Consider the following 57,671-nt stretch of genomic DNA (forward strand, 5'->3'; position numbering starts at 1 on the left):
GGGTCTGGTGCCGCACCTCGCCGCGTTGTCGTCGGTTGCCATGGCTCCGCCATGGCGCCCTCCTCCGCCTTGCGATGCACGGCACCAGACCCCGCTCCCTGATCCGGCCTGATCCAAACGAAGGCCCTAACCGATTTCCACCGTCCCGTCCCGCCCGGCTAACCTCCTGCCATCAACCACATCCGGCAGGAGTACGAGAACCATGGCGAAAGCACCGGTCCAGCGCATGTCCCAGTTGATGGCGAAGACGCTGCGCGACGACCCGGCGGACGCCGAGGTCCTCAGCCACAAGCTGCTGGTCCGCGCCGGCTACGTCCGTCGCACGGCGGCCGGCATCTGGTCCTGGCTGCCCCTCGGCAAGCGGGTCCTGGCCAACGTGGAGCGCATCGTCCGCGAGGAGATGGACGCCATCGGCGCCCAGGAGGTGCTGCTGCCCGCCCTGCTGCCGCGTGAGCCCTACGACGCCACGGGCCGCTGGGACGAGTACGGCCAGGAGCTGTTCCGGCTCAAGGACCGCAAGGGCGGCGACTACCTGCTCGGCCCGACCCACGAGGAGATCTTCACCCTGCTGGTGAAGGACCAGGCGTCCTCCTACAAGGACCTGCCGGTCATCCTCTACCAGATCCAGCACAAGTACCGCGACGAGGCCCGCCCCCGGGCCGGCATCCTGCGCGGCCGCGAGTTCCTGATGAAGGACTCCTACTCGTTCGACACCGACGACGAGGGCCTCGCGCAGTCCTACGCCCTGCACCGCCAGGCCTACCAGCGCGTCTTCGAGCGCCTGGGCCTGGACTACCGCATCTGCGCGGCGACCGCGGGCGCGATGGGCGGCTCGAAGTCGGAGGAGTTCCTGGCCCCCGCCGAGGCCGGCGAGGACACCTTCGCCGACTGCCCGAACTGCGACTTCGCGGCGAACACCGAGGCGATCACCTACGAGCTGAAGCCCGTCGAGGCCGCGGACGTGCCCGCGCTGGAGGAGATCCCCACCCCGGACACCCCGACCATCGAGACCCTCGCCGCCCACCTCGGCGTCCCGGCCTCGGCCACCCTGAAGAACCTCCTGGTCAAGGTCGACGGCGAGATCGTCGCCGTCGGTGTCCCCGGCGACCGCGAGGTCGACATCGACAAGGTCGAGGCGCACTTCGCCCCGTCCGTCGTCGAGATGGTCACAGAGGCGGACTTCGCCGTGCGCCCCGACCTGGTGCGCGGCTACGTCGGCCCGCAGGGCCTGGGCGAGAAGGTCACCTACCTCGCCGACCCGCGCGTGGCCCCCGGCACCTCCTGGATCACGGGCGCCAACAAGGAGGGCACGCACGCGAAGAACGTCGTCGCGGGCCGTGACTTCGAGGTCGACACGTACGTCGACGTCGTGGTCGTCCAGGAGGGCGACCCCTGCCCCAAGTGCGGCACCGGCCTCAAGCTGGACCGCGCCATCGAGATCGGGCACATCTTCCAGCTGGGCCGCAAGTACGCCGACGCCCTCAAGCTCGACGTCCTCGGCCAGAACGGCAAGCCGGTCCGCGTCACCATGGGCTCGTACGGCATCGGCGTCTCCCGCGCGGTCGCCGCGCTCGCCGAGCAGACCGCCGACGACAAGGGCCTGTGCTGGCCCGCCGAGGTCGCCCCGGCCGACGTCCACGTGGTCGCCGCCGGCAAGGCCCTGCAGACCGAACTCGCCCTCGACGTGTCCGAGAAGCTGTCCGCGGCCGGTCTGCGGGTGCTGTGCGACGACCGTGCCGGTGTCTCGCCGGGCGTGAAGTTCACCGACTCGGAGCTGATCGGCGTTCCGCAGATCCTGGTGGCCGGGCGCCGCGCCGCCGAGGGCGTCGTCGAGCTGAAGGACCGCAGGACCGGTGAGCGCGAGGAGCTGACGGTCGACGAGGCGATCGCCCGTCTGACCGCCTGACCGTCCGTTCGGGCGCGGGCCGTTCCCCTGGCGTGGGGGAGCGGCCCGTGCCCGCTTGCGGGACCGGCGAGGATGGGCGAGGACCGGCGAGCGTTCAGCCGGCTTCGGCGGCGAGCACCCGGGGCAGCAGCTCATGGGGGAGCTCGACACCCATGCCGCAGAAGCAGCGCAGCGGTCCGCCCCGGGAGGCGGGAGCCCCCAGGTCGACGATGAGGATGTCCGCCACTTCTCTGAGCACGTCACCCGCCGGCGCGCTGCGGGCCACGTGGATGCTGACCTCGTCGGGGTCCCAGACCGCGATGCTTGCCAGACCGTCCGTCACGGCAATGCGAACGCACACAACTGCCTCCCCAGGAATGCGCTACGGCACGAGCGTTCCGCTCCGGGAGGTCAGCGGCTGACTGATGGTACCGATGTGTGTGGGGTTCGTGAGGACTTTCGTCATATTCTTCCGGAGCGCGCCCGGTGTCCGGTACCGCCCCGGGAGGTGGGCGGCTCTCACCGCGCGCCGGCCCTACGCCGCTGACCTCAGACGATGCGGCTGACCTGAAGCATCGCCTCGGCGTCCTTCAGCAGGGCGCGCTGCCGTGACTCCGGCAATTGCCGGTACAGCTTGAGCAGCCGGGCCTCGCGCTCGTCGCCGCTGGGGCCCGGCACCGGCCGGCCCACCGCCTCGAAGAACTCCCGGGGGGTCGTGCGCACGCCCCAGCGCCGGAACACGTCGACCATCGCGCGCAGCTTCTCGGGGTCGATGCGCGAGGTGCCGCGGGTGCGGTTCATCCAGGCGTTGAGTGTCGGGTACGAGATGCCGGACTCCGCGGCCAGATCTTTCTGCGTCCGGTCGGGCACCTGGGCGAGCAGACGTTCGAGTAGGGCCGCCAGGTCCTCGTCCCCGTGCTGGGCATGCCGACGGGGTTCGGGATCTGCTGGGGGGCGGCTCCGCTGGTTCGTCACGCTCAGAGGATCGGTCATCGATATCTACAAGCGCAAGTAGATCGCAGATCAGCGCCGGGTCTTCGGGCGCACGCCGGAGCGTTCCGGGGGTGCCGGTGCTCCTGTGCGCCCCGTCCGCGCCCTCAAGTCTCACGCTCCGTAGGCTTCTTGACACGATATGCATCTACATGAAGACTGTAGACGCCCTGGGAGGGGATCGCGGGTTTCCGTCGTGGCCTGCGCACGTCCCATTTGAAGAATCTACATCTACATGTGTATTGCAGAGGAGAAGCCGTCGTGTCCCAGCCGGACCACCTCACCACCGCCCCGGCCGCCGGCCCGGAGCCCGAACTGGTAGCCCGGGCCCGCGCGGGCGACCGGGAGGCGTTCGCCGCCCTGTACTTCGAGCACTATCGCGCCGTCTACGCGTTCCTCCTGGTTCGCACCCGCAACAGACATCTCGCCGAGGACCTCACCCAGGAGGTGTTCGTCCGCGCCCTGCGCCGCATCGGCACCTTCCACTGGCAGGGCACCGCCTTCGCCGGGTGGCTCACCACGATCGCCAAGAACCTCTGGCTCGACGAACTCGGGCGTGGACGCACGCGCTGGGAGACCCCGGTCGCCGAGTTCGACGACCCCCGCGACACCCACCGCGGCACCGAGGCGCTCGTCCTGCGCGAACTGGACGCCGTCGAGGCCCAGGAGACCGTCCACACCGCCCTGCACCGCCTCAACCCCCACCAGCGGCACTGCCTGGAACTGCGTTTCCTGGACGAACTGTCCGCGCAGGAGACCGCGTTGGCCATGGGTCGCAGCGTCGGCGCGGTCAAGACCCTGACCTACCGGGCCCTGCGGAAACTGCGCTGGTCGACGGAGGCGGTGTCCGCGTGAACACCACCCGCCCGCGCGTCGCCGGCGTGATCGGCCGGATTCCGCGGCCCGCGGACCCCGAACGAGCCGCCGCCCCCGCACCCGTACGGCTCCTCACCGGCCCCGGCCGCCCTCCGGTCGTGGTCCTCCACCGCACGGCCGACGGAGGCTGGTCTCGCGGGCCGCGCCCGCTCACCGAGCTGGAGCGCAAGGCCCTCGCCTGGGACGCCGCGTGCGCCCGCGCACGCTCCGTCGCCCGCGCGGTCGCACGCCACCTCGCCGGGCACGCGGGCCCCTCCGACGTCCGCGTGGACGGCGACCGGGTCCGGGTCGTGCTGCGTGTGGACGGCGCCGAGTGCTGGGCCCGCTGGCGCGCCTACTTCCAGATCACGGTCGTCGGCGAGGGCAGCCGCCCGCACACCCTGGTCGGCGACGGCGAACGCGACGGCGTGCGCGTCACGGTCGTCGCCCACGGCGCCGCGACGGGCCGGCGGGGGCGCCGCCCCTTCCGCGTCGGCGACGCCACCTACGACCTGGCCGCACCGCTGCGCGACGCGTACGGCGACGTCTGGTACTACCAGGGCTGCCGGCGGCCCGACGGGATGCCGCTGCTCTCCCTGGACGGGCGGCCCGAGCGGTGTTCCCTGGCCAATGTGGCGGCCCATCTGGGCCCCCTGTCCGCGGTGCGCGACACCGATCGCGCCGAGGACCGCACATCCCCGTCCGAGCCGGCCGGATGACCCCGGCGGTATCCGACGGCGGATCACGGATCTGGGAACTGCGCGCGGCCTGCCGGGAGTGGGACGCCGATCTGTGGTTCACCCGGCGCACCTGGCCCCTCGCGGTCGCGATCTGCACGCTGTGCCCTGTGCTCGAACCCTGCCGGGCCGCCGTGCTGCGCCGGGAGCGCGGCCTTCCCCGCTGCCGCCGGCAGGGCGTCGTCGCGGGCCTGACCGGCCCCCAACGGCACGCCCTGGAACAGGCGGCCCACGGCTCACCGGTCCCGGCCGAGCCTCCCGGCGGGCCATCGGCGTCGGCCCGCCCCGCCGCGGCGCCCCGGCCCGCGCCGGCCGCCGTGTCCGAACCCGAGCCGTCCCGCCCGGGGGAGGCGCTCCCGACCGCCGCTGTCGCCGCCGACCGGCCTCCGCCGACGGCGGCCGTCCCGTCGGCGGACACCCCACCCGACCCGGCGCCGCCCGAGGCTTCGTGCCCCGGGCCCGACGAGGCGCCCCCGCCCCCGTCCCCGCCCGACCGGCGTACGTCCGAGCGAGGCGATGCGCCCTCGCGCATACGCCCGGCGCCCTGTGGCACGCGCGCCGCCTACCAGCGGCATCTGCGGCGGGGCGAACCCGTCGACGCGGCGTGCCGGGCCGCCAACACCTATGAGGCCGGGCGCTATCGCCGTACCGGCACCACCCGCGCCCGACCCCCGCGCCCGCCCGCCTGACCCGCGTCCGCCCAGGGCCTGCCGCCGCACCCAGCCGCAGCCCGTACGCCGACCGTCTCCGGAGAACCGCATGTCCAGGCCCTCCGCGCCCTCGCCCCGCGCACCCCTCCCGCGCCGCCGCCCGCCCCTGTCCGCGTGCCGCGCCGGAGCGCCCGGCGGTCCGGCCGCGCGCCGTCCGCCCACCGTCATGGAGTCCCCCATGCCTACGTCCCCCTCGTCCCCGCCGCCCGAGGAACCCGCGCCCGGCGACCTTCGGCCACCGGGGCGGCTGCGCCGGGCGGCCACCGCGCTGTGGCGGGGTCTCCGGGTGGGCGGCCGGCCACGAAGGGGGAGCGAGCGGGAGCTGGAGCTGTGCCGGCAGGAGCGCGACCGCTGGCAGCGGTACGCCGACTCCTACGAGCGGGACCTGAACCGCGTACGGCTCGAACGCGCCCAGCTCCTCGCCTGGCTGGCCGCGCTGCACCCGGCGAGCGCCGTCCTCGTCCGGGGCGTCGACGGCATCCACCAGCTGCGCATCGAGGCCGGCGGGCGGCAGCTGTCGTGGCCGTTGCACCCGGCCGACCTGGGGCAGTTCGCGCACATCCCGTACGCGCGGCACGGCTCGGGACCGTACGGCCGTACGCGCTGGGACCAGGCGGCCCATCTGCGGCGGCACACCCGGCTGCTGGCCATGGAGGGCATGCTGTTCACGACGGCCCCCGACGACCGCTGAACACCCGCCGGACTCCGGCCGGCAGGCTCGGGAGGCACGTCGGCCGGACCCACCGCGCCCCCCTGCGAGAGCTCCCCGCAGGGGGGCGCGGCTCGGCCTACAGCCAGCTCGCGAACTCCAGGAGCAGTTCGGCGTCCTGGGGGCGTCCGACCCGCAGGGCCCGTACGCCCGACTCCACCGCGCGGAACAGGGTCCAGCCGCGCAGCCGTTCCTGGTCGACCTCCAGGGACTCCGCGAGGCGCTTGACCCGACGGCGGGTCGTCGAGGCCCCCGACGGGGAGGCGATCAGATCCTCCACCCGGTCCCGCACCAGCCGCGCCAGATCGAACGCGCACTCGCCGACCACCGGGTCCGGCCCCACCGCCAGCCACGGCATGCGCTCCCCGGCGAGGACCTTGCTCTGCCGGAACGTGCCGTGCAGCAGCTGCCGTTCCGGAGGCGCCGCCAGCAGCTCGTCGCGGGCCGTCAGCGCGGCGTCGACCAGCGCGCTCACGTCGGCGTGCCGGGAGGCGGTCGCCCGCATCGCCTCGGCCTGGCGTTCCGTCCGCTCCGCCACCGTCTCGAAGGGGTGCCCCTCCGGGGGCTCCACCCACAGCCGGCGCAGCGTCCCCGCCGCCTCCAGCAGCGCCTTCGCCTCCGGCAGCGACCGCACCGACCGGTCCGGGCGCAGCCGCTCGAGCAGCAGCACGCCCTCGGTCACGAACGGCTCGAGCAGCTGGACGGCACCCGTGCCGCCCCAGTGCGCGAGCGCGGCCCGCTCGCTCTCCGGGCGGGCGCGCGGCGGCGCCAGCTTCAGCACGGCCGGGGTGCCGTCGGCCCGCCGGACCAGCACCACCAGACTGCTGCGCCCGCCCGGCAGCTGCACCCGCTCCACGGTCAACTCGCGCTGTTCGACGGCCTCCCGGGTCGCCTGCGGCAGCCTCTCCAGCCAGGCGTCACCGTCCGGCGCCGTCTCACCGAGCGCCCTCACCAGACGCTGCGGCGGTTCGAAAGCCATGCGCGAGTCGTCCCCTTCCGTCCTGCCCGTCGGTGTCCCTGCGGCCCGCGTCACGCGGGGGGCGCCGCCGGCGCGGAGGACGTGTCCGCCCGCTCGGCGAGCCCAGGGAAGGCTACGCTCTCGCCCCGCCAGCGCACCGCCCGCACCGCAGCCTCCCGCAGCGCCTCGGCGGCCGTACCGCGCAGCGCGCCCCGGGCCGAGCGCACCAGATCCGCGTAGACACCGGCCAGCCTGCTCTCCAGCTCGGCGGCGAACAGCACCGCCGTGGCCCGGTCCGTCACCGGGAACGGCAGCGCGTACCCGGCGCTCGCGGCGACCGGATCGGCGCCCAGGTCGCGCACCTCGCGCGCCAGCGCGTCCCGCCGCGCCCGGTGGGCGTCGTACGCGGCCCGCGCGTCGGAGCGCCGGTCCTCGCCGATCCGCCCGCCGACCACGCCGTACCCGTAGACGGCGGCGTGCTCCGCGGCCAGGGCCGCCTGAAGCGCCGTCACCGTCTCCATGCCGGCCTTGCCCGCCTTGTCGGTGTCGCTCACCTGGCACCCTCCGTCAGCAGGAACGCGTGCGCGGCCCCGGCCGCCGCCACGGACGCGAGCAGCCGTGCCAGTTCACCCGGCAGACCCATCAGCGCCTTCGCCCGTTCGTCGGCGAACGTCCGCTCGGCGGCGGCGAGTTCGGTCAGCGCGTCCCGCTGGTCCGCGGGAACCGCCCGCACCGAGGCGGACGGCGACGCGGAGGCGGAGGGGGACGGGGTGGCCGACGGGGACGACGACGGGCCGGACGCGCCCCCGCCGAACGCCTCCATGTGCCGTACCGCCTCCGCCCGCAGGGGGGCCACCAGCCGCTCCACCGCCGGATGGGCGGCGAGGACGGCGTCGTACCGGGCGACCAGGTCCTCACTGTCCCGGGCCGCACGCGCGCGTGCCCGCTCGGCGAGCGACGGACTGCCGCCCGTACCGCCGTCCGGGTCGGCGGGCCCGGCGGAGCAGCCCGCCAGCAGCGCGGCACCCGCGGCCGAGGCGAGCAGGGTTCTTCTGCGCGGTCCCGGGAGGGCGCGCGGGGGCGGGGGGTACGGCACGGGCGACTTCCTCAGGGGAGTTCGTACGAAAGCACTTGCGACGGCGGCTGCCCGGTCAGCGGGCCGCGTGCCCGTGATCACCGTACCCGCGCCACGCGAACGCGCCACTCACCGGCACCGGTCACCCACAGGTGGACGGCAACACACCCTGCGACCGGATACCCTTTGACCTGACACGCGCCCCATCCCACAACAGCACACGCGGCCGAGGAGTCACCCGGATGAGCACCACCCAGAGCGAGAGGCTGCGAGCACTCCTGGAACCCCTCGTCAGCTCCCAGGGACTGGACCTCGAAGAGATCGAAGTGGACTCGGTCGGACGCAAGCGTGTGCTGCGCGTCGTCGTCGACTCCGACACCGGCGCCGACCTGGACCGCATCGCCGATGTGAGCCGCGCGCTCTCGGCGAAGCTGGACGAGACGGACGCGATGGGCGAGGGCGAGTACACCCTCGAGGTCGGCACCCCGGGCGCGGAACGCCTCCTCACGGAGCACCGCCACTATGTGCGCGCCGTCGACCGGCTGGTGAAGTTCGAGCTGGCCGAGGGCGGCGAGCTGGTGGCCCGCATCCTCAAGGTCGACGACGACGGTCTCGACCTCGAAGTGCCCGGCGTGAAGGGCCGCAGGGCGACCAGCCGCCGGCTCGCGTTCCCGGAGATCGAGAAGGCGCGCGTGCAGGTCGAGTTCAACCGCAAGGACAAGAAGGAAGAGGAGGCGTAGCCGTGGACATCGACATGAGTGCCCTGCGGGGCTTGGTTCGGGAGAAGGAGATCTCCTTCGACCTGCTGGTCGAGGCGATCGAGTCGGCCCTCCTCATCGCCTACCACCGCACCGAGGGAAGCCGCCGACACGCGCGCGTGGAGCTCAACCGGGAGACCGGGCATGTGACCGTGTGGGCGAAGGAGGACCCCGAGGACCTCGAGGAGGGCCAGGAGGCCCGCGAGTTCGACGACACCCCGTCCGGCTTCGGCCGTATCGCCGCCACCACCGCCAAGCAGGTCATCCTGCAGCGGCTGCGCGACGCCGAGGACGACGCGACGCTCGGCGAGTACGCCGGCCGCGAGGGCGACATCGTCACGGGCGTGGTCCAGCAGGGCCGCGACCCGAAGAACGTGCTCGTGGACATCGGCAAGCTGGAGGCCATCCTGCCGGTGCAGGAGCAGGTCCCCGGCGAGACCTACCCGCACGGCATGCGGCTGCGGTCGTACGTCGTGCGGGTCGCCAAGGGTGTCCGCGGGCCCTCCGTGACCCTGTCGCGCACCCACCCGAACCTGGTGAAGAAGCTCTTCGCGCTGGAGGTGCCGGAGATCGCCGACGGGTCCGTCGAGATCGCCGCCATCGCCCGCGAGGCCGGTCACCGCACCAAGATCGCCGTGCGCTCCACCCGCAGCGGCCTGAACGCCAAGGGCGCCTGCATCGGCCCCATGGGCGGCCGGGTGCGCAATGTCATGGGCGAGCTGAACGGTGAGAAGATCGACATCGTCGACTGGTCGGACGACCCGGCCGAGATGGTGGCGAACGCGCTGTCCCCGGCCCGTGTCTCCAAGGTGGAGGTCGTGGACATGGCGACCAGGTCGGCCCGGGTGACCGTGCCGGACTACCAGCTGTCGCTGGCGATCGGCAAGGAAGGGCAGAACGCCCGGCTCGCGGCCCGGCTCACCGGCTGGCGCATCGACATCCGGCCGGACACCGAGCAGGCCGGGGAATAGATCCAGACCTCAGGTCGCTCAGATCACGTCAGGTTATCGCCCGGCAACTGTTCGAATCCTGCCCCAAAGGGGTGAGGTCGGTACGGGGAGGTAGACTTAGCTGTGTCTGGCCGGACACGCGTCCGCGCATGCCCTGAGCGCACCTGTGTGGGGTGCCGGGAGCGAGCGGCCAAGGCTGATCTGCTGCGTACCGTGGCGATCGAGGACGAGTGCGTCCCCGATCCTCGCGGTACGCTGCCCGGCCGGGGTGCGTATGTACACCCCGCCCTGGTCTGTCTCGACCAGGCGGTACGCCGCCGGGCGTTCACGAGGGCGTTGCGTGCCCCGGGAGCGCTCGACACAAAGGCGTTGCGCCGTTACGTCGAGCAGACAACAGTTGCCGAGCAGGCAACACCGTAAGAAGCGTCGCGCGGAACCCCGTGCGGCCCAGGTACCTCGCGAGTCGGAAGTAGGTCGAGATTGCGATGAGCACTCGATGAGTACGCGATGAGTACGCCCATGAAGTAGCGACGGTCCGGCCGCAACCCGGACCTAAAAGGAGCGAAGTGGCTAAGGTCCGGGTATACGAACTCGCCAAGGAGTTCGGGGTTGAGAGCAAGGTCGTCATGGCCAAGCTCCAAGAACTCGGTGAATTCGTCCGTTCGGCGTCTTCGACCATCGAAGCGCCCGTAGTCCGCAAACTGACGGACGCCCTCCAGCAGGGCAACGGTGGCGGCAAGCCCGCCCCCGCCCGCAAGGCTGCCCCGGCGAAGCCGGGCGCCCCCTCTCCCGCGCAGGCCGCCCGTCCGGCAGCCCCGCGCCCGCCGGCCCCGAAGCCGGCCGCCGAGAAGCCCGCGGCTCCCGCCGCGCCGGCCTCTTCCGGCCCCCGTCCCACCCCGGGCCCGAAGCCCGCGCCGCGGCCCGCCCCGGCGTCCCCGGCTCCGACCACGCCCGAGTTCACGGCGCCCCCGTCGGCGCCCGCCGCTCCGGCGGCCTCCCAGGGCCAGGGTTCCGGCACGCGTCCGGGCGCCCCGCGTCCGGGTGGCCAGGCTCCGCGTCCGGGTGCTCCCCGTCCGAGCGGTCAGCAGGGCGGCCAGGGCCGCGGTGAGCGCACCGGCGCGCCGCGTCCGGGTGGCCAGGCGCCTCGTCCCGGCGCCCGTCCGGCCGGTCCCCGTCCGGGTAACAACCCCTTCACCTCCGGCGGCTCCACCGGTATGGCGCGTCCGCAGACGCCCCGTCCCGGCGGTGCCCCGCGTCCGGGTGGCCCCGGCGCTCCCGGCGGCGCTCCGCGTCCGCAGGGCCAGGGCCAGGGCGGTCCCCGTCCCCAGGGCGCCGCGGGCGGTCCCCGTCCGCAGGCTCCGGGCGGTGCGCGTCCCACGCCGGGCGGCATGCCCCGTCCGCAGGGCGGCGGTCCCCGTCCCGGTGGCCCGCGTCCCAACCCGGGCATGATGCCGCAGCGTCCCGCCGCGGGCCCGCGTCCCGGTGGCGGCGGTCCCGGTGGCCGTGGTCCCGGTGGCGGCGGTCGTCCCGGTGGCGGCGGCGGTCGTCCGGGTGGCGGCGGCTTCGCCGGCCGTCCCGGTGGCGGTGGCGGCGGTTTCGCCGGTCGTCCGGGTGGTCCCGGTGGCGGTGGCGGCGGCTTCGCCGGCCGTCCCGGTGGTCCCGGTGGCGGCGGTGGCCGTCCCGGCTTCGGTGGTCGTCCCGGTGGTCCCGGTGGCCGTGGTGGCACGCAGGGTGCCTTCGGCCGTCCCGGTGGTCCCGCGCGTCGTGGCCGCAAGTCGAAGCGTCAGAGGCGCCAGGAGTACGAGGCCATGCAGGCCCCGTCGGTCGGCGGCGTGATGCTGCCTCGCGGCAACGGCGAGTCCATTCGCCTGTCGCGCGGTGCGTCGCTCACCGACTTCGCGGAGAAGATCAACGCCAACCCGGCGTCGCTCGTCGCGGTCATGATGAACCTCGGCGAGATGGTCACCGCGACCCAGTCCGTCTCCGACGAGACGCTCCAGCTCCTCGCGGACGAGATGAACTACACCGTTCAGATCGTCAGCCCGGAGGAGGAGGACCGCGAGCTCCTCGAGTCCTTCGACATCGAGTTCGGCGAGGACGAGGGCGACGAGGAGGACCTGGTGGTCCGCCCGCCGGTCGTCACCGTCATGGGTCACGTCGACCACGGCAAGACCCGACTGCTCGACGCCATCCGCAAGACGAACGTCATCGCGGGCGAGGCCGGCGGCATCACCCAGCACATCGGTGCCTACCAGGTCGCGACCGAGGTCAACGACGAAGAGCGCAAGATCACCTTCATCGACACCCCGGGTCACGAGGCGTTTACCGCCATGCGTGCCCGTGGTGCGAAGTCGACCGACATCGCGATCCTGGTCGTCGCGGCCAACGACGGCGTCATGCCGCAGACGGTCGAGGCGCTCAACCACGCCAAGGCGGCCGAGGTCCCGATCGTCGTCGCGGTCAACAAGATCGACGTCGAGGGTGCCGACCCGACCAAGGTGCGCGGTCAGCTCACTGAGTACGGGCTGGTGGCCGAGGAGTACGGCGGCGACACCATGTTCGTCGACATCTCCGCCAAGCAGGGTCTGCACATCGACTCCCTGCTGGAGGCCGTGATCCTCACCGCCGACGCCTCGCTCGACCTGCGGGCCAACCCGAACCAGGACGCGCAGGGCATCTCGATCGAGTCCCGTCTCGACCGCGGCCGCGGTGCCGTGGCGACGGTCCTCGTCCAGCGCGGCACGCTGCGGGTCGGCGACACGATGGTCGTGGGCGACGCCTACGGCCGCGTGCGCGCCATGCTCGACGACAACGGCAACAACGTCGCCGAGGCCGGTCCCTCGACGCCGGTGCAGGTCCTCGGCCTCACCAACGTCCCGGGCGCCGGTGACAACTTCCTCGTGGTCGAGGAGGACCGTACGGCCCGCCAGATCGCGGAGAAGCGCGCCGCCCGTGAGCGCAACGCGGCCTTCGCGAAGCGCACGCGCCGTGTCTCGCTCGAGGACCTGGACAAGGTGCTCAAGGCCGGCGAGGTCCAGCAGCTGAACCTGATCATCAAGGGTGACGCGTCCGGATCGGTCGAGGCCCTCGAGTCCTCGCTGCTCCAGCTGGACGTCGGCGAAGAGGTCGACATCCGCGTCCTGCACCGCGGCGTCGGTGCGGTCACGGAGTCCGACATCGACCTGGCCATGGGCTCCGACGCCATCGTCATCGGCTTCAACGTCCGGGCAGCCGGCCGTGCGCAGCAGATGGCGGAGCGCGAGGGCGTGGACGTCCGGTACTACTCGGTCATCTACCAGGCGATCGAGGAGATCGAGGCGGCCCTCAAGGGCATGCTCAAGCCGGAGTACGAGGAGGTCGAGCTCGGCACGGCGGAGATCCGCGAGGTCTTCAAGTCGTCCAAGCTGGGCAACATCGCCGGTGTCCTCATCCGTTCGGGAGAGGTCAAGCGCAACACCAAGGCGCGCCTCATCCGCGACGGCAAGGTGGTCGCGGAGAACCTCAACATCGAGGGCCTGCGTCGCTTCAAGGACGACGTCACCGAGATCCGCGAAGGGTTCGAGGGCGGTATCAACCTCGGCAACTTCAACGACATCAAGGTCGACGACGTCATCGCGACGTACGAGATGCGCGAGAAGCCGCGCGTCTGATCCCAGCACGCGATCGGGGCCGGTCGGCGGGAGTTCCCGGAAGGGAAACTCCGTCGATCGGCCCCGGCCGTTGCGTGTACGGTTCCCGTATCGGCGCCGAGCCTGGCGCCCGTACCCCGAACCGGCGGGACATCCGGACACACACATGTATGTGGGGACTCTGTCCTTCGACCTGCTCCTCGGCGACGTCCACTCGCTCAAGGAGAAACGCTCCCTCGTCCGTCCCATCGTGGCCGAGCTCCAGCGCAAGTACGCGGTGAGCGTGGCCGAGACGGACCACCAGAACCTCCACCGCCGGGCCGAGATCGGCCTCGCGGTGGTATCCGGGGACATGGGACACCTCACCGGCGTACTGGACCGCTGCGAGCGGCTGGTCGCCGGACGGCCCGAGGTGGAACTGCTCTCGGTTCGACGCAGGCTCCACAGCGACGAAGACTGAAGCACGACGTAAGCACTTAAGGAGACGGACCAGTGGCCGACAACGCGCGTGCCAAGAGGCTGGCGGACCTCATCCGAGAGGTGGTGGCCCAGAAGCTGCAACGCGGGATCAAGGACCCGCGGCTCGGCTCGCACGTCACCATCACGGACACCCGCGTCACGGGTGACCTGCGGGAGGCGACCGTCTTCTACACGGTGTACGGCGACGACGAGGAGCGGGCGGCCGCCGCGGCCGGGCTGGAGAGCGCCAAGGGCGTCCTGCGGTCCGAGGTCGGCCGGGCCGCCGGGGTGAAGTTCACCCCGACCCTCACCTTCGTCGCCGACGCCCTGCCGGACACCGCCAAGACCATCGAGGACCTCCTCGACAAGGCGCGCCAGTCCGACGAGAAGGTCCGTGAGGCGTCCGCGGGCGCCCGGTACGCCGGTGAGGCGGACCCGTACCGCAAGCCGGACTCCGAGGACGAGACGGACGGCGACACCGCGGAATGACGCAGAAGAACACCACGCCCGACGGCCTTGTCATCGTCGACAAGCCGTCGGGCTTCACGTCGCACGACGTGGTCGCCAAGATGCGCGGCATCGCCCGCACCCGCCGGGTCGGGCACGCCGGCACCCTCGACCCGATGGCGACGGGCGTGCTCGTCCTCGGCGTCGAGAAGGCGACCAAGCTGCTCGGTCATCTGGCCCTGACCGAGAAGGAGTACCTGGGCACGATCCGGCTGGGCCAGACCACGGTCACCGACGACGCCGAGGGCGAGATCACGGGGTCCACCGACGCCTCGAAGGTCACCCGCGACGCCGTCGACGCCGGGATCGCCAAGCTCACCGGCGAGATCATGCAGGTGCCGTCCAAGGTCAGCGCCATCAAGATCGACGGCGTCCGCTCCTACAAGCGGGCCCGCGACGGCGAGGACTTCGAGATCCCCGCGCGACCGGTCACCGTGTCGTCCTTCTCGGTGTACGACCTCCGGGACGCCGTCGCCGACGACGGGACCCCCGTCCTGGACCTGGTCGTCTCGGTCGTCTGCTCCTCCGGCACCTACATCCGGGCCCTCGCCCGCGACCTCGGTGCCGACCTGGGCGTCGGCGGGCACCTCACGGCGCTGCGCCGCACCCGCGTCGGGCCGTACAAGCTGGACGCGGCGAAGACGCTGGACCAGCTCCAGCAGGAGCTGACGGTCATGCCGATCGCCGAGGCCGCGTCGGCGGCCTTCCGCCGCTGGGAGATCGACGCCCGGCGCGCCCGGCTGCTCTCGAACGGCGTCCGGCTGGACATGCCCGACGAGTACGCCGGTGCCGGGCCCGTCGCGGTCTTCGACCCCGAGGGGCGCTTCCTCGCACTGGTCGAGGAGCACAGGGGCAAGGCCAAGAGCCTCGCCGTGTTCGGCTGAGCGCCCGCACGGCACGGGTGCCTGCCCGTGGAGCGGCGGTCACGGGGTCGTCCTCTGCCCGCCGCTCCACGGTCCCCCCTCGGTTCCCCCACCCCTAGGGTGTATCCACCCACCCCGGCCTGTTCACCCGTCCGGGCAGGCGCTCGGAGTGAACCGAGGGTGTGCAAGGGGGCGCGTTCGGCATCCGACCTGTTCCACTGATCATCCGCGGCCTACCGTCGAAGCGACAGGGCGTGCGAGGGATGAGCGGGCGGGTGCGGGGCGGGGAGGGTTCGACGATGGCGGGACGGGGCCCGCGGGCGGCGGACACGGATGGGGCGCGGGGGACGGGCGGCTCCGAACAGCCACATGCGGCTACCGCGTCCCATCGGGCACGACGCTCCCGGACCCACGACGACGGCCGCGCCCGGCACGCCCGGCGCCCCGATGGCGATGCGCCGACCGCTGTCCTGCGTGACGACGCCCTGGTCCGGGTCCACGACCCGGCCGGACGGCCGCGCGGCCTCGGTTTCATGGCCGACCACCACGGCACCGTCGTCACCGCGCACATGGTCGTCGACGGACTCGCCCGGCTCGTCGTGCACACCGCCGGGGGCAGCCGCAGCTGTGTGGTGACCGCCGAGGCGGTGACCCCGCTGCCCGAGCGGGGCCTGGCCCTCGTCCGCACCGAAGGGCTGGACGTCGACCCGCTGCCGGTGACCGTGCGGGACGCGTGCGAGACCGGCACCTATGTGCACATCCCGGCCGGCGGCTGGCGGCAGGCCCGCGTACTCGACGCCACACCCGCCACCTACACGGCGACCGATCGCTACCACGCCCTCGACGGCGTCCTGGAGCTCGCCATCGGCACCGCGGGCCGGGACGCGCTGCGGCTCGGCGGAGGCGCCGCCGGGGGACCCGTGCTCGACGCCACGACCGGCGCCGTCCTCGGCGTCCTCGGCACCGCCCTGCAGTCCGCCCACAGCGACGCCGTGCTCGCCGCACCCCTGCGGCCCGCCCCGGACGGACCGCTGGCCACCCTGCTCGCCGACAACGCCGCGACGGTGCCCGCCCACGGCGCCGACCTGAACCTCGCCGGGGCGCTGCAGCTGACCGCCACCTCCGTCGCCCAGGACGCCCCTCCCGATGGGTCCGGACCCGAGCCCGTCCCCAGGGCCGCCGTGACCGCCGCGTTCGACGCCTTCCTCACCGGCCCCGCCACAGTGCTCGGCCTGGTCGGGCCGCCCGGCAGCGGCCGTACGACGGAACTCGCGGGGCTCGCCGCGCGGCGCACCCATGGATCCGAGCCCGCCCCGACCCTGTGGCTGCGCGGCGCCGACCTGCGCGGCGACGACACCTCCGTCGCCGATGCCGCCCAGCGGGCGCTGGACCGGGCCGCGCGCATCGTCGCCGCGTCCGGCCCCGACGAGCCCGCCCGTGACCTGACCCCCGAGCGGCTGGCCCGGCTCGCCCGCGCCACGGGGCGCCCGCTGCTGCTCCTGCTCGACGGCCCCGAGGAGATGCCGCCCGCCGCCGCGGACCGCCTCGCCGACTGGACGGGCGCCACCGCGCGGTGGCTGCGGGACCACGGCGCCCGGCTGGTGGTGGCCTGCCGGACCGAGTTCTGGGAGACGGCCGGCGCCGGATTCCCTGCGGACCTGCTGTACGCGCCCGACGGTCACGACGGTCAGCCTCACCGGACCGAGCCGACCTGCCTCCGCCTCGGCGACCTCACCCCGGAGGAGGCCCGGCAGGCCCGCGCCCGCCACGGCATCCCCGACGACGCCCTCACCGACGCCGACGCCCGCCACCCCCTGACCCTCCGCCTCCTCGCCGACGTGTGCGCCGCCCGGCCCGGGGCGCCCGCACCCCACCGGGCCGACCGTCACGACGTCCTCTCCGCCCACCTCGACCTGATGTGCCTGCGCGTCGCCGTCCGTCTCGCCGCCGAGAACGACCTGCGCGGCACCGCCGTCCGCCGGCTCGCCGCCCGCGTCGCCGGCCAGGTCCACGAGGCCGCCCGGCGCAGCCTCGGCAGCGGGCAGGGCGAACTCGACCGGCCCACCTTCGAGGCCGTGTTCCCCTGGGGCCAGGCACCCGTCTGGCTCGGCGGCACCACCGGCTGGGCCCGCGCCGTCCTCACCGAAGGACTCCTCGTCCCCGCCGGCGACGGCTACCGCTTCGCCCACGAGGAACTGGCCGACTGGCTGCAGGGCCTCCACCTCGACCTCGACGAGGCCCTGCGCGCCCTGCTCCGCCCCGGTTCCAGCGGGATCACGGACCGGCCCACGCTGTTGGTTCCGCACCACCGCATCGGCCCCGTCCTCCAGGCCCTGCTGCTCCTGCCACGGCTCCACGGCACCGAACGCCTCGCCGACCGGCTGGCCGAGCTGTCCGACGCCCTCGACACCGACCGGACCGACTGGTGGGCGGCCCGGCTGCTCACCGAGACCCTGCTGCGGGTCCCCGACGCCGCGCCCTACCTCGACGTCCTGCGGCTGACCGCCGACCGGATCGTCACCTGGCGGCGGCAGGGGCACCCCGCGCCCGCCGACCTCGGCCCCGGCTTCTGGACCGCCCTGCCGCTCCCCGCCGCCGAGCGCCTCGACCTGCTGCGCCGCCTCGTCCCCGCCGACGGCCCGCTCGACGACACCGAGACACCCCGGCCGCCCCGCTACCTGGACGCCGTCGCCCGGCTCCTCACCGACGACCCCACCGCCGTACAGCCCCGGCTCACCCGCTGGTTCGACGACGACCGGCCGCTGCCCGCCACCCCGCACGCCACCGTCGCCCTCGCCGCCCAGGCACTGCTCCACACCCACCGGCACCGCGCCCTCGACGACCTCACCGAGACCCTCGTCGCCAGCGCGCACCCCCGCGCCGACGAACTGCTCGCCGCGCTCGCCGAGGAGGAGCCGTCCGCCGTCTGCCGGGCCGTCGACCGCTGGGCCCACGACGAACGGCCCGCCCGGCGCGTCGCCGCCCTCGCCTACGGGCTGCGCGCCGCACCCCACGTCCACACCGAGGCCGACCGCGAACTCCTGCGCTATGCCGCCCTCGCGCTGCTCGCCCGCCCCGCCGACAGCGCCCTGCACGGCGGCGCCCTCGCCCTCCTCGTCCGCGACCCCCGCACCCGCGCCCGCCATCTCCCCCAGGCCCTCGCGCACTTCACGGCCGCCGACCCGCAGTTCCCGCCCAGCGCCCTCGTCGCCGCGCTCGCCACCCACCCCGAACCGGTCCTCGACGCCTTCCGCGCCCGGCTGGAGCGGCCCGGCACCGGCGCCGTGCTGCGCACTCTCGCCGACGTCACCACACCCGCCCTCGCCCGCCGCGTCGCCGGTCTCGTCCGGGAGGCGGTGGCCCGGCACCCGGAGACCGCCACCGACGTCGCCGCCTATGTCGACCGGTGCCTCGACCAGGGGCCCGGCGCCCGAGCCGTCCTCTTCCCGCTCGTCACCAGCCTCCTCGACGGCGGCCCCGAGCAGGTGCGGGCCGCCCTCGCCGCCGTGCTCGCCGCCCCCGGCACCCCCGTCTCCCGGGGGCTCCGCCGGGAGCTGCTCGACTTCCTGCTCACCCATGAGCAGGCGCCGCCCGTGCTGGACGCCCTGCTGCACGCCGCCGTACGGCGGACCGGCGGCCCACCGGACGACGACCTGCGCGACCTGGTCCATCACACCGGGCTGCTGCTCGTCCGCACCCCCGACGGCGCCGCCCGCTTCGACCGGGGCCTCGTCGACCTCGCCCGGGACGTCCCCGGCTTCGCCGCACGGGTCGCCGGCTGGCTCATCGACACCCCACGGGACTGGGCGGCCGTCGTCGGCCCCAGCACCCGCCGCATGATCGAGAACCTGGCGGGCGTCCGGGTCCCCGTCTGAACGGCGCACCGGCGCGTGCACCCCGTCACAGCGCCCATGCCGATGCGGGCAGGGAGCCGTCGGCATGGCACCCTTAGACCTGCGTAAGACCGTTTGGGCAATGACGGACACCGGTTCGACGAGTTTGCGACAAGGAGCAGGCACAGTGCAGCGCTGGCGTGGCTTGGAGGACATCCCCCAGGACTGGGGGCGCAGCGTCGTCACCATCGGTTCCTACGACGGAGTCCACCGGGGGCACCAGCTGATCATCCGGCATGCCGTGGACCGGGCCCGCGAGCTGGGCGTCCCGGCCGTCGTCGTCACCTTCGACCCGCACCCCAGCGAGGTCGTCCGCCCCGGCAGCCACCCGCCCCTGCTCGCCCCGCACCACCGGCGTGCCGAGTTGATGGCCGAGCTGGGCGTGGACGCGGTGCTGATCCTGCCGTTCACGACCGAGTTCTCGAAGCTGTCGCCGGCCGAGTTCGTCGTCAAGGTCCTCGTCGACAAGCTGCACGCCAAGGCGGTCGTCGAGGGCCCCAACTTCCGCTTCGGGCACCGCGCCGCCGGGAACGTCGAGTTCCTCGCCGAGCAGGGCAAGATCTACGACTACGAGGTCGAGGTCGTCGACCTGTATGTGAGCGGTGAGGCGGGCGGCGGCGAGCCGTTCTCCTCGACCCTGACCCGCCGCCTGGTCGCCGAGGGCGACGTCGAGGGCGCGGCAGAGATCCTGGGACGCCCGCACCGCGTGGAGGGCGTCGTCGTGCGCGGCGCGCAGCGCGGCCGTGAACTCGGCTTCCCCACCGCCAACGTGGAGACGCTGCCGCACACCGCCATCCCCGCCGACGGCGTCTACGCCGGCTGGCTGCACGCCCAGGGCGAGGTCATGCCGGCCGCCGTCTCGGTCGGCACCAACCCGCAGTTCGACGGCACCGAGCGCACGGTGGAGGCGTACGCCATCGACCGCGTGGGGCTCGACCTGTACGGGCTGCACGTGGCGGTGGACTTCCTCGCCTATGTGCGCGGCCAGGAGAAGTTCGACTCGCTGGACGCGCTCCTGGAGGCCATGGCCCGGGACGTGCAGCGGTGCCGTGAGCTGATCGCGGAGGCCGGCGACCCGGCCTGACCCGCGTTTCCTCGTACGACGGCGGAGGCGCCTGCTGCTGCCACTCCTGGCCCGGCGCGGGCTGCTGCGGTGCCTGCTGCCAGCCCTGCCCGGGCGGCGGGGCACCACCGGGCTGGGCGTACGGCTGCTGGGGCTGCTGCGGCGGGTACCCCTGCTGCTGCGGGTGCTGCTGGTACTGCATGTGCGGGTTGCCGAAGCCCTGCTGGGTGCGCGCGATGTCCTCGGCGATCAGCGCGGCGAGGTCGAAGTACGCCTCACGCGTCTTCGGGCGCATCATGTCGAGGTCCACCTCGGCACCCGCGGAGAGGTGCTCGTCGAAGGGGATCACGACGACACCGCGGCAACGGGTCTCGAAGTGGGCGACGATGTCGTCCACCTTGATCATCTTGCCGGTCTCACGGACTCCGGAGATCACGGTGACCGACCGCTGCACGAGGTCCGCGAAGCCGTTCGCCGACAGCCAGTCCAGCGTCGTCGAGGCGCTGCTCGCACCGTCCACCGACGGGGTGGAGATGATGATCAGCTGGTCGGCGAGGTCCAGCACCCCGCGCATGGCGCTGTAGAGCAGACCGGTTCCCGAGTCCGTGAGGATGATCGGGTACTGGCGGCCCAGCACGTCCAGGGCGCTGCGGTAGTCCTGGTCGTTGAACGTGGTGGAGACCGCCGGGTCCACGTCGTTGGCGATGATCTCCAGACCGGAGGGCGCCTGCGAGGTGAAGCGGCGGATGTCCATGTAGCTGTTGAGCTGCGGGATCGCCTGCACCAGGTCGCGGATCGTGGCGCCCGTCTCGCGCCGCACCCGTCGGCCGAGGGTGCCGGCGTCCGGGTTGGCGTCGATCGCCAGGATCTTGTCCTGCCGCTCGGTGGCCAGCGTGGCACCCAGCGACATGGTCGTCGTGGTCTTGCCGACACCGCCCTTGAGGCTGATGACCGCGATCCGGTAGCAGGACATCACCGGCGTACGGATCAGTCCGAGCTTGCGCTCCCGTTCCGCCTGCTCCTTCTTGGCGCCGAGCTTGAACCGGGACGGACCCTGGTTGTTCTTGCGGGCCTTCGGCTGGTTGCGCAGCAGACGGTCGGACGACAGCTCCACGGCGGCGTTGTAGCCGAGCGGCGTGCCGGGCGCGGCTTGCTGCTGCTGTGGGGCACCCGGACCGGCCTGCGGACCGGGGGGCGCCGACCAGCCGCCCTGGCTGCCGTAGGCGGCGGGCGTCTGCGGCTGGGCCGGGGGTTGTTGCGCGTCCGGCTGCTGGGGCTGTTGCGGCTGGGGCTGGCCGGGCTGTTGGGGGTAGCCGTAGCCCGGCTGCTGCTGGGGGTAGCCGTAGCCGGGCTGCGGCTGCGGCTGGCCGGGCTGGCCCGGCTGCTGCGGGTAGCCGTAGGGCTGGGGCTGGGCGGGGTGCTGTGGGGCCTGCTGCTGGGGTGCCGGCTGCTGGGGGTGCGGCTGGGGCTGGCCCGGCTGACCCGGCTGCTGGGGGTAGCCGTACGGCTGCGGCTGGCCCGGCTGGCCTGCTGGTGCGGGCTGGGGGGCCGCCTGACGCGGGTCGACGGGCTGAGCGGGCTGGCCGGGCTGCGGCTGGGCCGGGCCGAAGCCGCCCTGCGCCGGGGGCTGCTGGGGCTGGGGCTGGCCGGGCTGCTGCGGGTAGCCGTAACCGGGCACCGGCGGGGCGCCCTGGGCCGGGGGCTGCGGGACGCCCTGCTGCGGTGCTCCCTGCTGCTGCGGGTGCGCGGGCACGAAGCCCTGGGGGAGCGGGGGGAGCGGCTGGCCGGGCTGCTGCTGTTGCCCGGTGGGCTGCTGCTGTCCGGTGGGCTGCGCGTGCGGCTGCTCACCCGGGGCCGCGGGCGGCTGTGCGGGAGCGCCGGGCTGGGCGTGCGCGGGCATGGGGGCCTGAGCCTGCGGCTGTTCGGGCGCGGCGGGCTGAGCCGGCGGCTCGGGGGCAGGCGCTGCCTGCGGGGGTGCGGGCTGCGCGTCGGCCTCGGGCTGTGCGGCGGGCTCCTGCTGAGCGGCGGACTCCGGCTGCGGCTGGGCGTCGGTGTCGGCCTGGGGCGTGGCGTCGGCCTCCGGCTCGGTGTTCTGCTCCAGCTCGGGTTCGTCGTCGTCACCGCCGAACAGGCGGGCGGCCTCGGCGTCGGCGGCAGCGTGGTTGAACTCGGACTCAGGCTCGGGGCGCTCCGCCTCCGGCTGCTCGGCCACGGGGGGAACGGGGGCGGGCGGTTCCGGGGCGGCGGGCGCGGGGGCCGCCGGTGCCTGGGCGTTGTCGTCGACCGGGCGCAGTACCGGGAAGCCGGGGGCGGCCGGAGGAGCGGAGGCCGCGGCCGGGGGAGCGGCCGGTGCGGCGGGTGGAGTGACCGGCGCGGCAGGCGGAGTTACCGGCGCGGCCGGTGCGGGCGTGGCCTGCTGGGGCTGCGACTGCTGGCCGGGCTGTTGGGGGTAGCCGTAGCCGCCGGGGGTGTTCGGCTGAGGCGTGCCGAATCCGCCGGAGGTGTCCTGGCTCTGCTGGGGTGCGGGCGTACCGGGCTGTTGGGGGTAGCCGTAGCCGCCGGGGGTGTTCGGCTGAGGCGTGCCGAATCCGCCGGAGGTGTCCTGGCTCTGCTGGGGTGCGGGCGCGCCGGGCTGCTGCGGGTAGCCGTAACCGCCGGACGCCGGAGCGGCGCCCGGGCCGGACTGCTGCTGGGGGAATCCGTAGCCGCCCGGGGTCTGCGGGGTCTGCCCCTGCTGCGGCGCGGCCGGAGTGCCCTGGGCCGGTGCGGGGCCCGGGCCGGCCGGAACGCCGGGCGGACCCGTGGGCGTACCGATGGGCGTGCCGGTCGGCGGCGGCGGTGCCGGGGGTTCCGGCTGACCGCTCGGCGAGGAGCCACCCTGCGTGCTCTGGGCATACCAGGCGGGAGGTGTGTAGACGATTTCGAACTCGCCCGTGAGATCCACCTCGTGATCGTCCCCGTCCGAGGAAGGGCTCCCGCCGTTGTACTCGGACCGATCCCTGTTCACTGCTTGCCTCCTGGTCAGCCACTGCTGCTGAGCGTGTCGTCGTCGCGGCCGGGCGGGACCGAGTGGCGAGTCCCACGCGACTGCGATCGTCACCGCACCACCAGAAGCCTAATCACTCGCTTGGCGGGACGGAAAAGGCCCCATGTGCGCGGACGCTATAGCCCGGACTCCGTGGACGGAAGGGTTTTCCGAGCCCGGAGGGACCCGACCGCCGGGCCCGGTGGAAGACCGCTGCCGGCCCGGAGGGGCACGACCACCGGCCCCCGCGAGGACCCGACCGCCGATCCCACCCGACGTGGCGGCCGAGCCTCGGACGACACGGCCGGCCGGCCCGGGCTCAACGCCCCCCGCCGACCGCCCCGTTCACCCCGTGCCCGGCGTGGACGACGGCTCAGTCCATCCGGCGGGCCACACCGAGCAGCCCCGTCTCCGCGTCCGTGGCCTCGGTCATCACGAACTTCTGGTGCTTGCGCGTACACCACAGCGCGACGCCGTCGTGCAGCGTCGGCAGATGCTGAAGGTGTTCCTCCGGAATGCCCAGAGTGTCCTTCACGGCCTCGGTCTCGTACGGCGAGATGCGCTGGATGCCGACCAGATGGGCCTGCGACAGCCACCGCGGCGCGTGCTCGCTGACGAACGGCAGGACCGTCACCACAGCCTGCCACGGCACCGACGTCACCCGCCCGCGCGGTGGACGGATACCGCAGTCCCGGATCAGCACCACCGGGCTGGACACCGACGGGCCCTGCGCGGGCACCCGGCCCACCGGATACACCGTCACACACTGCTGACCGCCGCCGGCCGCCTGGGCCAACTGCTGCCACGCCTGCGGACGGCCGGTCTCGACGCCCACGCGCGCGCCGGTCGCCGCGGCCCGCAGCGCCAGCACCTGCGCCAGCCACAGACCCCCCACGAGCACGACGTCGAAGGGCGTGGGACGGGACAGGCCGAGCACCGCCGGCTGCGACTCCGGGTCGGTGCCGATGAGGACGCCGTCGTCACCGATCGGCATGCTGATCGCCGCGAGCTCGTCGACGGTCACGACATGACGGTTGCGGCGCGGGCCGCGCAGCCCGAACCCCGGGCTGAAGATGCGCCGTTGCCGCTGAGCCGGCTCCGGCTGGCGGATGATCGGGATCATGCCGGTGTCGGTGGGGGAGGCCACATGGGCCGGAGTGCGGCCAGGGGCCCGGCCCTGCTGTCCCGGGGGCATGGTCGGAGCGGGCTGGGACATCAGTACGTACCTCCGAGCGGCAGAGTGGCGAGGGCCCCGGGGACCTGCTCCCGGTCGAGGCGGACCAGACCGACCTTCGCGGTGCTCGCGGTCCGCTCCAACTCCCTGCCCACCTGGCCGAGTTCGTCGTCGCCGCGCGCGGTGACGCGGATGTGCCCGGCGAGCGCGACGCCTCGATTGCCGGCCTTGCTCAGGGTCATGCTGAACGTCGTGGCCAGCACCGGCAGCGACGTGAAACGCGTCACCAGTTCGGGCAGCGCCATCCCGCCGGCGCCCAACTGCGGCCAGCGGGACACCCAGTACGTCGTGTGCCAGCGGTCGTCGACCCGCCAGGTGCGCACGGCCTCGACCGTACGGCGCTGGGTGCGGCCGTCCTGGGCGTGCTGCTGGTTGGCGCGCGGGTTGAGGCAGCTCGACGTCGCGAGCGCCTGCACCAGTTCGGTCTCGTCGAGGATCGTCGCCTTGAAGCCGGCACCGGCCAGCCGGCTCGACAGCTGGTCCGCCACCCGCAACAGGGCGCGCTGTGCGCCCGGGACACCGTCCCCGCGCGCCTTCACGGCCTCCGGGCACAGCTCCGGGTCGAGCTTGAGGGCGACCCAGGTGAGCCGCAGCGCGGGCGAACCGGCCTGCGCCTGCAGGGGACCGTAGGAGCGTGCGGCGAGCGACTGCGGCGGGAGGTGCGGCGCGGGCGCCGGCTGGGTGTGCTGCACGATCTGCACGGAGGCGAGCCGGATCCCGTCGACCTCCAGGGCGTCCTGAATGAGCTTCAGCGGCAGCTGCCGTTCGGCCGCACCGGGCCGCAGCGGCTGGTCGCCGGGCTGCACGAAGAGGACGGCCGTCAGGAACGTGCCGTCGCCGATCATCCCGATCGAGCGGTCGTCACGGGAGACGAAGGAGTACGTCCGCAGGGCCGGGTCGCACTCCACGACCGGCGCCAGCATCGCGTCCGTCCCCGGCGGCACGGGCAGTTTGGCGTCGCGCCGGCGCTGCCGCAGCGCGCGCGTCGTCTCCCACCACTCGGGCAGTGGACGGCGGCCGCGGCGCAGCACGGCGAGGAGGAGCAGCAGAGCCGCCACGGCACCGGCCGGGGCCAGCAGCCAGGACGTCCCCACGGCCCAGGCGGCGACCATGACGGCCGCGGCCAACTCCACGAGGATCAGCTGCTGCAGACGGACCGGACCGAGGCCGCCCGGACGGGGCAGCGTGCGCGGCGAGGCGGCGGAGGGAGCGGCGGGCGCGGCAGGCGTACGTCTGCCGTCCGGACCCCCCGGTTGCTGCGGTGCGCGGCGTCCGCGCCGAGTGCTCGTAGCGCTGCTCATCCCCCGGGACATCCCTTTCGCGAAGTAGTGGCCGTCGGGCGGGCGGGATCCACTGTCCCGGATCCCGGCGCCGGGCCAAGGGCTTCATCGGCCCACACCATCCATGCGGGTGGCTCACGGTACCCGCTGCGGCACGCCGGGCGACACAGGGGACACCCGAACCCGAGGACGGCACACCGGCCCCGGGTGGCCAGCCTGCCATGGTCCGCGCCCGCGTGGTGGAGGCCTGTGGAGAAGCTCTGTGAAGATGCCGAGGGCTGTCCACACCTGAGGGATCGTCGGTGGGCGCCGCAGGGCATAGTAGGTGCCTGCACGGCCGTTGCGGCCTTTTCGAGCGCGATCGAAGCACCACCAAACGGGAGATACGGGGACCATGGCAAAGCGTCGGGACGAGCTCGCCGCCTACACGTTCGCTCGCAAGCGCACCGTCGCGGCCTTCCTGGCGCCGTCGCCGGGCGGCTCGGAGGAGGGCGCCCCGCGCCCCGTGCGGACGGTGATGCCGAGCCTCGCCGTCGGCATCGTCCTGGTCATCGGCTTCATCGCGTGGGGAGTGATCAAGCCCACGGCTCCCAAGGGCTGGGACACCCCCGGCGAGCACATCATCGTCGACAGCGACTCCACCACGCGGTACGTGGTCCTCGACCCGAACCCCAAGGACAGCAAGGTGGAGAAGGTCCTCCACCCGGTCCTCAACTACGCCTCCGCGAAGCTGCTGCTCGACAAGGGCAAGGGAAGCGTCCTCGAGGTCCCCGGCAAGGAGATCGACAAGAGCGGCATCCGGCACGGCGCGACCATCGGCATCCCGTACGCGCCCGACCGGCTCCCCTCCAAGGAGGACGCCGAGAAGACCAAGACCTGGGCGGTGTGCGAGCGTCCGGCGCCCGGCTCCAAGGCGGCCATCGACCGCGCCGTGTTCGTCTTCGACGACAGCGACGCCAAGTCCCTGGAGACCGCCGGGAAGGTCGATCCCCGCGAGGCCCTGTACGTCACCGACACCAGGACCAAGGCCGAGTACCTGGTCGACAGCAAGGGGAACCGCTTCCTGCTGGGCGGCGAGACCGGCCTCGACGCGACGTCCATGGAGCAGCTGCGGTCCGCCGTCATCGGCAGCAGCGCCACCACCGACCCGCAGCCGGTGAGTCAGGAATGGCTCAACACCCTCAACGACGGCGGGGACATCACCTTCCCCGTCGTGCCCGGCGCCGGCGGCCCGACCTCCGTCCAGGGACTCCCCGCCGAGGCCGGCACGATCGGCCAGGTGCTGCGGGCGCGTGACGCCCAGGGCGAGCAGTTCTACATCGTCCTGAAGGACAAGGTCGCCGCCGTCTCGCCGTTCGTCGCCGCCCTGCTCGTGGCCCGCGACGAGAACGGCGCCCTCAAGGTCGACACCCGCGCCGTCATCGAGGCCAACGGCGGCCGCGCCGACCGCTTCTACGCCGACAAGGGCTGGCCCGAGATCGTGCCCCGGCAGGCCAACAGCACCAACCCGACGACCGGTGAGGCGGCCAGGACGTCCTGCAGCGTCTACAAGGGCACCTTCGACGGCCGTACGCCCAGCCTGGCGGCCTGGGCGGGGGCCGACTACCCCAAGAAGGTCATCACCGACTCGCTGAGCGCCTACGTCTCCTCCGGCTCCGGCCTGCTGTTCCAGGAGGTCTCCGGTACGGCCGCCGGCGGCGGGGCGACGTATCTGCTGACGGACACGGGCCTGCGGTACTCCCTGCCGAAGAACAACGACAGCGCGGCCGCCGCCCAGAACCCGGCCGCGTCGACGGGCGCCGGCGCGTCCCAGGGCGACGCGAGCGAGACCGACAAGGCCCGCACCCGGCTGGGCTACGAGGACCTCAACCAGCCGGCGGTCGTGCCGCAGACGTGGGCGACGTTCATCCCCAAGGGGCCGATGCTCGACACTGCGGGGGCGTCGCAGCCGCAGAGTCAGTGACGGAGGGTGAGGAGCGGGTCCCCGCGTGGGGCCGGCTCCCGGTCCCTCCCGGCACGGGCCCCCGGCCCGGCACGCCGGAGGGACGACCCCAACAGCCCGCCGTTTCTTGCCATTTGAACTAAGACGGCGCACGGGTCACAGCTTCGTCGCTCAAGTGTGTGAGCCGTGTAACTGATTGGCCTTGCCTGTGGATGAGTGACAGGCTGACGATAGAGTGTTTGCAGCGCTCAAGCGTGCGAAGCAGCTCCGGGCAACGGATTGAGGTTTCCCGGACCAACGACGACATGGGGGAAGGTTCACATGGCCGGCCAGTTCCGGGTAACAGAGGACGAACTCACCAAGCTCTCCAGCGACATCAGCACCGCCAACGGTCAGCTGCAGGGCGAGATCCGCCGCCTCAACGGAGTGATCGACCAGATCGCGGGCGGCTGGAAGGGCCAGGCTGCCCAGTCCTACCGCCAGCTGCAGGAGCGCTGGAACGCGGACGCGAAGAAGATGAGCGACATCCTCAACGACATCAAGGAAGCCGTGGACTCCACGCGGAGCAACTACTCCGCGTCCGAGGAGCAGCAGAACTCCGAGATCAGCAAGATCATGTCGGACTTCGGCTGATCGAGCCGTACCGGTCGCGCGCCGTGCCGTCCACCGGCCGGGGCCGCCGCTCGCTCCTCCCTCTGTCCAGCGACTTTCCTCCGAATCTTCCTGAAAGGGAATGACGATGTCGATCCTCGTCAATTACGCAACCATCACCAACGCGTCCACCGATGTGAAGTCGACGGCCGGCCGCATCAAGCAGCAGCTGGACGACCTCGAGGCCGCGGTCAAGCGGGTCGCCAACACCTGGGAAGGTGAGGCGCAGGAGGGTTACCAGCGCAAGCAGCGCGAGTGGGACCAGACCGCCGCCGACCTGCACTCCACCCTGCTGAAGATCTCCACGGCCCTGCAGAGCGCCGCCGAGAACTACCAGGCCACCGAGAAGAGCAACGCCTCCACCTGGGGCTGAGCCAGCCGGCGAGCCGGGGGACATCGGATGAAGAGATTCGGCCCAGCCGACGCCATGGCGTCCGCTGGGCCGACCTCTGCTTCCGGGTCGTTCACACCGTCTTCCGGACCGCACACGGTAAATCCGCCGAATCTTCACACCGGCCGACGGCGCGGCGCGCGCGTCACCGGCCGGGACACCGTCGACACAAGGAAGCCCGGGGGGCCTGGACGATGAGGGGCCTGAACGTGGAGGGCCACAAGGCCGGTTCGCGTAGCCGCACGAGTGGGACCCGCGCACTCAAGCGGGTCCTCGGCGTGCTCGCGGTGACGGGTGTCTGCGTCACCGCGACGCCGTTCGCCCCGACCGCGGCGGCCGACGGTGGCCCGGACTTCGGTCTGTCGGCCAGCACCGAGTGCGTGTTCGGCGGCGACGTCATCAAGTCCACGCCCTGGTCGCTCCAGCGGATCCTCCTGGACCAGCTGTGGGAGCACTCCAGGGGCAAGGACGTCAAGGTCGCGGTGATCGACACGGGCGTCGACAAGCGGAACCAGCAGCTGACGGCAGCGGTGACCGGCGGCAAGAGCTTCGTCGACGGCTCCGCAGCCCGGGACATCGAGGGCCACGGGACACGGGTGGCGGGCATCATCGCCGCCCGCCCGCTGAAGGGCACCGGCTTCGTGGGGCTCGCCCCCGACGCCGAGATCCTGTCCTACCGCTACACGGGCGGGCAGGAGAAGCAAGGCAACTCCCGCACGATGTCCCAGGCCATCCGCGCCGCCGTCGCCGCCGGGGCCGACGTCATCAACATCTCCTCGGACACGGCGAACAAGGAAGACAACCTGGAGCTCCGCCAGGCCGTGGCCTTCGCCGTGGGCAAGGGCGCGCTGATCGTCGCGGCGGCGGGCAACGACGGGGCGGACGGCAAGTTCGCCAACACCTACCCGGCCGCGTACGACGGCGTCCTCGCGGTCGGCGCCTCCGACCGTAACGACGAGCGGGCCTTCTTCTCGCAGTCCGGCGACTTCGTGGACGTCGCGGCACCCGGCGTCGGCATGGTCTCCACCGTCCCGGGCGGCGGCCAGTGCACCGCCGACGGCACGAGCTTCGCGGCACCGTACGTCGCGGGCGTGGCGGCCCTGCTGAAGCAGAAGCACCCGGAGTGGAAGGCGGCCCAGATCGCCACCCGCATCGAGGAGACCGCCCAGCGCCCGGGTCGCGGCCCCAACGGCTACATCGGCTGGGGCGTCGTCGACCCGGTGGCGGCCCTGTCGGACGACTCGACGCCGGGCACGTCCCCGGAACCGGATCCGCCCGTGGAGGCCGGGTCTGGCGGTGTCGTCCCGATGGCTGTGACGATGGGTGAGACGGAGGCGGAACGTGAACGCCGCACGGCCATCTACGTATTGGGCACAGGAGTCGCCCTGGCCCTGGTGATCGCCGGCAGCGGCGTAGCCGTCCGGGACTGGCGCTCCCGCCGCCCCAGCCGCACCACGCGATGAACAGGCATCCGGGGATGCCGAGGACTTGGACAACAGGGGAGAGGACAACGGGGTATGAGTAACGGAATGCGGGTCGATCTGAGCCAGCTGGATGACGTCATCCGCAAGCTCAACGGCCTCCTGTCGGACATGGACAAGGCCAACACCAAGGCGAAGTACGAGACGGACATCCCGAGCTCCGCTTTCGGCAGCGAGAAGTTTCTGGAGTCGAACGAGCTCCACAACGCTCACCAGAAGCAGAAGACCCGGATCGAGAACATCATCAGGGACCTGCACAAGCTGATCGACGAGTTCGGCAAGAGCACCTCGAAGGTCAGGGACAAGTACAGCAACCAGGAGCAGGCGAACGCCCAGGGCGTGAGCGCGGCTCCCAAGGGCGCAGCCAACTAACCGGTTCAGCTACTGGTCACTGACAGAGGGGAAGTTCCAACCATGGCCTACGGCGGTTACTACCAGAGCCCTGAGTACTACGAGGCTCAGGAGCGGGCGCGGCAGCAGCGCATCCAGGACAAGCACGACGAGAAGCTCGACTCGCTTCCCAACGGCGGAATGGGGGGAGTGGACCGCAGCCAGCTGGACACGCCCTTCATGAAGATGGGCATCCCGGACCTGCGCGCCATGATCCTCGACGCTGACCCCAATCGGATCTACGAGGTCAGCCAGCACTGGAAGTCCATCCACAACATCCTTTCCGGCGGGGACGGCGACGGCAAGACCGGCGGCGTCGACTCGGTGTCGGCGAAGGACAGTGTCGCCGGCATGATGCAGAGCGCCGTCGAGAACGTCCTCGAGCACTGGGAGGGCGAGGCGGCGAACGCCTTCCGCAAGAAGGCCAACGAGATCCTCCAGAACATCCGCAACGGCGCGGCCTGGGCGAACCACTACGGCGAAACCATGCACGCCGTCCAGAACGACCTGCGCAACTCGATCTCGAAGATGCGCGAGGTCGAGGAGCCCGGGTTCTGGGACAGGGCCTGGGACAAGATGTGGGACGACGGGCGCAGCGACGAGCAGCTGCTCGAGGACATCAACAAGGGCGTCAGCACCGACGCCGCCCGCCAGGCGAACGCCGACTCCCTGTCTGCCGGTAAGGAGGCGCAGCTGCAGGGCGTGGCGATCATGGAGCAGCTGGCGGCCAATTACAAGGTGTACGCGAAGGGCTCCGTCCGAGACGATAATCCGAAGGACCCGTTCCAGCCCCCGAGCCCCGAAGTGCCTATGCCGACCCCGATTTCTATGCCTTCGGGGGGTAGCAAGAGCCCCAGCATGACGGGCGCCACAGCCAAGCCATGGAGCGCCGGACCTACGGCGAACGTGAAGCCGGCTCCCACGGTGCCACGTAACCCGGGCATCACCGGAGGATCGCAGCTACCGACGACGGGCACGAAGGTCGACAGCATCTCACCTGGCCTGACTGGAACCGGCCCTGTCACCGGGAACGGTGGAGGGGTCGGAGGTACCGGCGGTGGTCTCGGTACCGGCGGTGCCCAGGGTCCTGGGATCGTGGGCACCGGAGGAGCCGCTGGTCTCGCTGGAGGTGCTGCTGCACGTGGCGGCATCGGAGCCGCAGGCGGTCGCCGTGGAGTGGCTGGCGGTGGCGCGGCAGCAGGCCGCGGTGCTGGCGGACGAGCCGGTATGGGCGGTATGGGCGGCGCGGGGGCCGGCGCGGCAGGCCGAGGCGGCGCCGGCGCTGGCGGCCGTGGTGCCCTGGCAAAATCGCGTGGAGGCGTGGTTGGCGCGGCCAAGGGCGTAGCCGGCAAGGCTGCTGGCGGCGGAGCGGGTCTGCACGGGAGCCGTGGCGGTACTCAGCGTGGCGCCATGGCCGGCGGGGCAGGTGGCATTGGCGGGCGCAATGGCCGTCGTCCGGGCGACGAGGACAGTCGGGGCGATCGTCCCGACTACTTGGTCGAGGACGAAGAGACCTGGATCTCAGAAGAGGATCGCAACCGCAACGTCCCGCGGACCATCGAGTAGTTTGGTCAGCGCTCCGGGCAGAGATTGCGACCGGTCCGCTGTGAAGGCTGAATAGGCAGCCTTAGCTGAGTGAGGAGCAGGGAAATGGGTGTCAAGCGAGTCTGGTCCACGACAGGAGTCGTGGCATTGACGGGGGCCTTGCTCCTCACAACAGCACCGCATGCGGCAGCAGATGATGTCAGGGACGCTCAGTGGCCGCTAACTGTGTATGACGCGGAGAAGGTATGGCGGTCTTCGCAGGGTGCCGGTGTCAACGTTGCTGTGATTGACACTGGAGTTGATGCCAACCATCCCGACCTAACGGGTCAAGTTCTGCCAGGTAAGGACTTCACGGGCGCCAGCGACCCTCATAAAGATACCGTCGGCCACGGTACGTCGATGGCAAGCCTTATTGCGGGGCACGGACACGGAGCAAATGGATCCGCAGGGGTAAAGGGCCTGGCACCGAAGGCGAAGATTCTTCCTGTGCGAGTGAACGCGACCCGCGGAACCATCGACGGAAAGATTGACACGGCAGCCTGGACAGCGGGCGTTCGTTACGCCGTACAGCAGGGCGCATCAGTGATCAACTTGTCGCTTGATGACAGTTCCGCTTACCCGGGCTCGAAGGCTGCCAAGGCCATCGAGTATGCACAATCGCACGATGTCGTCGTTGTGGCGGCAGCAGGAAATGATGCAGGGACGGTCAACTACCCTGCTGCTCTCCCCGGCGTGGTAGCCGTATCTGCGGTGGACCAAGCTCTCAATCCTTGGTCCAAATCCAACACCGGAAATGTCACAGTCGCGGCGCCTGGTGTTCAAGTTGCCCAGGCAGACCCAACGACAGCAAGTGGTTATGCAGTTGCCGACGGGACCTCTGGGTCTACGGCCTACGTCTCAGCCATCGTTGCGCTCCTCCGAGCGAAGTACCCTGATCTGTCAGCCGGTCAGATCGTCAACCGCCTGGTCAAGTCCGCGTCCTTCCTTCAGCACGAAGGCAAGAAGGCCCCGGACCGTGAACTCGGCTACGGCATTGCCCGTCCCGGCACGGCTCTGACCATGGACATCCCCAAGGGGCCCAAGCAGGGGCCGCTCCTCAAGGGATCCTCGACCTCGACGAACTCGGCTGCCGGGTCGGACGACAGTGACAGCACGACCCAGGCCAAGAAAAAGAAGAAGAAGTCCTCCTCCGGCAACCTTCTTCTGATCGGCGGCATCGCAGCCGCGGTGGTCATCGTCGGCATCCTCGTCGCCGTCCTCCGCAGCCGCCGCAATGGGGGCAACAACGGCGGCCCCGGCTCCGGCGGTGCCGCTCCCGGCGGCTACCCGTCGCAGCCTGGCGCGTACCCGCCCGCCCCACAGCAGTACCCCGGCCCTTACTCGCAGCAGCCGCCGCACCAGGGTCAGTAGGGTCAGTCCGTCCTACGGGACGAAGAACCCGAGGGTGTGCGGCCCGGCCCGCAAGCCGGCGCGCGAGGCACAAGGCCAGCGAGGTCGCACACCGTGGCGCATGAGACGGATGCTCTGCCGGCGATACCCACCACCTGGTCAGGTCGTTAGATACGACAGGCAGCGCATCTGGTCGAGAACGAGAAGGGACTTACCTGCATGGGCGCCATCGTCCTGGTCGTCGGTGTCGTGGTACTGGGAGCCGTCATCGCGGTTGTCGTCGCGGCCAAGAGCCGTAGTCGGCGCAACGCCGGCCCGGTGCCCGGCCACCCCTGGCCGGGGCCTCACGCGTCCCACCCGGGATACCAGCAACAGGCATACCCGCCCGCCCAGCCGCCGTACCCGCCGGCCTCCCACCAGGGATACCCGGCTCCTCCTGGGCAGCAGCCGGCACCACAGGCGCCGAACCCCTACAACCAACTGCCTCCGCACCAGGGCCAGTAGTCGCCCGGTCCAGGCCGGACATGGGAGGGCAGTCTCGCGCGCAGCTGTCCCGGTTCAAAGCGAGAACAGCGGCCTGATCCCACCGGGTTGGCACTCGACGAGATCAGTGTGTTCCTCGCTCGTAGTTGCACGGCACCGAACAGGAACAGTGGATGGCTGACGACGGAAGCTCCTTCTACGAACCCACTGCCGGAAGGAGCCTGGCCCGCAAGTTCGAGATGCAGGCCTACGACCTGAGGGCCTATCTGAAGAGGTTCGAGGAGGAGACGGGGGAAGAGGCCATCACTGATGGTTTCGGAGTGCTGACGGAATCCGCGGAGGTCACCAGCGCCTACATCTCCTACTCGGAGGACGTCGCAAGTGCCATGAAGGTCGTGCACGAGCACCTGGACAGGATCGCCGACGCCCTGCGCAAGGTGAATGCGAACACCGAGGTCACCGACGACGAACTCGCGGTCCTCTTCGGAAAGTCGAAGGGCGGCGAGCAGTGAGCGGGAACGAGTCTCTCGCCGAAGAGATCGTCGAGCTCGGTATCGAGGTCATCAGACCGGGTGGACGCCCGGAAGAGCTGGAAGCCGCGGCCAAGGCGTGGCGCCAGCTGGAGTCTGAGGTCGAGGGCATGGTGAAAGCCCTGGACAAGGACGTCAGGGCAACTGTGGGAGACACCTGGCGTGGCGAAGCGGCCGATGCCTTCGCAGCCCATTGGGATGAGTTCGCGGCTGCTGTGCGCGGCGCCACCGACGATTTCGATGAGGCAGCCAAGGGCCTCGACGATGCCGCGAAATGCATTCGCGAGGTCAATGACGAGATCGAGGACATCTATGTGGAGATCGGGATCTCCATCGGTGTGTCCGTCGGGATGTCCTTCCTCACCCTGGGCGTCTCGGCAGCGGTCGGCACAGCTCGTGTGACCATGCTGGCTGCAAGAGCCCTGGATGCAGCGGGACGGCTGGGCAGGGCCTTGCGCATCATCGGTACTGCATACAGAAACCTCTACAACCGCGGAAAGGCAGGGAGACTTCTGGTCGAGGGAGCCCTGAACTGGGCTGGCGGCACAGCCGGAGGCATGATCACCAGCCAGCTCAGCGGCAAGGGCTGGGAAATGGGTACGAACATGCTTGGCGGCCTGGCCGGCGCCACCGTCGGTACCGCTGCGGGCAAGGCGGTGACCGCTGTGGGAGGCAAGGAGATCCTCAGCGGCATGGCGGGAGGCGCGGCCGGGGGGATGTCGGGGGACTACCTGGACTCCGTGCGGAAGGGGGAGCGCTTCGACATCCGTCAGAGCGCCGTGACCGGTATCACGGGCGCCGCCGCCGGTGGGCTCGGCGGCGGGGTGCGGGCCGTCGACCGAGGCCTTGACGACATGGCCCGGGGCGTGAAGAACGACAATGACTTCGCTTACGCCGAGGGTCGTCCGGAGCATCAGCAGACGGGTGTGGATGCGGCGTTCGGGGCTTCCACTCCCGTCGCCGGGGGCGTGTCTGCGAACGCGGCGAAGGACGGTTTCGACGGAGTGGACAAGGGCGCCTCAGGGGCGCACAAGTCTGCCGGGCGAGGCGTCGCCGGGGACAGCAGGACAGCGACGGATCGGATTCGCGAGGACTTCGGCTGATGACCCAAGTGGAAGCCACCCGCACTCCTTCCCCCACTTCCTCGGCCGCACTAGGTGCCTGGTGTGCGGGGCTGGGGCTCCTGGCCACAACGTCCGTATTCGGGCTCTGGCTGTTCGGCACCGACTCGGACCGGCGTCGATGGCTGATCCTGATGTGCCTGGCCACCACGTTGATGTGCGTCGTGGTGATCGCACTGCGACAACGGGCATTCGGTGGGCGAAAGTCGGTGCGCGAGGTCGCCCTAGCCGCCTCCGCTCGTTCGGTGGACGAGTTGGCGGACGAGGCGCGGGGATCCACCCTTGAGACAGCGGATCTGCCGCTCATGCTTCCCTCGAGGCGAGGTCAGCAGGTGCGGAGCCTCGCCTGGGTGGCCGGGATCGCCACCGCGCTCTTGGCGATCCTCGCATTGGCGGCGGGAACCCCTGAAAGGTCGGGGCGCGTCGAGCGTATCCACGCGGCCGGAGCCGAGTTCGGCACCGCAACGGCGGAGAAGATCAGCGATGTTCGACGGAAGTCCTCCAGGGGCAAGGACCCCTACATCGCAACGGTCGTCGTCCGGCTGCCTGCCGCGACAGGTGAAGAACCCATGTCCGCCGTGGTCGAGGCGACGACCAACCAGCCCTTGAGTTCGGGTGACCCGGTGACCGTGCTGTACGCGCCGTCGCAGCCGGAGCTGGGCGCAGTGGCAGGCGACGAGCGCAGTCTGGGCGCCGAGTTGCGGGGAGAGACCATGCCCGCGTACCTGCGTTGGGCGTTCGCCGCGGCCTGGGGCCTCAGCTGTCTTGGTGCCGTCAGTCATATGTCGACGAGTCACGGTTTTCGATCCTTTTCCCGTCTGGGAGAGAAGGACAGAGCCATTCGAGGGCGGTACATCCGAGTCGCCCTCTTTGATTCAAGAGGCCGAAGAGAATCTTCCGAGGGCCCGACCCGTCTCGAGATCCAGACCGATGCCGGAATCGCCCGCTTCCACACGGTCACTGGCAGTCGTAGCTTGCCCGAGCTCGTGGAGCACGAGCCTCTCTGGGTGTGCTGGGATGCGCATCGGGGGGCACGGTCTTCTCGATTCTCGCCGAGCATGACCCCTGCGGCCTTGGTGTTCGACCATGGACTGGTCCTGCACGGGATGATGAAGGTCGAGGAGGCACAAGCACTCGACTCTGGGGGTGTCTCCTTGGGGAAGGTAGCGACCATGCCGCAGGGGAATCGCCGTCTGCGGCTGTTCGACGTACGCGCACAATGGCCGTCGTACGTCGATCCGTTTATGTTCCAGATCTGCGCGGTGGTGATTGCCAGTGCGGCACTCATGACCTTCGACGTGGACAACGGATGGCGCTGGACGGCGGGAGTCGTCGCATTCCTCGGGGTGTGGGCCGCCGTTGGGCTGCATGTGAGCGACGACGCTTCCGGCGAGCGTGCTGCGTGAGCGGGCGTCCGTCCCCAGGCGACCGCGGCCGTGCACGCCCATAACCGCGGTTCGCCCGTTCTCGGAAGCCCACGGCTCTCCCGGCGATGTGCCGGGATTTCGTCACGCGAAGAACATCACCAGCAGGCTGACGCCGACGCCGAGCACGCCCACCGCGATCAGCGTGTAGACCGTGCTGAGCAGTCCGGGTGCCACCGCCTGCTTGGCCCGGTTGAAGTCGGACGCGCCGCCGAAGGCGAAGCCGGTGGTGGTGCAGAGGAGGCCGAGGGCGAGCGGGATCAGGGCGCCGAACCACCACGCGCAGCCCAGCGCGATCGAGCCGACCCAGCCGCTGTCCTGCTGGTACGACGTCTCCCCGGTTTTGAGGGCGTCGATCACCTCGCCCCGCTGGTGCAGGGAGTCGCTGCGCAGCTCGGCGTTGAGGTCCTTGACGGAGCCGTCCGTCGCGGTGAACGTGCCGTAGCACCACTTGGTCTTGGTGCGCTTGCGCGAGCTGCTGGAACTGGTGCTGCGGTGCTTGTAGTCGACCGTGCAGGTCTCGACCGTCAGCTTGCCCGGGGTGGATGTTGCGTAGGTATACGGGCCCAGGTAGGCGCCCAGGGCCAGGAGGACCACGCCGGCCAGGAGCAGGCCGACGCCGATGAGCCGGCCGAGACCGCCTGTGCTCCTCGATCCCGAAGCACCCGATGATCCCGACGATCCCGACGAGGCCGAGCTCGCTTGTGCTTGTGTCATGGGGGTGCTCCTCAGGGTGCGGTGGGTACGGCGGGGGCTGCTATGGGGCCGGTAGCGGGTGCTGGGTCGGTCCCGATGGCGGGATCGGGACCCGGTGCGGTCGTACGGGCGGGTCTCACAGGGCGAGCGTGCAAATCAGGGCCGTCAGGAGGCCCAGGCCGAAGAGGCCGCCCAGGACGGGACCGGTGACCGTGGCGGCCGGCAGACGGTGCCAGGAGGCCGCGAAGCCGAGGCCGTTGCGGGCGCCGAAGCCGGTGAGCAGGCAGTAGGCGCCCGCCGCCAGGAGGGACAGGCAGAGCGCGATGACGGCGGCGTCGTCTCCGGGATCGCGGTCCTGCGGAAGTTCGAATGTGTCGTCGACCTGCATCACGGGGATCTTGGAACCCGTATCGAAACGCGATGAAGTGTCCACTTCCACGTCTTCGTAAGAAAGGTCACCGTGTTGCGCGGTCCAGGTTCCGGCGCAGTTGAACCGGAGTTCGGTGCTACGCCGGTGCGATCCGCCGCCGTAACGGGTTTTCGTGTGCGCCTCGCATGAAGAAACGGTGAGGGTTCCCTTGGTGCCTTCTCCGGCGAGTTCGCTGCGCAGTTCCGGAATCGCCACCGCGGCGATGAGGATCGCCGCGAGCACTGCTCCGAGCCCGATGAGCCGTCCTGTCCGCAGGGCCGCTGAGCTGGGGCGATGCGGCGGTGACGTCACCACTTGGGGGTCCTTTGGTCAACTTGACGATCTCTTGACCCGTCGACTTTCCGGGTCGTGCGCGAGGAGTCTAAGCTACCGGCCTGTCGTGCAATATGACGTGCTGCACCAGGAGTTCGGGGGAGAACTGATGACGTTCGGCGGATTTGACGTGGATACGGCTGTGCTGCGACGGCAGGGCCAGAATTTCACCGATCTCGGAGCCGATTTCGCCAAGGCGTCCAAGCAACTGGAGACTGCTCTGGAAGGGCTGGGAGAGCCCTGGTCAGACGCTGATTTCGGAGATGTCTTCGGTGAGATCTACACGCCGATCCGGGACGGAATCCTCGCCTCGATGGACAGCCTCGCCGAACGGCTCCAGCAGATCGGGCACACACTTCAGGACAACGCCCGTACGTACGACGCCTCCGATACGTCGAACAGCGGGCTGTTGAGCGGCATCGCCGGTCTACTCTGAGTCGGCCGGGGGTACTTCACATGTCGCTCACTCTGCCCGGCGAGCTCGTCTGGGTCCTGGATCTGCTCGGCTACAACTGGCCCGAGGCCGACGAGGAGGCGCTCCACCAGGTCACCGAGACCTGGCGCGGCTTCGGCGCACAACTCGAGAAGATCGAGGCGGAGGGCGAGGGCTTCGCCCGCACCGTCGTCGCCGCCAACGTCGGCTCCGCCATCGAGGGCTTCAGCAAGGACTGGGGCGCCTACACCGGAGCCAACGGCGAGGACCGGTATCTGCCCGACGCGAAGCTCGCGTGCGAGGTGATCGCCCTGGCCTTCGACGCGGCCGCGATCGCGGTCCTCACCGCGAAGCTCGCCGTCATCGCCCAGCTCATCGCCCTGGCCATCGAGATCATCGCGGCGCAGGCCGCGGCGCCGTTCACCTTCGGGCTGTCCGAACTCGGGGCGATGGGCGCGACCCAGGCCACCCGGGTGATCGTCCGCGAGCTGCTCGACCGCCTGAAGAAGGAGGTCATGGAGGCCGTCACCAAGGCCATGGAGCACGCCACCGTGGACGCCCTGAAGAAGGTCGCCAAGCGGGTCGTCAAGGAGCAGGTCCAGCAGATCGTCCAGGAGAAGGTCGTCGACGCGGCCAAGGAGAAGGCCCGCGAGGCCGCCGTCGGCATGGCCCAGAACGTCGGCCAGCAGGGCATCGAGGCCTACTTCGACGCCCGTTCCGGCATCGATCTCGGGGAGACGGCCGACGTCGCGAAGAAGGCGGGCGGTGAGTATCTGGACGGCCTGAAGACGGAGGTCACGGGGGGCGAGGGCTCGTCGCTCGCCGGCTACGTCGACCCGCAGACGTATATCGACCGCGGGACGGAGGCGGTCACGGGCGCGGCCGGCGACCGTGTGCAGCGGGGAGTCGACGCGTTGAGCGGGCGTGGTGGGGCCGCGGGCGGGGAGCAGGGGTCCGCTGAATCGACTCCGCCCGCCGACCCGTCCACAGACGCACCCGCCGGCGCGCCCACGGTTGCGACATCCTCGGCAGGCTCCCGTCCCGCCGGCCCTCCGGCTGCGTCGGGGGTCGGCGACGACTGGGCTCGGAACGAGTTCGGGTGAGCCGTCGATGCCGTCGATGCCTCTGCGTCGGCGGACCTCAAGAGCTTGTGACGATTTCTCCCAGGAATATTCACACGGGCGTGCCCGTCGCACCTTCCGGGAGTACCGGAGAAACGCAGGCATATCGAGCCCGTTCGCCGCGAGTGGGCCTGTTCACGGGGATACGCAGGGATACCGGTCGTTGAGCGCCAACCATTACTGGCCCATGTGGAGTTGAAGCGTCGGGCGGGCATGTCCCGTGGGGCGTGTGTTGAAGCGTTCGCAGATGCGTTGGTAGGTTCACGCCGGTCGAGACCCGCCGACCCTCCTGATGAGGTTTCCCTTGGACAGCGCCGAGAACAGTTCCGACAAACGCGTCGACGACTCCGAGTTTCTGGAGATGACCCAGCAGGACCCCGCCCAGGCGAAGATCCTGCGGCAGTCCCTGGAGCACCTCGCCTCGGGACTGGGCGGTCCGGCCCTCAAGGAGATGGCCCAGGAAGTCCTCTCCGGCCGCATGGGGCTGCGCGAGGCCGCCAACGTCTCGGCGTACGCCGAGGAGGCCGTGCAGCAGTCGGCGCCGCTGGCGGAGAAGTGGGCCGCCATGTCCGACAGCGAGCGTCAGGCCCTCGCCGCGGAGGGCGAGCGCCGGCTGGAGGAAGAGCGCCAGAAGCTCGAGGAGGAGCGGCGCTCGGAGTCCGAGAACCGTTCCGGCGGCAATCGGCGTCACGACGGGCGTGGTTGGTCCCTGTACTAGGGGCGGCTGGTTTTTGAACGAGCGGAGGCCGGTCCTCGCCCTCGAACCGAGCGGTGGCCGGCCCCGGTACCGAGCGGCTGTACGCGGCTCTGATCCCGGCAATGGGGGAGAAGTGAACTTTCGGGTGGAACCCGGTGCGATCGACGGCTTCTCGAAGCTCGTCGGCCGCGCCGCGGACGGCGGCGCGCAGGCGGTCTCGTTCGTCGGCAACAACGCGAAGATCGACAAGTCGGTCGGTGGAATGGCCTGGGACCTCGTCGCGGGTGAGCACGACCGGTACGTCAGCGAGGCCAAGAAGGCGCTGGAGAAGGTCAAGAGCCTGCTGGAGGCGTCCGAGAAGGAGCTGACCGGCACGGCGAAGTACTACAGGGCGACCGACACGGACGAGGCGGCCAAGCTCGACGCCACCTACCCGGGTTCCAAGGTCTCGGGCGGGGACTCCGGCGGCGATCCGCACGACTTCTCCGACGCCAGCGACGCGGTGGACCTGCTGAAGGCGCCCGGAGATCCCAGCAATCCCTTCGTGAAATACGCGTCCGGGCACGCGGACGAATACCAGATGAGCCCGGTGCAGAAGACGCTGGGCAGCGTGCTGGACCTGGGCAGCCCCTCGGCGATGGCCGTGGAGGCGTCCAAGCTGCTCTTCGACTTCGACCCCTTCGCCGAAGTGACGAACTGGGTGTTCGGGGACTGGAACGGGTACAACGACTGCTCCGACGTCTGGGGCAGTCTCGCGTCCTTCTGCGACGCGCTGGCCGCCAATGTGCGCAAGGGCACCCAGAACGTCGGTCTGACCTGGGACGGCAACGCCGCGAACGCGGCGACCGTGTACTTCGACGAGTTCACCAAGAAGCTCGAGGAGATCAAGGAGACGTTCAAGTCTCTGCAGAGCTGTTATGCGCAGGCCGCGCAGATGGCGTTCCAGTTCGCGGAATTCCTGAAGTCGTTCCTGGTGATGTTCTGCGACCTGCTCGTCATCTGGCTGATCAACCTGCTCGCGGCGCAGGCCGTCAACGTCATCCCGGTCGGCGGACAGGTCGCTTCCGCTGCGATGTTCGCGCTGGCCGCGGCGGAGGCCATCCGGCTCATGCAGCTGTGGGCCGAGGCGTCGAAGGCGTTCGACACGTTCGCTTCGGCGCTGAGTGCGCTCGGTCTGGTCATGTCGACGGCCGTGAACGGATTCTCGGCCGCGGACGGATTCCCACAGGTGGGTACCGGCGGCTACGACCACGCGGCCGTTTAGAACAATGGCTGACTGCTGACTGCTGACTGCTGACTGCTGATTAGGCACTTCTGACGGAACTGGACGGGCGGGATGAGTTTCTTCAACGGCACCGGGGGCCTCGATCTCTTCCTCGGACGTGCCCGGATCATGAGTGCCTGTCTGGTTCCTGTGAGCCTGGCACTCATGTTCTTCTTCATCCGCGAAGAGGGTTGGCGCTTCAGCCTGCTGCTGTGCTGCATCCTGCCGCCGATCGGCGCCTACCTGGCCTTCCGGGGCAACCGGGAGATTCGGGCGGGGCTGGCGGCGATCGGCTTGCTCCTCGCTGTGGCCGCCTTGCCTTTGGCATTCGGGCTGGCGGTGCTCGAGGGGGCGTGAGGCGGGACCCGTTACACACGGTGCCTCGCGCCTGGCGTCGGGTCCTCGACGGGCTTTCCGGCGTCGAGACGGCTGCTGTGTGGCTCAGTCGTTGTAGAGGGCGTAGGTCCAGATCTGGGCTTGGGAGCCGGCGTTGTCGATGATCCGGACGGCGTCTTCGATGTGCTGCCGGAAGAGGTGTTCCTCGTCGCGGTTCTCGATGGTGTTGAGGATGCGGCGGCCGGTGATCCACCAGGTGACCATGGCGAGGAAGCGGTCGAGATTCGTGGCGACGAGGTAGCCGTCGAGGCCGCTTTCGGCGGTGCTGCGGGGCATGCGCAGGATGTGGCCGGTGGGGCCGTCGATGACGAGTTCGGCGCCTGACCAGAGGCCGATCTGGAAGAACGGGCCGGCTTCCGCTGGCGGTTGCAGGCCCTCGGTCCAGGAGAGTTCCCACAGGAACTTGTCGTAGTCGGGTTCCAGCCGGATGCCTTTTTCCTGCATGACGGGGAGCCCGGTCTCGGTGAGGACGCGGCGGGCCGTCTCGTCGGTGAGTCCTGGCGGCAGGGACTCGGGCGGGGTGCGGAGGGTGGGGGCGTCGGGGAAGAGTTGCGGCAGGTCGGCCGCGGTCGTGGTGGTGGCGTCGGTGAGGAGGGCGGGTCCGGCCGCGGTTTTGGTGCCCAGGAGGGGTGCTCCGGGAAGGGGTGCGGGGGCGGTGCCGTCTACGGCGAAGAGGCCTCCGGGTCCGGCGAGCACGGTCAGCTGGCCGGTGCGCAGGAGCGTGGGGAGGAGCTCGTCGTCGGGTCCTTCCTCGGTGGAGGCGAGTGCCCGGAGTTCCTTGCGGGTGGTGGGAGGAGCCTGGCCCGGTGCTGTCGGCCAGGTGAGCGCGGTGGTGGCATTGTCGGGGAGGGTCTCGCCGTACCAGGGTCCAGCCAGCAGGTCGCCGGTCTCGGCGTCCCAGACGTTCATGGCCTTGCCGTAGGCGGTGGAGACGATGGCGGGGCGGTCGTGCCAGCGCACGTCGAACAGTGAGCCGACGGGGCCGGGCTTGAGGTAGCCGGGGTCGTATCCGCCCGGGGGACGCCAGTGGGTCCAGCGCACCTTCCAGGGAAGCTGTACGCCCGACCGTTCGATGGAGGCGCACAGTTCGGTGTCGTTGCGGGCCGCCGCCATGAGGTGCAGCCACGCCGCCCACTCACCCTGCTCAGCGGGTGTCACCCCGTACATGTGCAGGTGGACCGCGTCGGCGGCCGCGTTCGTATCGGGGACCGAACCCTCGTGGGCGCAGTGCGCCGCGTCCAGAAAAGCGGACGGCGGAAGGTTGGCCAGGACCTCGCCATCACGCAGCAGCGTGTCGAACTCGCCGGCCTGCACGGCGTGCATCGCCAGACCGTGCGCGGTGTACCGGCCGAGCGGGCCGGCGGCGGCCCAGCCTTCCGGGTGGCGCAGCCGCGGAGCCAGCCCACGCAGCCAGGCCACCATGTGGCCGTTCACCCGCCGGCTCAACTCCGCCGATGTATCCCGGCGCAGGGCTTCCGCGACGGCCTCGTCAGCGAAGGACACCTCCTCGCCAGCCACCGTGAGCACATCGGAGAACCGGTCGGCCAGCCCGCGCAGAACCGAACCGTCGGCCCCCGCCGCCCGGGCCAGCTCGCCCCACACCTCCCACGGCACCCGCCGCGGCTCCGACAAAGCCAGCGCACGCATCTCCAGCGACTGCGACACAGCCGCGACAGCACCCGAGGAGTTGTCGTCCAGCCAGGCGGAGGGCCTATCGAACGACGACCTGTCAAAGACCGATGGAAACGTGTCGAGCACGACGCTCGGCCCTTCGAGGGCGAGAGTTTGCGCGACGTGGTCGAGGACCAGCAGGGGCTGCGCGGATCTGCGTGTTAGTCCTGCTCGCCCAGCATGGGAGAGCAGGACCAGCTTGCCAGCGCCGTGTTCGAACGTGGCACTGTCCCAGGCGTGGGGCTGCATCGCGTCGTCAGGAACGCCGAGGAGCTTCAAGGTAGTGCGAAATATTCCTTCTGCGTCCGTTCCACTGGCGTCGATTAGCACGCTCTCGGGGATCTGGCGGCTTACTTCCTCCAGAACAGCGGCCCCGCCCGTATCGCTGACAACGTCCATCTGCTCCATCATTGGAGTGCTGTCGCCCCACCAGTCGAGCAGGCGCGCGACTACCTGGTCTGGAGCGATGCGTTCACGTTCTGGCGACGACACGGAATGAACTCCCTACTGCGGCGGATCGACGTGCAGCATAGCCTTGGCCCAGACGGAGCCGATGGCTGCCAGATGGAGGTCCATCTCGCGTTGCATGGCGCGCTCGTTGGCTGTGCGTATCTTCTTCACCCTCGTGCTGATCTGTTGGTCACTCAGTCCGCTCTGCTCTTGTTGACTCTTCAGCTTCGCGCGCGCCGCGTCCCGGGCAGCCACACCTGCGGGGTCAGTCCGATATGTGGTGCTGTAGTAGACCGGGGCCTTGCCGTTCTCCAAGTCTGGGTGTTTGCGTAGCCGTGTGGAGCAATCGGCGTGGCCCTGACCGGAGCCGCATGGCTCCCGCTCCGTGTAAAGGCCGGCTATCCGGTACTTCTTGCCGTCCGGGCCGGTGTTTGTTCGGTCGAACCAGTCCAGAAGGTGCTTCTCCGAGTGTCGGGGCGACACGCCGCTGCTATCGGCAGGAACCGACGAGTCGACGACAAATGCGCTATTTCCGTCGCTGTCCACTACTTCGATGACGGCGTAGTTCTTCCCTGAAAAATCTGGCTTATGCGGGCCCAGGGCATCGATCAAAGCATTTACATCGTCGTTAGTCGGATTGGCTTTCTGTTCTCCAACGAAACGGTGATGCAGTTCGGCGATGTTCTTATTGGTCTCCGAGTCTTTGCGGTATGCCTTCGGGAACTTCGCGTTGGCTTCATCTCGAGCCTCCGCACTTCGAGCTCTATCATTTTCGGCGACCGCATCGGGCGTACCGTCGGAACGCGTGGAGTCCGCGTAAGGGAGGCCGTCTCTGTCGTGTTCGGGGCTGTGTCCCACTCCCTGGCTCTCGTGGAAACCAAGGCTGAGCCGGGCGAGCGAGGCAACGACGGCGTAGCGCTGCCCGTCGTTCATCTGACGGAAATCGTCGCCCAACGCGTCTTCCAATTCATGGCGTGAGAATGCGGTTGGCGGAAGGTCCGTATCGCCGTTCTCCCGAGCCTGGTTGTACGCGTTCATTCGGTCTGCTGCGCTCTGAAGCAAGGGCGTCAGACGGCCTTGATCCGCCCAGTTGCGCAAACTTGCATGCACAGGATCAAGCCCGATGCGGTGCACCTTTAGGCCGTGAGGAGCATCCGGGTCATAGGCGTGATGAGTGTCCTGAGCGTCACTTGGATAGTTCCGCACGTCTTGTTGGGGAGAGTCGGGAGCCAGATTGCTGTGCTCCTGCGTTCGATCCTCCGGCTTGGGCAACGACTTGTTGCGTTCTTCCCGAGTTGGGTCGTCGGGCGGATTCTGGTCGTTCTTCGTCGGATCCGTACCTGCGGGATCCTCAGGTGCGCGCCGATCAGTTCCTGCAGCGGTCGTCGGGGCGTCTCGGCCAGGGCGGGTGGTGCCGTCGGGCTGGGAGTGATCACGCCCTGACGCACGATCCGGCGTGACCGGCTGGCGGTTCGAGTCCAGGGGGATGGCGAAGACGCCGTGGTCGCCGCTGTGGAGCGGGTTTCGGCTCTGCTGGCCCGTCTGGGCGTCGATGTAGGTGATCTTGCCGTTGTGGTTGACGGCGTTCCAGGCGTGGGCGCGGCCGTTGGCGTCCTGCGTGATGATGACGGCCTGGGAGCCGTGGCCGCTGTCGCGGAGGGTGTTCTCCAGGCGGTTGAAGGCGTCGCGCCCGTTGCCCATGTCGTTGAAGCGGGCGCCGAGAGTGTTCTCGATGCGGTCGCGGCCGCCCCGTTCGCCCCGGTCCGAGGGGTTGCCGTCCGCGTCCAGGTCGGGGGTGCGGGCGCCCGCGGCCGTCGGGTTGCCCGCGTAGGTGTCGACCGTGGAGAGCGCTGTGTCGACACAGTTGTTGCTCCGGCCGGGCGCGTCCGGGCCGTCGCCGTTGATGCGCTGCACCCACGGGCCGTCCGCCGGGTTCGGCGGCCGGGTCGGGTCGCCGTTCTCGTCTCGGGGGACGGAGTTCTCCAGGGCGTCCTGCTCCGCGCGGGAAGGGTCGGTCACGCCACCCGGGGGGTTGCTGTTGCGGGTCTGCGACGCCGGGGTCGGCGCTTCCTTCGGCTTGGTGCTGTCGGAAGCGTTGTTGTTCTGGTCCGCGGTGGTGGTGTGGCCCGAGTCCGGGGTGTGGGGCGCGGACGGAGTGGGCTGTCCGCTCGGTGTGGTGGTTACGTGGTGGATGGGGACTGGGGTGACCTGCGGCTGCTGTTGTTGTTGCTGGGGGTTCGGGGGGCTCGCCGGAGGTTGCTGGGTGTGCGGCTGCTGCGGCTGGGTTCCGGGGGGCTGGTTCGGGGTGCTGCCCGCAGGCTGGTGGGGCGGGCGGGACGGGGTGCCTGAGTTCGGCTGGTTCGGGGTCCCGGGCGTGCCGCCCTGGGGCGTGGCGGTGTGCGTGGCCGCCCCGGGGGACGCCGAGTGGGGAGTGGCGCCGCCCGGTGTCGACGTAGACGGGGATGTCGTGGGTGTGCTGGAGGGCGCTGGCGTCGATCTGGGAGGTGTGGACTGGGAAGACGGCGACTGGCTCGGACTCTGACCCGGCGTGGGCGTACGGCTGTTGCCGGACGGGTCGGAGGTCTGGCGCGGAGTGCTGTCGCCCCGGGGAGAGGTGCTCTGGTTGCCGGGGGTGTCGGTGCGGTGCGGGGTGCGGTCTCCGCGGTCGTTCGGCGTTGTGCCAGGGGTGTTCCGCGGCATCGTGCCGTCGTTCGGTGTTGGGGTGCCTGGGCGGGGGCGGGGCGTGTTGCCGTCCCCCGCCGTGGTGGGGTTGGTGCGCGGTGAGGTGCGGTCGGCGGGTGGCGTGCCCGGGGTGTTCCGTGGCGTGGTGCCGGCGTCTCCCGTGGGGGTGCCTCCGGGGCGCTGGGCAGGTATTCGGTTGTCCGGCGTGCCCGGCGTACGGCTGTCCGTGGTTCCGGGCGTGCGGCCGTCCGGTGTCGGAGCGGGCGTGCTGCGGGGGACCGTCGGGGACGTGGGGCGCGGCGTGGAGGCGGGTCCTGTTCCCGCGGCGGGCGCGGTGCCGGGTGTGCCGGAGGAAGGATTCCTCGCCGGCCCCGAGTTGGGCTGCGGGCTCGTGGCGGACGGGCTGCCGCCCGACGGGCCACCGCTGTGGCTCGTGCCGGGTGCCGTACCGGTGGCGGCGGCTGCCGTGGGTGACGTAGGCATGCCGGAACCGCCGTCCGAACGGCCTCCGGAGCCGCTCGGGGAAGCGTCGCCGGTCGTCGGTGTCGGCGCCGCGTTGGACTGCGTGGGCGCGGTGGCTGCCAGGTTGTCGACCTGGGTGCCGATCGAACCGCCCGAGGGTGTGGAGGACGTACCCGGGGACGACGTGTGCGTGGGGGTCGACTGCGGGGACGGGGACGACAGGCCCGATACGGAGGGGCCGCCGCCGGCGTGGGAGGGGCCCGGTGTGCTCGGCGAGCCGGTTGAAGTGGTGGGGCTGTCGGAGCCGCTGGGCGAACGGCCGCCCGGCGACGGGTCGTCGAAGTCGGACAGGGACGAGTCCGTCGGCGACTGCGTCGGCCTGGAGTACGGCGTGTCCGAGGAGGTCGGGCTGCTGGAGTCCGTACCCGGTCCGGAACCGGAGTCGGGGCCCGGGCCCAGGTTCGGACCGCCGATGCCGTTGCCGCCGGTGTCGGCGGATATGCCGTTGCCTATGTTCGTGCCGGGCAGGTTGCTGCCGTTGCTCGAACGCGTGGACGTGGAGGAGTCCGAGCCGTTCGAACTCGACGAGTCACTGCCACTTGAGTTCGAGTTGGAGCTGGAGGATGACGAGGAGTCCGAGGACGACGAGGAGGAACTCGAGCTGTCGGTCCCGGGGTCACTGCCGACGTCTCCGCTGGGCAGCCCCGACGTGCCGTCGTAGCCGTCGAGGCGGCTGTCGATCGCGTGCCGGGCCCGGTTGCCGGCCTTCTGGCCCAGGCTGTCGCGGACACCTTCGGCGAACGTCTGCGGGCTCTGCTTGAGCGCGTCGAGTCCCGCCGTGCCACCGGCCTTGAGGGTGGCGCCGACGTCGTAGCCCTCCTGAGCGCCGAAGCCGACGTTCACCGTCTGGCGGATGAGGTCGGTGATGATGGCCTCGATCGCGGAGATCGCGGGTTCCTTCATCGTCTCGACGATCGCTTCGAGCAGGGCTTGTTTCAGCTCGTCGAGGAGGCGACGGACGATGAGCCGGGTGATCTGGGTGGCGCCGAGGCCGGCGACCTCGGACAGGCCGAAGGTGAACGGGGCGGCCGCGTGCGCGGCGACGATCTCGATCGCCAGGGCGATCAACTGGGCGATGACCGCCCACTTGGCGAACTCGACGAGGTAGGCGCAGGCCTCCAGCACGTTTGCGATGAGGAACGCGGCCTCGGCGGCGTTGCGGAGGTAACCGTCCCCTCCGCCCCCGCCGTCGAACTTCTCGTACGTCTTGACGAACTTGTCGATCGACTCACCGGCGTTGTGCGCGGTGACCTGGCGGGCGGCGCCGTTCGCCGTGCCGTGCAGCTCGGTGACCTTCTCGCCGAACTTCCGCCACACCTCGGCACAGTCTCTGAGCTTGTCCTCGTCCGCCGTGGGCCATCGGTAGCCCAGCATCTCGAGAACCCACTCGAGCTCGTCCGGCAGCATCATCGACACAGCAGAAAGCACCCCCGTCAGACCGAACGGCCGTACAACTCCCTCACCCGTTCAGGGAAATCACACAGGAGTACAGCCGTCGCAAAGTTTACGGAATCACCGTCGAACCGCCTCAGGGTGGTGCTGTCACAAGTCCGTTTCAGGTCGCCGACGTTGGCGGGACGGTTCGGAGGGAGACGCCGGCGGGGGCGTGGTCCGGTCTCCTGTCCCCGCCCTTCGGCGGCCTGTGCTCCGTAGGGCCGATCGCCGTCGTGGGACGCGCGAAGGGTCCGAGTCGGACGCGTCCGGGAAGCGGCGCCGGCTGCCCACTGCCACCCGCCTTGCGACGGTCGTCCGTCGTCCCGTCTCACGGGGCTCTCCCGACCTTCGCGCAGAAGGCGACGGGCGCTACGCTGCCTGCACATGACGACGCGTGATGGGGAACAAATGCTGGCGGAACGCGGCGCGGACAGTCCGGTCCGGGACGACGTAAGGGAACTGCGGGCGCGTCCTCAGAGGCCGACGGAGCCACGCACTCCGAGCGAGCGCTCACAGCAGGCGCGGAGCGCTCGTGGCGGACTGATGGCCATAGGCGCGCTGGTCGCGGTGGCCTGTCTCTTCGCGATCGTCGGGCGCCTCAACGGCGGTACGGAGGCGGGCGCCTGGACCGTGGCGTACGCGATCGGACTCGCGTCCGCCACCCCGGGCGTGGAACTGGCCCGGCGCGGACGCACCCGTTGGGCCCTCATGGCGACGGTCATGGGAGCGGTCGGCGCCACCCTCGGCAACGCGCTGCCCTGATCGTCGAGCGGTCACGTTGTGCGTGGTGGCGGGTGCGGGCGTACGCCTGCCGCCTAGTCCCGCCCCGCCCTGCCCCGCCCCGCCTCGCTTCGGCTCGTGAGATTGCTGTGTCCGCCTGTAAGGCTGTTGTGGACGGTCGTACGGCTGCCCGCGGCGGTGGCCGTACGGTGGGGGTGGCTACTGCAGCCATGCGGTCACACGGAACGTCCCGCACGTCATCGTCATCACGAGATACTGCGGGAGCCGACGAGCGGCGAGCGTACGAGCCGACGAGCCGACGACCGGAACAGCGAGGAGACGCGACATGGCACGGCAGCCCGACAACCCTTCGGACCCGCAGGGTGCTTCGCCCGAGCGCGGCGTGCTCGACGAGGCGCTTGAGCCCGAGCAGGTCAAGTCCCTGAACTCCGCGCTGCGCAAGCTGTCGCAGACGGACAACGTGAGCAAGGACCTCCAGGAGGCCGCCAAGCGGATGCTGTCCGGCCGCCTGGCCCTGCGGGACGCCCTGGACGACCCGGCGTTCGCCCGGGCCTTCGGCAGCGGGGGACTGGCGTCCCTGCGCGGCCAGTGGGAATCCCTGCCAGAGGAGGAGCGCGACCGCCTCAGGCACGGCGAGCCCTTGCAGAGTGACGCTCAGGCCGGGCAGAAGGACGCGCAGGGCGCGCCTTCGGAGCCGCGTGGCCAGAAGCCGGGGGGCGGCCGGCACAGCGGTGGTTTCTCGCTGTACTGATGGCCGCCCCGTGCGTCCGTTACGGCGGCCTCTCCAGCGGCTCAGTTTCCTGGATGCTTACAGGTAGTAGAACTCGTCGGTCTCCGTGACGTGTCCCCAGTTGTGGGTGGCTGCGGCGGCCGGGTCGATGCCTGCGAGGCAGGTTTTTCAACGGGGCGTTTTCCGCGTCGAACACGTCGAGTACGAGGTCGCGGGTGGGGCGGGCCTCTGCGGGGATGTCGCTCCGGAGTGTCCGGGCGTCGCGTTCGTGGGTGAAGCCGATTGGACGGTGCGCGGAGGGGGCGACTGTGACGAGCGGTGACTCCGTGGCGATGGTGTGCAGTTCTGCCTCGTCGAAGTCGGCGCCGAGCACGGAGCACAGGGCCTGCCACTCGCCGAAGCGCACGTGATGCCGCTCCGACAGGGCCAGGGCGTTCAGGGCTGCACGTTCACGGGACGAGAGCGAGCCGGGGGACCACCTGGTGATGCCGTGATCCGGCCCGAGCACGATGGGCTGCGACCGCGGTTTGACGAAGGGCCGTCCAGGTACAGGTAGCCCTCCTTGGGCGAGAGTTGCTCCAGTCGTTCGCGGAGCTGAGCGACGGCTTCCTGCGGGGCGAGGGGAGTATGCAAAGTGGCGTGTCTCTCTACGGTTGGTTCAGATCCATTCCAGCCCGCACGACGCCAGGTCCCACGTGCTGTCCTCGAAGTCGTAGCCCTCGAGGATGAGCGTCCAGGTCTCGGACCGGGCGGCGGTGCCATCGATCTGCTCGCACCACCTGGCGAGGTTTTCCTGAGCGTCCTTGTGGTCGGTGACGTAGGGAAAGTGAGTCCTGCGGAACTCGTCGTAAAGACGGACCATGGCGAAGAACTGGGGAAGGCTGCTGCCGGCGATGGGGTCGGGGGAGCCGCCCGTGGTGTCCCGGAAGAGCCGGCCGGTGCTGCCGTCGAGCAGGAGCCTGGAGTACATCCATGTGCCGAGCTCGTAGAAAGGGCCGCTGCTGGGCGCCTCGCATTTTGCGCGGCGTTGCCGAGGGACGTCGCGTCCCCGGCCGGGCCAGGCCACCTCGACCAGTGGGCTGTCCCCGCGCGCGGTGATGTCGAGGTGGAGGAAGTCGCCGATCTCCGGCAGACCCGTCCGGGTGAGGAAATCCCGTGCTGCGGGGTCCTTGAGGCCGTGGGGAAGCTGTTCCTCGGCGAGGGGGTGACAGGCCCCCGCGCCGAAGGTCTCCTCGAGCCAGCCCCGCATGCCTTCGTCGCGCAAGGCAGCAGCTGCGGACGGGGGTAGCGGCCAGGGGGCGGGGCGGGTGTGTGCGGCGATCAGGGGCCGCTTGGGGTAAGTCGTCTCCCGTGTGGTGCTTGCCGACGGCTCCACGGATACAGCGAAGAGGCCTGCGGTGCCGGCGAGTACCCAGTGCCCGTCGACGTAGAGGCCCTTGATCACGGCCTGGGGGCAGGCGGGCGGGCGAGGGACGGTGTGCGTTTCCAGCTTCCAGCCGTCGTCCGTGTGCTCGGCGAAGGCGACGTCCGGTACCTCGTGACCCTCGGAGCGTCGCGGGCTGCTCCAGGGGAGATGGTCGTCAGACAGGGAGGCGTGGACCTCGACCGGAGCCGCGACAGGGTCCCCGGTCGTCGGGCTCCACTCCTGGCGGAGGTACTTGGACTTCGGGTGAGCGATCTTGCCGGTCGTCACGTCCCGGGCCGTAACAACCGTCGGGCCCGACTCTCCTGTCAGCACGCCGAGTTCGTCGACACGGCCGGCGTCGCCCTCGATGCGACCGAAGATGCCGGATGGGCGCCAGCGCGACCACGTCGTCCGCCACGGCAGCGGGACGCCCGCGGCCAGCAGTCCGTCGGCCAGCTCTGTACGGCCTGAACTGAGCGCGGCGTGGTGGAGCCAGGCGACCCACTCGCCCTGGGATGAGGGGGAGACGCCCTGGATCTCCAGATAGTGCAGCATTGAGGCCACACTTCCGTACGGCACGCCGTCGGGGTACGCGAGGGCGAGGGCCTCACGGAGGGCGCCGACCGAGAAATGGGCCAGTAGCCGCCCGTCGCTGAGGAGTTGAGGGAGGGCGCCGGCCAGCGCGGCGTGCGGGGGGAGGGCCTGAGCGGCGTACTGCCTCACCGGTCCCTGTTCGGACCAGGGCCCCGGCCCGCCGTCGGTCGCCGCGGACACCAGCGCCTCGACGGCGCGGGATTGGGCCGCCGCATCCCAGGGTTGCCTGCGCCGCCATGCATGGAGCAGTGCTTCGGATCGGAAAGCGACGGCTGCATGGCCCTTGTCCTCCAGAACCAGGAGATCCGGGTGCTCCTCCGCGAACTGGAGGAGAGTCGGCACATCCGAAGGCGCCCCGCTCGCGGAGCACAGCAACTGCCAGACGGGAAGAGGCACCTGTCGCAGCTCGGCAGCGGCCAGCGCGCTCAGCCGGCTGGCTGTGGCGGCCTCCGCCTCGGCTGACACGGCGGTCATGGTCGGCACGGGATGGTTGACTTCGTACTCGGCATGTCGAGGAGAAGCCACCAGGTCCAGGTCGTACTCCGCCATGACCCATACCTCACGGCCTTGGAACCGCCTGAATCCCGGAGCCAGGGTCTCCGCGACGCGGGTCGGCTCGGTCGACGTCAGGACCTCGCCCGCGTACTGAACGTTCGCGAGGAGGAGGACACAGGGACGACCGGCAGGGGCCGCACCGCACTCTTCGCGCATGCGCGTGGCCACCGCGTCGGCACTCAGGCCACGGCAGTCGATCAGTGTGGCGCTGGGCCAGCGGTCCCGGACCGCGAGGAGATACGCGCTCTTGCCGCTCTGCGCGGGGCCGAGGACGGAGAACACCCTCCGGTCCCGAGTGGACAGCTCCCGCCAAGCCTCGATACGAGCCCAGTCGTCAGCGTTGATCTCGGGCACTCGGGTGGGTTCCTTCCATGAGCGGCGGGACGGCCGTGACGTTACTGAGGTCCGAGTTGTCGACGTGACCTGGGTGCGCTTTGGTTCCTGAGGCGCGGTCCCTCAGACTCGGTCTCCGAAGTTGTAGTCCTCGAAGACTCTCTGCCACGCCTGTGTCGCGTAAGCCTGGGGATCGATGAGGTTGAGCCAGTGACGTACGTCCGACTCGGTGTCCTCGATCGACCAGTCGGAGGTGAACCACCAGTAGTAGAGACGGACCATGGCGACGAACTGGCTGAGACTGCTACCGGCCAGGGCATCGTCATTCCCCGAAGAACCGTCCAGCAGCACTCGCCCGTCGCGACCGTCGAGGAGCAGGCGCTCGCCTTGCCACCAGCCGAGGAGGAAGTACGTGGAGTGGGCCTCGGCAGCCGGATCATCGACGGGCTCGGCACCGTCGGCAACGGGGTGCAGGCCCGCGCTCGCGAGGCCGGTGGTGTCCAGTTCGAGGAAGCCGGTGACGCAGGGGAAGCCGACCGAGGAGAGGAACTCGCGCGCGCCGATGTCCGAGAGTGCCGACGGCAGCGTCTCCCGCGGGAAGCGCTTGATCGCCGCGGCGTCCCAGACGTCCGTCAGCCAATCGGTGGTGGGGGCCCGGGCCTCGTCCGGCAAGGGTGCCGGAGCGAGAGTCGTGCGGGTGCCCACGAGTCGTTTGAGGAGATCTGCCGGAGCGTCCCGCCCTGCGTCCTGATCGAGCTCGACCACGAACACTCCGTCCGTGGAGGCCAGAGTAAGGTGACGGCCCGAGCGCACGCCTCGGCGGACGTACTCGGGCATGCGTGGCAAATCCACTTCGCCGTCGGCGGCTCCGGCAGGGCGCCATCCGCGGGGCCCCTGGTCCGCCTGCGTCGTGCCCGATGTCTCCGTGGCCTCGTCGGGCTCGGGGCGTGGCGCGCCTGTGGTCAGGTCCCAGGTGCCGATGGGGTCGCGGCGGGTGCGGGCTGTGACCAGGTCACCGTCCGGACCGTGCACGATCCGGAGGCTTCGGACGATCGGGCGGCTGACGAGGGCATGGGTACTGAACGCACCGGCACCTACCCCTTCGGCCCAGAGCGTCCGCCAGGGCAGGGTCACGGGCCCGGCGGCCGCCAGGAGCTGATCGGCGGCCGCCCTCTGCGCTGGCCCGGCTTGCATCAGGGTCAGGTGCCACAGAGCAAGCCACTCACCCTGGGACGATGGCTGAACGCCACGGCGTGCCAGGTAGTGCATGCGGGCCGCGATACCGCCCTGGGGGATGGGCTTGCCATGGAACGCGGCCTCGAACGCCTCGAAGAGCGTTGCGTAACCGACTCTGGTGACTGCCTCGGTGTCCTCCAGCAGTGCCTCGAACTGGTCGGCCGCAGCAGCGTGCCCGGCCAGAGCACGCTCGGCGTACCAGCGCATTTCGTCCGAGGCATCAGCGGCCGACAGGGTGGTGACGACCCTCGTGTGGAAGGACTTGGCCTCCTCGGCGGGCATCTGTACTCGCAACTGCTGGGCCGTCGCCTCCTGCTTGAAGGAGACCAGGGCAGTGCCCGTCCCGTCGTTCGCCCGATGGATCCAGTCCACGACCGCCGCCTCGCCGAGCAGCGCGTCGAGCCGGGACTCCGGAACGTCCTGGCCCAGAGCCGAACAGAGAAGGGACCACACGGTCAGGGGAACGAAACGGTGCTCGGCCACCGCCAGTGCGCGAAGGGCGGCTGACAAAGTCGGATCGTCGTCCGGTGGGGCGGGGGCCGGGATGGGGTCGAAGCCGCCCTCCAACGTCAGTTGCCGTCCGCGCCACTCGGCCACCCTGCCCGGACCGTCGTCGACCTCGACCAGCAAGCGCATCCGCAGGCCTCGCCGATGGTGCTCGATCAGCCCACGTGCCACCTGACCGAGCACACGCTCCGGTTCACGCGAGATACGCAGCCGCCCGGCCCACTGCGTGTTCGCGAGGACGACCACGGGGTCATCGGTGATCTGGTGGGCGACGGTGGCGAAGTTGCCCTTGAACGAGTCCGTGGCCGGGATGCCTAGGGCCGTAGCCAGGTCCCGGGCAACCTCCTCCGCGGACCTGCCGGCGCAGTCGACGTACACCGCCCCCGGATGACGGGCGACGACCTCGCGCAGCAGCGCCGTTCTACCGCTGCCCGCCCGCCCGCCGACCCACATCCAGGCGCTGGTGTCGCGGGGGCGGTCGATCCAGCGGAGCGCGCGGGTCAAGGCGACATCGGCCGTGACGGCGTCCTGGTACGGGGTGGCACTCATGGTGACGGGTCTGTTCTCTCGGTCGGGATCAGGAGAGCATGCTTTTCCGGCTTCCTCGTTCGCGCCGCCTTGGCGTCCGTGTGTCACAGCGACTCCGGGTCGTCCAGGTATCCACCCAGTGCTGCCTGCCGGCTGGATGATGCGGCGGCCTCGGGGTCGACTGCCTTCGCCCACGCCTTCACGCTCCAGTGAGCGTCGTTCTTTTCAGCGCTCCCACGCGGGGAGCCGCTCAAGGGCAGGAGGCGGTACATGCCGATGTCCCGGACCGGTTCTCGCCGTCCCCGGCGAGGCCAGGACGATGTCGTTCCGTCGGGGAGCGGCCATCCAGGTCTGTCGGACGAACGCTCGACGACGAACTGCACCTCAGGCCGGGAGAACTCAGTGTGCGAATCATGCGTCCGCAGAATTTGCTCGCCTCAGCCGAGGTCACGAACTCATCGGCCCGCTGAACGTTGCTCAGCAGTGCCACACCGCCGGTTCGCATGCGCATGACCCCGGGAGGGTCGCCCCACCAGTCGCACACCCGCGCGACCACCTGCTCCGGAGCAAGACGATCCCGTTCCGAGTCCGCACCCGAGACCGACATGGACCCCCCACCCTGCACCATGAACGCAGCCCGCCGACCCTCAGAACAACCCGTGCCACATCTGCTCGATCACCAGCGACCACCACGCGTCCGGGTCCGTCAGCGCCGACGCGTCCACCGCCACCAACTGCTCCTGCAGCGAGGCCACTTCCGCGCCCGCCGCCACCGGGTCCAGGCCCCGCATCCGCTGCCGTGCCGTCGCGAGGAGGGCCAGAGAACGGGCGAACGCGGCCGTCGAGACGTTGACGTAGCGGGCCGTCGCCGTGACCGGGTCCACCGCCCACAGTGCGCCCAGGCCGTCCGGCTGACCGCTGCCGGGCAGGCACTGCACCGCGATGACCGCGACACCGTCGAAGCCGATACGGACCAGGTAGGACAGCGCGGCGATCTTCTCCTCGCCGGCCGGGCTGCGCCGCTCGCGCAGGTTGGTGGAGACGTCCGTGAACAGGCCACCGGCCGGGGGCGCGTCGGGCCGGTCCGCGGTGAAGAAGAGCGGGAGGTCGGCGGGCAGCCCCGCCGAGGTCAGCGTCGACGCGGCGGTCTCCGGCAGCGCGGTGCCCGCGACCTCGTCGGCGGCGTAACGGCGTACGCCCTCCCCGCCGAACACCTCGACCAGATGGCGCCCGAGCTCCTCGTCGGACATCGGCGCGGCCGGCGTCACCTGGGCCGGGACCGGCGCCCGGTGCGGGCGGGGCGGCGGCTGCTGGCCGGCGATCCGGTGCATCGTCTCGACCTGCTCGACCAGCGCCGCGATGCCCTCGGCCCGCGTCTCGGCACGGGCCCCGTACGTCTGCGAGCAGGACAGCTGGGCGTTGCGGAAGGTGTTGAGGAGCTCGGCGGTGTAACCGCCGGGCAGCAGGCTGGGGCGCAGGTCGGTGTGGACGGCCAGCACGCTCTCCGCGGGCACCTCCATGCGCCGCAGCTCGGCCCACGCCTGGTACTCGGCGGGGGGCAGCCCGGGGGCGGAGGTGCGGAAGAGGGTGGTCTCCTCGCCGTTCGCGGGGTCGGTGTACGTGAACACCGCCGTGTTGCCGGGACCCACTACCGGGCGCGCACCGGCAGCTTCGGAGCCACCGGCGGCACTCGCACCCCCATGCTTCTCCCGGTACATCCGCACGACCTCCTCGACCGGCACCGACGGCCAGACCGTCAGTTCGCCGGTACGGCGGTCCACGACGCCGCACGCGTCACCGATCTCGGCGGGCGGCCGCCGCTCCCCGGTCTCCGGGTCGCGCTCGGGCGCCGCGGGTGCCGCCCACACGACCCAGCCCAGGTCGAACTCCTGCATCCGGACCTCGCGGCGCGGCTCCGTCGACCCTTCCGGGTTGAGCCAACGGTCGGCGACGGCGAGCGCCTGCTCCTGGCTGGTCACGGGGAGGCTCCTTCGATGGGTCGATGCT

45 protein-coding genes and 1 pseudogene are annotated in these 57,671 nt (G+C 70.8%); 31 read left to right on the plus strand and 15 right to left on the minus strand.

Annotation, left to right across the window (positions count from 1 at the left end; all coding sequences use genetic code 11):
• The first annotated feature begins 202 nt into the window (after window positions 1–202).
• A complete protein-coding gene (locus KBY32_RS33655; RefSeq protein WP_055623236.1) occupies window positions 203–1,906 on the plus strand; it encodes a proline--tRNA ligase in 1,704 nt (567 codons plus the stop codon).
• A 94-nt stretch (window positions 1,907–2,000) separates the two neighbouring features.
• On the opposite strand, the gene KBY32_RS33660 is transcribed toward KBY32_RS33655, so the two are convergent.
• Window positions 2,001–2,246 carry a hypothetical protein gene (locus KBY32_RS33660; RefSeq protein ID WP_055623235.1) on the minus strand — a complete coding sequence of 82 codons (246 nt, stop codon included), beginning with the start codon at window positions 2,244–2,246 and terminating at the stop codon, window positions 2,001–2,003.
• Between the two features lie 188 nt (window positions 2,247–2,434).
• Window positions 2,435–2,860 carry a helix-turn-helix transcriptional regulator gene (locus tag KBY32_RS33665; protein WP_234350895.1) on the minus strand — a complete coding sequence of 142 codons (426 nt, stop codon included), beginning with the start codon at window positions 2,858–2,860 and terminating at the stop codon, window positions 2,435–2,437.
• A gap of 276 nt (window positions 2,861–3,136) precedes the next feature.
• Between KBY32_RS33665 and KBY32_RS33670 the strand changes: the two genes are divergently transcribed.
• The 4 genes from KBY32_RS33670 to KBY32_RS33685 all read left to right on the plus strand — a co-directional run bounded on the left by KBY32_RS33670 (window position 3,137) and on the right by KBY32_RS33685 (window position 5,868).
• Entirely contained in the window at window positions 3,137–3,730 is a 594-nt protein-coding gene (locus KBY32_RS33670) for an RNA polymerase sigma factor (RefSeq protein ID WP_055623233.1), read from the plus strand.
• A complete protein-coding gene (locus KBY32_RS33675) occupies window positions 3,727–4,449 on the plus strand; it encodes a BN159_2729 family protein (RefSeq protein WP_210982746.1) in 723 nt (240 codons plus the stop codon). The genes KBY32_RS33670 and KBY32_RS33675 overlap by 4 nt, the downstream gene beginning before the upstream one ends.
• Entirely contained in the window at window positions 4,446–5,156 is a 711-nt protein-coding gene (locus KBY32_RS33680; RefSeq protein ID WP_210982747.1) for a WhiB family transcriptional regulator, read from the plus strand. The genes KBY32_RS33675 and KBY32_RS33680 overlap by 4 nt, the downstream gene beginning before the upstream one ends.
• 199 nt (window positions 5,157–5,355) lie before the next feature.
• On the plus strand, window positions 5,356–5,868 hold the full coding sequence (locus KBY32_RS33685; protein WP_115508000.1) for a hypothetical protein: 513 nt from the start codon (window positions 5,356–5,358) through the stop codon (window positions 5,866–5,868).
• A gap of 97 nt (window positions 5,869–5,965) precedes the next feature.
• Here the strand turns inward: KBY32_RS33685 and KBY32_RS33690 are convergent, their stop codons facing one another.
• From KBY32_RS33690 to KBY32_RS33700, 3 genes are read right to left on the minus strand one after another with little or no spacing between them, the layout of a single operon-like run.
• Window positions 5,966–6,865: an aminoglycoside phosphotransferase family protein gene (locus KBY32_RS33690; protein ID WP_210982748.1), complete on the minus strand. Its 900-nt coding sequence runs from the start codon at window positions 6,863–6,865 to the stop codon at window positions 5,966–5,968.
• Window positions 6,866–6,915: 50 nt separating this feature from the next.
• Window positions 6,916–7,365, minus strand: coding sequence for a ferritin-like domain-containing protein (locus KBY32_RS33695; RefSeq protein WP_210982779.1), 450 nt, complete (start codon window positions 7,363–7,365; stop codon window positions 6,916–6,918).
• Between the two features lie 29 nt (window positions 7,366–7,394).
• On the minus strand, window positions 7,395–7,940 hold the full coding sequence (locus KBY32_RS33700) for a hypothetical protein (protein WP_210982749.1): 546 nt from the start codon (window positions 7,938–7,940) through the stop codon (window positions 7,395–7,397).
• A 221-nt stretch (window positions 7,941–8,161) separates the two neighbouring features.
• Between KBY32_RS33700 and rimP the strand changes: the two genes are divergently transcribed.
• The 9 genes from rimP to KBY32_RS33745 all read left to right on the plus strand — a co-directional run bounded on the left by rimP (window position 8,162) and on the right by KBY32_RS33745 (window position 20,062).
• Complete coding sequence (gene rimP, locus KBY32_RS33705) at window positions 8,162–8,659, plus strand: ribosome maturation factor RimP (protein WP_210982750.1); 498 nt, start codon at window positions 8,162–8,164, stop codon at window positions 8,657–8,659.
• Window positions 8,660–8,661: 2 nt separating this feature from the next.
• The gene (gene nusA, locus KBY32_RS33710) at window positions 8,662–9,648 is read left to right on the plus strand and encodes a transcription termination factor NusA (RefSeq protein WP_055623225.1); all 987 of its coding nucleotides are present in this window, start codon (window positions 8,662–8,664) and stop codon (window positions 9,646–9,648) included.
• 102 nt (window positions 9,649–9,750) lie between these two features.
• Window positions 9,751–10,047 (plus strand): YlxR family protein, encoded by a 297-nt coding sequence (locus KBY32_RS33715; protein ID WP_210982751.1) that lies wholly within the window; start codon window positions 9,751–9,753, stop codon window positions 10,045–10,047.
• Between the two features lie 146 nt (window positions 10,048–10,193).
• Window positions 10,194–13,277 (plus strand): translation initiation factor IF-2, encoded by a 3,084-nt coding sequence (gene infB, locus KBY32_RS33720; RefSeq protein ID WP_115508003.1) that lies wholly within the window; start codon window positions 10,194–10,196, stop codon window positions 13,275–13,277.
• 145 nt (window positions 13,278–13,422) lie between these two features.
• Window positions 13,423–13,716, plus strand: coding sequence for a DUF503 domain-containing protein (locus KBY32_RS33725; RefSeq protein ID WP_055623222.1), 294 nt, complete (start codon window positions 13,423–13,425; stop codon window positions 13,714–13,716).
• 32 nt (window positions 13,717–13,748) lie between these two features.
• Entirely contained in the window at window positions 13,749–14,204 is a 456-nt protein-coding gene (gene rbfA / locus KBY32_RS33730; RefSeq protein ID WP_055623221.1) for a 30S ribosome-binding factor RbfA, read from the plus strand.
• Window positions 14,201–15,106, plus strand: a complete 906-nt coding sequence (gene truB, locus KBY32_RS33735; RefSeq protein ID WP_210982752.1) for a tRNA pseudouridine(55) synthase TruB — start codon at window positions 14,201–14,203, stop codon at window positions 15,104–15,106. The genes rbfA and truB overlap by 4 nt, the downstream gene beginning before the upstream one ends.
• 278 nt (window positions 15,107–15,384) lie before the next feature.
• A complete protein-coding gene (locus tag KBY32_RS33740) occupies window positions 15,385–18,960 on the plus strand; it encodes a trypsin-like peptidase domain-containing protein (RefSeq protein ID WP_374225014.1) in 3,576 nt (1,191 codons plus the stop codon).
• Window positions 18,961–19,105: 145 nt separating this feature from the next.
• On the plus strand, window positions 19,106–20,062 hold the full coding sequence (locus KBY32_RS33745; RefSeq protein WP_055623218.1) for a bifunctional riboflavin kinase/FAD synthetase: 957 nt from the start codon (window positions 19,106–19,108) through the stop codon (window positions 20,060–20,062).
• Window positions 20,063–20,624: 562 nt separating this feature from the next.
• Here the strand turns inward: KBY32_RS33745 and KBY32_RS33750 are convergent.
• From KBY32_RS33750 to eccE, 3 genes and pseudogenes are all read right to left on the minus strand, one after another.
• Window positions 20,625–23,141: pseudogene (locus KBY32_RS33750) on the minus strand (SCO5717 family growth-regulating ATPase); the annotation flags it as partial.
• Window positions 23,142–23,439: 298 nt separating this feature from the next.
• Window positions 23,440–24,282 (minus strand): hypothetical protein, encoded by an 843-nt coding sequence (locus KBY32_RS33755; protein WP_055623216.1) that lies wholly within the window; start codon window positions 24,280–24,282, stop codon window positions 23,440–23,442.
• On the minus strand, window positions 24,282–25,601 hold the full coding sequence (gene eccE, locus KBY32_RS33760) for a type VII secretion protein EccE (protein WP_210982754.1): 1,320 nt from the start codon (window positions 25,599–25,601) through the stop codon (window positions 24,282–24,284). The genes KBY32_RS33755 and eccE overlap by 1 nt, the downstream gene beginning before the upstream one ends.
• A 373-nt stretch (window positions 25,602–25,974) precedes the next feature.
• Between eccE and eccB the strand changes: the two genes are divergently transcribed.
• From eccB to KBY32_RS33810, 10 genes are all read left to right on the plus strand, one after another.
• Complete coding sequence (gene eccB / locus KBY32_RS33765; RefSeq protein ID WP_210982755.1) at window positions 25,975–27,543, plus strand: type VII secretion protein EccB; 1,569 nt, start codon at window positions 25,975–25,977, stop codon at window positions 27,541–27,543.
• Between the two features lie 300 nt (window positions 27,544–27,843).
• On the plus strand, window positions 27,844–28,155 hold the full coding sequence (locus KBY32_RS33770) for a WXG100 family type VII secretion target (protein ID WP_055623214.1): 312 nt from the start codon (window positions 27,844–27,846) through the stop codon (window positions 28,153–28,155).
• A gap of 100 nt (window positions 28,156–28,255) precedes the next feature.
• The gene (locus KBY32_RS33775) at window positions 28,256–28,546 is read left to right on the plus strand and encodes a WXG100 family type VII secretion target (protein ID WP_055623213.1); all 291 of its coding nucleotides are present in this window, start codon (window positions 28,256–28,258) and stop codon (window positions 28,544–28,546) included.
• A 212-nt stretch (window positions 28,547–28,758) separates the two neighbouring features.
• Window positions 28,759–30,027 (plus strand): type VII secretion-associated serine protease mycosin, encoded by a 1,269-nt coding sequence (gene mycP / locus KBY32_RS33780; RefSeq protein WP_247690367.1) that lies wholly within the window; start codon window positions 28,759–28,761, stop codon window positions 30,025–30,027.
• A gap of 54 nt (window positions 30,028–30,081) precedes the next feature.
• Window positions 30,082–30,417 (plus strand): hypothetical protein, encoded by a 336-nt coding sequence (locus KBY32_RS33785; protein ID WP_210982756.1) that lies wholly within the window; start codon window positions 30,082–30,084, stop codon window positions 30,415–30,417.
• A gap of 42 nt (window positions 30,418–30,459) precedes the next feature.
• Complete coding sequence (locus KBY32_RS33790) at window positions 30,460–32,001, plus strand: hypothetical protein (protein WP_210982757.1); 1,542 nt, start codon at window positions 30,460–30,462, stop codon at window positions 31,999–32,001.
• 84 nt (window positions 32,002–32,085) lie between these two features.
• Window positions 32,086–33,390 (plus strand): S8 family serine peptidase, encoded by a 1,305-nt coding sequence (locus KBY32_RS33795; protein WP_247690368.1) that lies wholly within the window; start codon window positions 32,086–32,088, stop codon window positions 33,388–33,390.
• A gap of 635 nt (window positions 33,391–34,025) precedes the next feature.
• Complete coding sequence (locus tag KBY32_RS33800) at window positions 34,026–34,364, plus strand: hypothetical protein (protein ID WP_055623210.1); 339 nt, start codon at window positions 34,026–34,028, stop codon at window positions 34,362–34,364.
• On the plus strand, window positions 34,361–35,485 hold the full coding sequence (locus KBY32_RS33805; protein WP_210982758.1) for a WXG100 family type VII secretion target: 1,125 nt from the start codon (window positions 34,361–34,363) through the stop codon (window positions 35,483–35,485). Before KBY32_RS33800 ends, KBY32_RS33805 begins: the two co-directional genes overlap by 4 nt.
• On the plus strand, window positions 35,485–36,909 hold the full coding sequence (locus KBY32_RS33810; protein WP_210982759.1) for a hypothetical protein: 1,425 nt from the start codon (window positions 35,485–35,487) through the stop codon (window positions 36,907–36,909). Before KBY32_RS33805 ends, KBY32_RS33810 begins: the two co-directional genes overlap by 1 nt.
• 102 nt (window positions 36,910–37,011) lie before the next feature.
• On the opposite strand, the gene KBY32_RS33815 is transcribed toward KBY32_RS33810, so the two are convergent.
• Window positions 37,012–37,644, minus strand: coding sequence for a hypothetical protein (locus KBY32_RS33815; protein WP_210982760.1), 633 nt, complete (start codon window positions 37,642–37,644; stop codon window positions 37,012–37,014).
• 115 nt (window positions 37,645–37,759) lie between these two features.
• Window positions 37,760–38,347: a hypothetical protein gene (locus KBY32_RS33820; protein WP_210982761.1), complete on the minus strand. Its 588-nt coding sequence runs from the start codon at window positions 38,345–38,347 to the stop codon at window positions 37,760–37,762.
• A gap of 85 nt (window positions 38,348–38,432) precedes the next feature.
• Here KBY32_RS33820 and KBY32_RS33825 point away from each other — a divergent pair, with 85 nt between their 5' ends.
• From KBY32_RS33825 to KBY32_RS33845, 5 genes are all read left to right on the plus strand, one after another.
• Window positions 38,433–38,801 (plus strand): hypothetical protein, encoded by a 369-nt coding sequence (locus KBY32_RS33825; RefSeq protein ID WP_308293817.1) that lies wholly within the window; start codon window positions 38,433–38,435, stop codon window positions 38,799–38,801.
• 20 nt (window positions 38,802–38,821) lie between these two features.
• Window positions 38,822–39,901: a PE-PGRS family protein gene (locus tag KBY32_RS33830; protein ID WP_210982762.1), complete on the plus strand. Its 1,080-nt coding sequence runs from the start codon at window positions 38,822–38,824 to the stop codon at window positions 39,899–39,901.
• Between the two features lie 322 nt (window positions 39,902–40,223).
• Entirely contained in the window at window positions 40,224–40,637 is a 414-nt protein-coding gene (locus KBY32_RS33835) for a hypothetical protein (RefSeq protein ID WP_210982763.1), read from the plus strand.
• Window positions 40,638–40,761: 124 nt separating this feature from the next.
• Window positions 40,762–41,880 (plus strand): hypothetical protein, encoded by a 1,119-nt coding sequence (locus KBY32_RS33840; RefSeq protein WP_079033740.1) that lies wholly within the window; start codon window positions 40,762–40,764, stop codon window positions 41,878–41,880.
• 72 nt (window positions 41,881–41,952) lie between these two features.
• The gene (locus KBY32_RS33845; protein WP_210982764.1) at window positions 41,953–42,237 is read left to right on the plus strand and encodes a hypothetical protein; all 285 of its coding nucleotides are present in this window, start codon (window positions 41,953–41,955) and stop codon (window positions 42,235–42,237) included.
• 84 nt (window positions 42,238–42,321) lie between these two features.
• On the opposite strand, the gene KBY32_RS35895 is transcribed toward KBY32_RS33845, so the two are convergent.
• Window positions 42,322–44,439 (minus strand): SUKH-4 family immunity protein, encoded by a 2,118-nt coding sequence (locus KBY32_RS35895; protein ID WP_210982765.1) that lies wholly within the window; start codon window positions 44,437–44,439, stop codon window positions 42,322–42,324.
• A 12-nt stretch (window positions 44,440–44,451) separates the two neighbouring features.
• Window positions 44,452–49,011 (minus strand): toxin glutamine deamidase domain-containing protein, encoded by a 4,560-nt coding sequence (locus tag KBY32_RS33855; protein ID WP_247690379.1) that lies wholly within the window; start codon window positions 49,009–49,011, stop codon window positions 44,452–44,454.
• 567 nt (window positions 49,012–49,578) lie between these two features.
• Here KBY32_RS33855 and KBY32_RS33860 point away from each other — a divergent pair.
• Both KBY32_RS33860 and KBY32_RS33865 read left to right on the plus strand, forming a co-directional pair.
• A complete protein-coding gene (locus KBY32_RS33860; protein WP_210982767.1) occupies window positions 49,579–49,797 on the plus strand; it encodes a hypothetical protein in 219 nt (72 codons plus the stop codon).
• A 304-nt stretch (window positions 49,798–50,101) separates the two neighbouring features.
• Complete coding sequence (locus KBY32_RS33865; RefSeq protein ID WP_210982768.1) at window positions 50,102–50,527, plus strand: hypothetical protein; 426 nt, start codon at window positions 50,102–50,104, stop codon at window positions 50,525–50,527.
• A gap of 637 nt (window positions 50,528–51,164) precedes the next feature.
• Here the strand turns inward: KBY32_RS33865 and KBY32_RS35900 are convergent.
• From KBY32_RS35900 to KBY32_RS33880, 3 genes are all read right to left on the minus strand, one after another.
• Window positions 51,165–53,414, minus strand: coding sequence for an SUKH-4 family immunity protein (locus KBY32_RS35900; RefSeq protein WP_210982769.1), 2,250 nt, complete (start codon window positions 53,412–53,414; stop codon window positions 51,165–51,167).
• 102 nt (window positions 53,415–53,516) lie between these two features.
• Window positions 53,517–55,685, minus strand: a complete 2,169-nt coding sequence (locus tag KBY32_RS33875; protein ID WP_210982770.1) for an SUKH-4 family immunity protein — start codon at window positions 55,683–55,685, stop codon at window positions 53,517–53,519.
• A 626-nt stretch (window positions 55,686–56,311) separates the two neighbouring features.
• Window positions 56,312–57,643: an SUKH-4 family immunity protein gene (locus KBY32_RS33880; protein ID WP_210982771.1), complete on the minus strand. Its 1,332-nt coding sequence runs from the start codon at window positions 57,641–57,643 to the stop codon at window positions 56,312–56,314.
• Between the last annotated feature and the right edge of the window lie 28 nt (window positions 57,644–57,671).

This window comes from Streptomyces sp. RK62 (assembly GCF_018070255.1).
Taxonomy (GTDB): Bacteria; Actinomycetota; Actinomycetes; order Streptomycetales; family Streptomycetaceae; genus Streptomyces; species Streptomyces nigra.

Excerpts from the sequence above, each read along its gene's own strand:
- KBY32_RS33655 (WP_055623236.1), top strand. The coding sequence starts at position 203 with ATGGCGAAAGCACCGGTCCAGCGCATGTCCCAGTTGATGGCGAAGACG.
- KBY32_RS33680 (WP_210982747.1), top strand. The coding sequence starts at position 4,446 with ATGACCCCGGCGGTATCCGACGGCGGATCACGGATCTGGGAACTGCGC.
- KBY32_RS33685 (WP_115508000.1), top strand. The coding sequence starts at position 5,356 with ATGCCTACGTCCCCCTCGTCCCCGCCGCCCGAGGAACCCGCGCCCGGC.
- KBY32_RS33690 (WP_210982748.1), bottom strand. The coding sequence starts at position 6,865 with ATGGCTTTCGAACCGCCGCAGCGTCTGGTGAGGGCGCTCGGTGAGACG.
- KBY32_RS33695 (WP_210982779.1), bottom strand. The coding sequence starts at position 7,365 with ATGGAGACGGTGACGGCGCTTCAGGCGGCCCTGGCCGCGGAGCACGCC.
- rimP (WP_210982750.1), top strand. The coding sequence starts at position 8,162 with ATGAGCACCACCCAGAGCGAGAGGCTGCGAGCACTCCTGGAACCCCTC.
- KBY32_RS33725 (WP_055623222.1), top strand. The coding sequence starts at position 13,423 with ATGTATGTGGGGACTCTGTCCTTCGACCTGCTCCTCGGCGACGTCCAC.
- truB (WP_210982752.1), top strand. The coding sequence starts at position 14,201 with ATGACGCAGAAGAACACCACGCCCGACGGCCTTGTCATCGTCGACAAG.
- KBY32_RS33740 (WP_374225014.1), top strand. The coding sequence starts at position 15,385 with ATGGCGGGACGGGGCCCGCGGGCGGCGGACACGGATGGGGCGCGGGGG.
- KBY32_RS33755 (WP_055623216.1), bottom strand. The coding sequence starts at position 24,282 with ATGTCCCAGCCCGCTCCGACCATGCCCCCGGGACAGCAGGGCCGGGCC.
- eccE (WP_210982754.1), bottom strand. The coding sequence starts at position 25,601 with ATGAGCAGCGCTACGAGCACTCGGCGCGGACGCCGCGCACCGCAGCAA.
- eccB (WP_210982755.1), top strand. The coding sequence starts at position 25,975 with ATGGCAAAGCGTCGGGACGAGCTCGCCGCCTACACGTTCGCTCGCAAG.
- KBY32_RS33770 (WP_055623214.1), top strand. The coding sequence starts at position 27,844 with ATGGCCGGCCAGTTCCGGGTAACAGAGGACGAACTCACCAAGCTCTCC.
- KBY32_RS33775 (WP_055623213.1), top strand. The coding sequence starts at position 28,256 with ATGACGATGTCGATCCTCGTCAATTACGCAACCATCACCAACGCGTCC.
- mycP (WP_247690367.1), top strand. The coding sequence starts at position 28,759 with ATGAGGGGCCTGAACGTGGAGGGCCACAAGGCCGGTTCGCGTAGCCGC.
- KBY32_RS33785 (WP_210982756.1), top strand. The coding sequence starts at position 30,082 with ATGAGTAACGGAATGCGGGTCGATCTGAGCCAGCTGGATGACGTCATC.
- KBY32_RS33790 (WP_210982757.1), top strand. The coding sequence starts at position 30,460 with ATGGCCTACGGCGGTTACTACCAGAGCCCTGAGTACTACGAGGCTCAG.
- KBY32_RS33795 (WP_247690368.1), top strand. The coding sequence starts at position 32,086 with ATGGGTGTCAAGCGAGTCTGGTCCACGACAGGAGTCGTGGCATTGACG.
- KBY32_RS33800 (WP_055623210.1), top strand. The coding sequence starts at position 34,026 with ATGGCTGACGACGGAAGCTCCTTCTACGAACCCACTGCCGGAAGGAGC.
- KBY32_RS33810 (WP_210982759.1), top strand. The coding sequence starts at position 35,485 with ATGACCCAAGTGGAAGCCACCCGCACTCCTTCCCCCACTTCCTCGGCC.
- KBY32_RS33815 (WP_210982760.1), bottom strand. The coding sequence starts at position 37,644 with ATGACACAAGCACAAGCGAGCTCGGCCTCGTCGGGATCGTCGGGATCA.
- KBY32_RS33830 (WP_210982762.1), top strand. The coding sequence starts at position 38,822 with ATGTCGCTCACTCTGCCCGGCGAGCTCGTCTGGGTCCTGGATCTGCTC.
- KBY32_RS33845 (WP_210982764.1), top strand. The coding sequence starts at position 41,953 with ATGAGTTTCTTCAACGGCACCGGGGGCCTCGATCTCTTCCTCGGACGT.
- KBY32_RS33855 (WP_247690379.1), bottom strand. The coding sequence starts at position 49,011 with ATGATGCTGCCGGACGAGCTCGAGTGGGTTCTCGAGATGCTGGGCTAC.
- KBY32_RS33860 (WP_210982767.1), top strand. The coding sequence starts at position 49,579 with ATGGCCATAGGCGCGCTGGTCGCGGTGGCCTGTCTCTTCGCGATCGTC.
- KBY32_RS33865 (WP_210982768.1), top strand. The coding sequence starts at position 50,102 with ATGGCACGGCAGCCCGACAACCCTTCGGACCCGCAGGGTGCTTCGCCC.
- KBY32_RS33875 (WP_210982770.1), bottom strand. The coding sequence starts at position 55,685 with ATGAGTGCCACCCCGTACCAGGACGCCGTCACGGCCGATGTCGCCTTG.